50 protein-coding genes (1 of these 50 running past the window's edge) are annotated in these 57,671 nt (G+C 56.5%); 17 read left to right on the top strand and 33 right to left on the bottom strand.

Annotation, left to right across the window (positions count from 1 at the left end):
* From VH413_18520 to VH413_18505, 4 genes are all read left to right on the top strand, one after another.
* Positions 1-1,455, top strand: partial view of a DUF6600 domain-containing protein gene (locus tag VH413_18520; protein ID HEX3800695.1) — the 3' portion only. The gene continues 633 nt to the left of window position 1, outside the view; only the last 1,455 of its 2,088 coding nucleotides appear in the window; its start codon lies off the left edge, out of view; its stop codon occupies positions 1,453-1,455.
* Positions 1,456-1,681: 226 nt separating this feature from the next.
* A complete protein-coding gene (gene ruvC / locus VH413_18515) occupies positions 1,682-2,323 on the top strand; it encodes a crossover junction endodeoxyribonuclease RuvC (protein HEX3800694.1) in 642 nt (213 codons plus the stop codon).
* 12 nt (positions 2,324-2,335) lie between these two features.
* Positions 2,336-2,941: a Holliday junction branch migration protein RuvA gene (gene ruvA / locus VH413_18510; GenBank protein ID HEX3800693.1), complete on the top strand. Its 606-nt coding sequence runs from the start codon at positions 2,336-2,338 to the stop codon at positions 2,939-2,941.
* A 44-nt stretch (positions 2,942-2,985) separates the two neighbouring features.
* Entirely contained in the window at positions 2,986-3,633 is a 648-nt protein-coding gene (locus VH413_18505) for a lysophospholipid acyltransferase family protein (GenBank protein HEX3800692.1), read from the top strand.
* 440 nt (positions 3,634-4,073) lie between these two features.
* Here VH413_18505 and VH413_18500 read toward each other — a convergent pair whose 3' ends face one another.
* The 11 genes from VH413_18500 to VH413_18450 all read right to left on the bottom strand — a co-directional run bounded on the left by VH413_18500 (position 4,074) and on the right by VH413_18450 (position 16,768).
* The gene (locus tag VH413_18500; protein HEX3800691.1) at positions 4,074-5,609 is read right to left on the bottom strand and encodes a hypothetical protein; all 1,536 of its coding nucleotides are present in this window, start codon (positions 5,607-5,609) and stop codon (positions 4,074-4,076) included.
* A gap of 1 nt (position 5,610) precedes the next feature.
* The gene (locus tag VH413_18495) at positions 5,611-6,996 is read right to left on the bottom strand and encodes a hypothetical protein (GenBank protein HEX3800690.1); all 1,386 of its coding nucleotides are present in this window, start codon (positions 6,994-6,996) and stop codon (positions 5,611-5,613) included.
* A gap of 33 nt (positions 6,997-7,029) precedes the next feature.
* On the bottom strand, positions 7,030-8,259 hold the full coding sequence (locus tag VH413_18490) for an ABC transporter ATP-binding protein (GenBank protein HEX3800689.1): 1,230 nt from the start codon (positions 8,257-8,259) through the stop codon (positions 7,030-7,032).
* A 12-nt stretch (positions 8,260-8,271) separates the two neighbouring features.
* Positions 8,272-8,667, bottom strand: coding sequence for a type II toxin-antitoxin system death-on-curing family toxin (locus tag VH413_18485; protein ID HEX3800688.1), 396 nt, complete (start codon positions 8,665-8,667; stop codon positions 8,272-8,274).
* Entirely contained in the window at positions 8,664-8,858 is a 195-nt protein-coding gene (locus tag VH413_18480) for a hypothetical protein (protein HEX3800687.1), read from the bottom strand. The genes VH413_18485 and VH413_18480 overlap by 4 nt, the downstream gene beginning before the upstream one ends.
* 13 nt (positions 8,859-8,871) lie before the next feature.
* Complete coding sequence (locus tag VH413_18475) at positions 8,872-10,905, bottom strand: cation-translocating P-type ATPase (protein ID HEX3800686.1); 2,034 nt, start codon at positions 10,903-10,905, stop codon at positions 8,872-8,874.
* 15 nt (positions 10,906-10,920) lie between these two features.
* On the bottom strand, positions 10,921-12,078 hold the full coding sequence (locus VH413_18470) for a protease modulator HflK (protein HEX3800685.1): 1,158 nt from the start codon (positions 12,076-12,078) through the stop codon (positions 10,921-10,923).
* A gap of 4 nt (positions 12,079-12,082) precedes the next feature.
* Positions 12,083-13,000, bottom strand: coding sequence for a protease modulator HflC (locus VH413_18465; protein ID HEX3800684.1), 918 nt, complete (start codon positions 12,998-13,000; stop codon positions 12,083-12,085).
* A 13-nt stretch (positions 13,001-13,013) separates the two neighbouring features.
* Entirely contained in the window at positions 13,014-14,894 is a 1,881-nt protein-coding gene (locus VH413_18460) for a protease modulator HflK (protein ID HEX3800683.1), read from the bottom strand.
* A gap of 3 nt (positions 14,895-14,897) precedes the next feature.
* Complete coding sequence (locus tag VH413_18455) at positions 14,898-15,860, bottom strand: hypothetical protein (protein HEX3800682.1); 963 nt, start codon at positions 15,858-15,860, stop codon at positions 14,898-14,900.
* Positions 15,861-16,177: 317 nt separating this feature from the next.
* Positions 16,178-16,768, bottom strand: a complete 591-nt coding sequence (locus VH413_18450) for a hypothetical protein (protein ID HEX3800681.1) — start codon at positions 16,766-16,768, stop codon at positions 16,178-16,180.
* 439 nt (positions 16,769-17,207) lie between these two features.
* Between VH413_18450 and VH413_18445 the strand changes: the two genes are divergently transcribed.
* The 3 genes from VH413_18445 to VH413_18435 all read left to right on the top strand — a co-directional run bounded on the left by VH413_18445 (position 17,208) and on the right by VH413_18435 (position 19,670).
* The gene (locus tag VH413_18445; GenBank protein ID HEX3800680.1) at positions 17,208-17,804 is read left to right on the top strand and encodes a response regulator; all 597 of its coding nucleotides are present in this window, start codon (positions 17,208-17,210) and stop codon (positions 17,802-17,804) included.
* An 82-nt stretch (positions 17,805-17,886) separates the two neighbouring features.
* The gene (locus VH413_18440) at positions 17,887-18,768 is read left to right on the top strand and encodes an alpha/beta hydrolase (GenBank protein HEX3800679.1); all 882 of its coding nucleotides are present in this window, start codon (positions 17,887-17,889) and stop codon (positions 18,766-18,768) included.
* Between the two features lie 284 nt (positions 18,769-19,052).
* Positions 19,053-19,670, top strand: coding sequence for a phosphoribosylanthranilate isomerase (locus VH413_18435; GenBank protein ID HEX3800678.1), 618 nt, complete (start codon positions 19,053-19,055; stop codon positions 19,668-19,670).
* A gap of 4 nt (positions 19,671-19,674) precedes the next feature.
* Here the strand turns inward: VH413_18435 and VH413_18430 are convergent, their stop codons facing one another.
* From VH413_18430 to VH413_18410, 5 genes are all read right to left on the bottom strand, one after another.
* Entirely contained in the window at positions 19,675-20,553 is an 879-nt protein-coding gene (locus VH413_18430; protein ID HEX3800677.1) for a LysR family transcriptional regulator, read from the bottom strand.
* 47 nt (positions 20,554-20,600) lie between these two features.
* The gene (locus VH413_18425; GenBank protein HEX3800676.1) at positions 20,601-22,118 is read right to left on the bottom strand and encodes an ATP-binding protein; all 1,518 of its coding nucleotides are present in this window, start codon (positions 22,116-22,118) and stop codon (positions 20,601-20,603) included.
* Positions 22,119-22,165: 47 nt separating this feature from the next.
* Positions 22,166-22,567 carry a cytidine deaminase gene (locus VH413_18420; protein ID HEX3800675.1) on the bottom strand — a complete coding sequence of 134 codons (402 nt, stop codon included), beginning with the start codon at positions 22,565-22,567 and terminating at the stop codon, positions 22,166-22,168.
* Positions 22,551-23,378, bottom strand: coding sequence for a purine-nucleoside phosphorylase (locus VH413_18415; protein ID HEX3800674.1), 828 nt, complete (start codon positions 23,376-23,378; stop codon positions 22,551-22,553). Before VH413_18415 ends, VH413_18420 begins: the two co-directional genes overlap by 17 nt.
* A gap of 179 nt (positions 23,379-23,557) precedes the next feature.
* Entirely contained in the window at positions 23,558-24,349 is a 792-nt protein-coding gene (locus VH413_18410) for an AAA family ATPase (GenBank protein ID HEX3800673.1), read from the bottom strand.
* Between the two features lie 124 nt (positions 24,350-24,473).
* On the opposite strand from VH413_18410, the gene moeB reads away from it, so the two are divergent.
* The gene (moeB, locus tag VH413_18405) at positions 24,474-25,622 is read left to right on the top strand and encodes a molybdopterin-synthase adenylyltransferase MoeB (protein HEX3800672.1); all 1,149 of its coding nucleotides are present in this window, start codon (positions 24,474-24,476) and stop codon (positions 25,620-25,622) included.
* A gap of 11 nt (positions 25,623-25,633) precedes the next feature.
* Here the strand turns inward: moeB and VH413_18400 are convergent, their stop codons facing one another.
* From VH413_18400 to VH413_18375, 6 genes are all read right to left on the bottom strand, one after another.
* Positions 25,634-26,053 carry a type II toxin-antitoxin system VapC family toxin gene (locus tag VH413_18400; GenBank protein ID HEX3800671.1) on the bottom strand — a complete coding sequence of 140 codons (420 nt, stop codon included), beginning with the start codon at positions 26,051-26,053 and terminating at the stop codon, positions 25,634-25,636.
* Positions 26,050-26,307, bottom strand: a complete 258-nt coding sequence (locus tag VH413_18395) for a type II toxin-antitoxin system prevent-host-death family antitoxin (protein HEX3800670.1) — start codon at positions 26,305-26,307, stop codon at positions 26,050-26,052. The genes VH413_18400 and VH413_18395 overlap by 4 nt, the downstream gene beginning before the upstream one ends.
* 111 nt (positions 26,308-26,418) lie before the next feature.
* Positions 26,419-27,993: a 1,4-alpha-glucan branching protein domain-containing protein gene (locus tag VH413_18390; GenBank protein ID HEX3800669.1), complete on the bottom strand. Its 1,575-nt coding sequence runs from the start codon at positions 27,991-27,993 to the stop codon at positions 26,419-26,421.
* A gap of 64 nt (positions 27,994-28,057) precedes the next feature.
* Positions 28,058-28,288 (bottom strand): hypothetical protein, encoded by a 231-nt coding sequence (locus tag VH413_18385; GenBank protein HEX3800668.1) that lies wholly within the window; start codon positions 28,286-28,288, stop codon positions 28,058-28,060.
* 60 nt (positions 28,289-28,348) lie between these two features.
* Complete coding sequence (gene obgE / locus VH413_18380) at positions 28,349-29,593, bottom strand: GTPase ObgE (protein ID HEX3800667.1); 1,245 nt, start codon at positions 29,591-29,593, stop codon at positions 28,349-28,351.
* A 245-nt stretch (positions 29,594-29,838) separates the two neighbouring features.
* The gene (locus VH413_18375) at positions 29,839-30,321 is read right to left on the bottom strand and encodes a hypothetical protein (GenBank protein HEX3800666.1); all 483 of its coding nucleotides are present in this window, start codon (positions 30,319-30,321) and stop codon (positions 29,839-29,841) included.
* A 568-nt stretch (positions 30,322-30,889) separates the two neighbouring features.
* Between VH413_18375 and VH413_18370 the strand changes: the two genes are divergently transcribed.
* The gene (locus VH413_18370) at positions 30,890-31,273 is read left to right on the top strand and encodes an RNA-binding protein (protein ID HEX3800665.1); all 384 of its coding nucleotides are present in this window, start codon (positions 30,890-30,892) and stop codon (positions 31,271-31,273) included.
* Here the strand turns inward: VH413_18370 and VH413_18365 are convergent.
* Both VH413_18365 and VH413_18360 read right to left on the bottom strand, forming a co-directional pair.
* Positions 31,270-32,337: a GTP-binding protein gene (locus tag VH413_18365; protein HEX3800664.1), complete on the bottom strand. Its 1,068-nt coding sequence runs from the start codon at positions 32,335-32,337 to the stop codon at positions 31,270-31,272. The two genes, VH413_18370 and VH413_18365, sit on opposite strands and share 4 nt — an antisense overlap.
* Before the next feature lie 225 nt (positions 32,338-32,562).
* On the bottom strand, positions 32,563-32,955 hold the full coding sequence (locus tag VH413_18360; GenBank protein HEX3800663.1) for an ankyrin repeat domain-containing protein: 393 nt from the start codon (positions 32,953-32,955) through the stop codon (positions 32,563-32,565).
* Positions 32,956-33,031: 76 nt separating this feature from the next.
* Here VH413_18360 and VH413_18355 point away from each other — a divergent pair, with 76 nt between their 5' ends.
* Positions 33,032-33,517 carry an NYN domain-containing protein gene (locus tag VH413_18355; protein HEX3800662.1) on the top strand — a complete coding sequence of 162 codons (486 nt, stop codon included), beginning with the start codon at positions 33,032-33,034 and terminating at the stop codon, positions 33,515-33,517.
* Positions 33,518-33,642: 125 nt separating this feature from the next.
* Positions 33,643-34,977, top strand: a complete 1,335-nt coding sequence (locus tag VH413_18350) for a hypothetical protein (GenBank protein ID HEX3800661.1) — start codon at positions 33,643-33,645, stop codon at positions 34,975-34,977.
* A 30-nt stretch (positions 34,978-35,007) separates the two neighbouring features.
* Here VH413_18350 and VH413_18345 read toward each other — a convergent pair whose 3' ends face one another.
* Both VH413_18345 and VH413_18340 read right to left on the bottom strand, forming a co-directional pair.
* Positions 35,008-36,612, bottom strand: coding sequence for a pseudouridine synthase (locus VH413_18345; GenBank protein HEX3800660.1), 1,605 nt, complete (start codon positions 36,610-36,612; stop codon positions 35,008-35,010).
* 7 nt (positions 36,613-36,619) lie between these two features.
* Complete coding sequence (locus tag VH413_18340; GenBank protein HEX3800659.1) at positions 36,620-37,288, bottom strand: CAAX prenyl protease-related protein; 669 nt, start codon at positions 37,286-37,288, stop codon at positions 36,620-36,622.
* Positions 37,289-37,467: 179 nt separating this feature from the next.
* Here VH413_18340 and VH413_18335 point away from each other — a divergent pair, with 179 nt between their 5' ends.
* Positions 37,468-37,830 (top strand): response regulator, encoded by a 363-nt coding sequence (locus VH413_18335; protein HEX3800658.1) that lies wholly within the window; start codon positions 37,468-37,470, stop codon positions 37,828-37,830.
* Positions 37,831-37,841: 11 nt separating this feature from the next.
* Here VH413_18335 and VH413_18330 read toward each other — a convergent pair whose 3' ends face one another.
* Genes VH413_18330 through VH413_18320 form a run of 3 tightly spaced genes read right to left on the bottom strand, consistent with a single transcriptional unit; the run spans position 37,842 to position 44,374 of the window.
* Positions 37,842-40,658 (bottom strand): CHASE2 domain-containing protein, encoded by a 2,817-nt coding sequence (locus VH413_18330; protein HEX3800657.1) that lies wholly within the window; start codon positions 40,656-40,658, stop codon positions 37,842-37,844.
* Positions 40,642-40,836: a hypothetical protein gene (locus VH413_18325; GenBank protein ID HEX3800656.1), complete on the bottom strand. Its 195-nt coding sequence runs from the start codon at positions 40,834-40,836 to the stop codon at positions 40,642-40,644. Before VH413_18325 ends, VH413_18330 begins: the two co-directional genes overlap by 17 nt.
* A 46-nt stretch (positions 40,837-40,882) precedes the next feature.
* Positions 40,883-44,374, bottom strand: a complete 3,492-nt coding sequence (locus tag VH413_18320) for a TonB-dependent receptor (protein HEX3800655.1) — start codon at positions 44,372-44,374, stop codon at positions 40,883-40,885.
* Positions 44,375-44,710: 336 nt separating this feature from the next.
* Between VH413_18320 and VH413_18315 the strand changes: the two genes are divergently transcribed.
* Both VH413_18315 and VH413_18310 read left to right on the top strand, forming a co-directional pair.
* Positions 44,711-47,461, top strand: a complete 2,751-nt coding sequence (locus tag VH413_18315; GenBank protein HEX3800654.1) for an immunoglobulin domain-containing protein — start codon at positions 44,711-44,713, stop codon at positions 47,459-47,461.
* Positions 47,462-48,004: 543 nt separating this feature from the next.
* Positions 48,005-48,700 (top strand): discoidin domain-containing protein, encoded by a 696-nt coding sequence (locus VH413_18310; protein HEX3800653.1) that lies wholly within the window; start codon positions 48,005-48,007, stop codon positions 48,698-48,700.
* Positions 48,701-48,714: 14 nt separating this feature from the next.
* Here the strand turns inward: VH413_18310 and VH413_18305 are convergent, their stop codons facing one another.
* The gene (locus tag VH413_18305) at positions 48,715-50,352 is read right to left on the bottom strand and encodes an NAD+ synthase (protein HEX3800652.1); all 1,638 of its coding nucleotides are present in this window, start codon (positions 50,350-50,352) and stop codon (positions 48,715-48,717) included.
* Positions 50,353-50,777: 425 nt separating this feature from the next.
* Between VH413_18305 and VH413_18300 the strand changes: the two genes are divergently transcribed.
* From VH413_18300 to VH413_18290, 3 genes are all read left to right on the top strand, one after another.
* Positions 50,778-52,034, top strand: coding sequence for a hypothetical protein (locus VH413_18300; GenBank protein HEX3800651.1), 1,257 nt, complete (start codon positions 50,778-50,780; stop codon positions 52,032-52,034).
* Position 52,035: 1 nt separating this feature from the next.
* Positions 52,036-53,583, top strand: a complete 1,548-nt coding sequence (locus tag VH413_18295; GenBank protein ID HEX3800650.1) for an endonuclease/exonuclease/phosphatase family protein — start codon at positions 52,036-52,038, stop codon at positions 53,581-53,583.
* Positions 53,584-53,645: 62 nt separating this feature from the next.
* The gene (locus tag VH413_18290) at positions 53,646-54,998 is read left to right on the top strand and encodes a cytochrome c (protein ID HEX3800649.1); all 1,353 of its coding nucleotides are present in this window, start codon (positions 53,646-53,648) and stop codon (positions 54,996-54,998) included.
* A 15-nt stretch (positions 54,999-55,013) separates the two neighbouring features.
* Here VH413_18290 and VH413_18285 read toward each other — a convergent pair whose 3' ends face one another.
* The 3 genes from VH413_18285 to VH413_18275 form a co-directional block, all read right to left on the bottom strand.
* Entirely contained in the window at positions 55,014-55,688 is a 675-nt protein-coding gene (locus tag VH413_18285) for a LysE family transporter (protein HEX3800648.1), read from the bottom strand.
* 82 nt (positions 55,689-55,770) lie between these two features.
* Complete coding sequence (pssA, locus tag VH413_18280; GenBank protein ID HEX3800647.1) at positions 55,771-56,628, bottom strand: CDP-diacylglycerol--serine O-phosphatidyltransferase; 858 nt, start codon at positions 56,626-56,628, stop codon at positions 55,771-55,773.
* Between the two features lie 10 nt (positions 56,629-56,638).
* Positions 56,639-57,325 (bottom strand): phosphatidylserine decarboxylase, encoded by a 687-nt coding sequence (locus VH413_18275; protein HEX3800646.1) that lies wholly within the window; start codon positions 57,323-57,325, stop codon positions 56,639-56,641.
* Between the last annotated feature and the right edge of the window lie 346 nt (positions 57,326-57,671).

Here is a 57,671-nt window from a genome sequence, read left to right as displayed (position 1 = left end):
GGCTGGGCTTTTGTGAGTGGCGTGGGCCTTTGCTGGCAGCCCACGGTTTGCTTGTCGAATCCCGATTGGCGTCCGTATTGCGATCGTGGCCGGTGGGTTTACAGCGATTGCGGCTGGTATTGGCAGTCGGATTATTCGTGGGGCTGGGCGGCGTTTCATTATGGCCGCTGGTTCCAGGACGCGCATCGCGGCTGGGTGTGGGAACCGAACCGCGTTTGGAGTCCGGCGTGGGTGAGCTGGCGTCATGAGTTGAATTATTGCGGTTGGGCGCCCCTGCCTCCCACGGCGAAGTTCAAGCCGGGAGTGGGCTTCTCCTTTGGCGGACACGCGGTGGCGGCGAATTTCGATTTCGGTTTGCGCGGCCGGCAATACACCTTCATCCCCACCGCGCGCATGAGCGATTACACGCCGGCGCGTTACGCACTGTCGGGCCAGGAGGCGCAGGAGATCCACAGCCATTCGACGGTTGTGAACCATTTCACCGTGGAAAATCATCATGTGGTGAATCAAACCATTGACCCGCGCGAAGTTTCAGCGGCGTCCGGCACGGAAATTCGCCAGGCGCAAATCCACGAAGTGCCGCGCCAGGACGGACACGCGCCGCAGCCGGACCGCATCGCAAAACACGGCGAGTCGTTCGTGATTTACCGCTCGCAGTTGCCCGCGCCGTCGGCGCATCGCGTGAATGGAAATGGCGCAGCCACGAGAAGTTCGGCGGTTCAGCCGCATTCGGAAGCGCCGGTGCCGAATATGATTTTGAATGCGAAAACCGCCGCCTCGCCGGGAGTGATCATGGGCCAGCACCCGGCGCGGGAAAATTATCCGGCGGGTTCGCTCGTGGTGATCGGGCAGCGCAATTCCGCGCCGTTGCCGAACATGAGATTAACGCATGTGGACGCTCCCGCCGCGCCGGAACCGCCGCAGGTTGCCGTCACGCCCACAGCTCCGGGAAATTATTACGCGGGCACTGCCGCCGCCGAACCCGTCCGCTCGCCAGCGGGATTTAATTTTGGCCGCAACAATAATTATGAGCGCCCGCGTGGTGAAACTTCAGCCGCGCCGAACCCCTCGCAGAATTCTTCGGTCTATGTGATGCCGGGGCATTACACCGTGGGACAACAGTTGAATGCGAACGTGCAGCATAATTTGAATGAAGCGGGCGCGCGCTATGGGAACGGGCAAGCCGCGCAAACAACGCCATCAGTTGCGCCAACTGCCCAAGCCGCTCAACCAGCGTATGGCGGATACCAGCATGAAGCGCGCGGCGGTAGCGAACCGGCGCGAGTGGAGTCCCGCAGCGAAGCGCGTCCAGTCGTTGATGCCCGCGCGGAAATGGCTCACTCGATGCAAGCCGCCGCGGTGGAACATATATCGCAAGCGGCACCCGCGCCGGCTGCGTCATCGCACTCAGCAAGTTCGAGTTCCTCAAGTTCCTCAGGCTCGGGAAAAAGATAAGCCTGAAAATTGGCGGATACACTTTCCGTCCGGACCGCGGGTCTATGACCCGCAGCAATTCACAATGAAGATTGCCGCTGGAGATTTTGCGACGGTTTGAGAATACGAGGTCTTGGTTATAGACGACAGGTTGAGCCGGGAGCGGCTTGACCTTATGGCTATTGCTGCGGGTCATAGACCCGCGGTCCGCAAGGAGGCATCTTTTGCGCTAATATTCATTTCTCTTTTGCCGGAACGCTTCCTTTGCCATGATGACGCGGTGGGTATCAGCCTCCAGCAATTCAAGCAAATGAAAGATCGCGTGAGCGGACGCGCGAAATCTTCTGCCGCGGAGCCTGACCCGGAATTGCGGCGAACCGGAAGCCCACACCAGATTATCATGGGCGTGGATCCGTCCTTGCGGGGAACCGGCTACGGCGTGATTCGATTGGGCACACCCTATCCGCACGCACTCGCGCAAGGAACCATCACCTGTCCGTCCGCGTGGGAACATTCGCGTTGCCTTGTAAAGATCGCGCAAATTTTGCGGGACGTGATTCGCAAACATCAGCCAACGGTGTGCGTGGTGGAAGGCCTTTTCTTCGCGCAGAATTTGCAGACCGCGCTGATCATGGGCGAAGCGCGCGGAGCGGCGTTGACGACGCTCGCGGAAGGCGGGCTGGAAATTTATGAACTCGCGCCGCGCAAAGTGAAACAAGCCATCGTGGGTTACGGCGCGGCGCAAAAATTAGCAGTGGCGAAAATGGTGCAGCGAATGTTGCGCCTGCCGGAGTTGCCCGCCCCGGACGCCGCGGACGCGCTGGCCTTGGCCTTGGCCCACAGTCAGGAAACGGGCCGCTACGCGATCAATCCGCCGAAACGAATATAACTTTAGCAGGAGATGATAAATTTTTTGCACGGAAAATTGGTCGAAGCAGTCCCCACCCAAGTGACGGTGGACGTGAACGGCGTGGGTTACGAAGTATTGATTCCGCTGTCGTCATTCGACCGGCTGCCGCTGCCGGGCGCCGACGTGAAATTGCTGACGCACCTCGCGATTCGCGATGATGCGCATGTGCTCTACGGTTTCGTGACGGCCGCCGAACGCGAGATGTTTCGCTTGCTGATTCATACCGTGAGCGGCATCGGGCCGAAGATCGCGTTGAATGTCTTGAGCGGGATGAATGTGACGGCGTTGCGCGGCGCGGTGGCGAACGGCGACGTAAAATCGCTCTCACAAATTTCTGGCGTCGGCAAAAAAACTGCGGAACGCATCGTGGTGGAATTGAAAGACAAAATCGGCGCGGTGGGTGCGTGGGAAGCCATGAGCGCGCAACGCGCCTTGTCCGCCGAAGACCAGAAAGTGAACGATGCCGTGCTGGCCTTGATGGCCTTGGGTTTCAAGCAGGTCGAGGCGCACGATTCTGTCCGCGCCGCGCTGGCCGTGCTCGGGCCGCAGGCGGCAGTGGAAGCGCTGGTGCGCGCGAGTTTGAAGAAAGGCGCGTGATGCCGGCGCGGGCCAAAAGATCATCGCAAATCGTCGTGCCGGAAATGCCCAAGTGGCATCAACGCCTGGCCGCGTGGCTCATCTATATTTTTATTCGCGTGATCGCCGCGACGATGCGGGTGCGTTTCGTGGATCGCACCGGATTGAGGGACGGAACCTTTCGCGGCCCGGCGATTTATTGCATCTGGCACAACCGGCTCGCGCTCTGCATGCCCGCGTATGTGTGGTTCATCAAAAAATATTCCGCGGGCGCGGGGCTGGTGGCGATCATGAGCGCGAGCCGCGATGGCGGAATGCTGATGGCAGTGATTGAAAAATTCGGCGTGCGTCCGGTGCGCGGTTCGACGAGCCGCCGCGGGCCACAAGCGTTGCGCGAACTGACCACGTGGGCGAAACGCGATTACGACATCGCCATCACGCCCGACGGACCGCGCGGGCCGAAGTATGTCATGCAGGAAGGCATCGTGGCGCTGGCGCAACTGACCGGCAGGGCGATTGTGCCGGTGGCCATTAACGTGAATTGGAAAATCAGCGTGAAAAGCTGGGACCGTTTTCAAATTCCGCTGCCATTTTCCAAGTGCGAAATGATTTACGGAGAACCCATTCCCGTGCCGCGGGAAACGTCCGAAACCGGTCGGGAACAATTACGCGTGCAGGCAGAAAAAAAATTGCGCGAGATGTGCGTGGATTGAGCTTAGCGCCGGTATCGTGGACAGTTCACGCTGTAGTTAGGCAAGCTCACAAGGTCAAACCTAACGCACCAATATTCATCCCTGACCCCTTTTTGTGATTACGTCCTATTTTCCAAAGAGGTGCAGAATATCAATCAATATCCCAGCCATGGTTAAAAAAACCAATATTCGCATGGCGCCACGTATGATTTTAGCATAGCGAGCATCAGATCTAACCCACGCTTTCATTCTTGCCCTTCGTCCGTCTTTCTTGAGATATCGGTCCAAGAACAGGAAGACGATGAGGCCCATTATGGTAAAAACTATACCACCCCACATCCACCTAACATCCTCTGCATTTTGCATAATAATTTTATGTTGTTAAGGCGCTGGATTCCAATGCGTTTTTTGATCCAGAGAGACGTTCAAGCACATTAACATCCCGAATATCAATATCCGGATTACTGCGCGACTGCGTTTGTGGCGGGCGGCGTGTTCGTTGAAACGGGCAATGAGGGAATTGAGTTTGTCGAACTCCCAGGCGCGGTCGCGGCGGGCAGGCCGAGGCGGGTGCGGAGTTGTGCGGTCAGTTGCGGAGACATTTCGCCGTCGAGCAACCGGTCCAAAACGCGTTGTTTGATTTCCGCGACAGATTTCAAGCCGACTCGCTCCCTGCTCGCTTCGTTCACGCCGACTTTGCTTTCGTAGAAATTCCAAAGTTTTTTGGCCAGGCTATCCATGCCGATATAACGGTCGTCATCACCAACGGCAAGGCTCTCGTACGCCTGACGCTCGAACCCTTCAATAAGCCCCTCCGCCTTGTCACGGCCCGGGTCATTCAATTCCTCCTGGATGCGGCCCATCGCGTAGCTATCCAGGTCCATGTTCTTGGGCAGCGTGTTCGGTTTGCCGTCGAGCAGCGGCTTGTCGGGATAATTGGTGGCCATGTAATTGAACCACGTCTGGGCATCGGCCTGGCGGTTGTAGGTATAGAGCAGAAACACGGCGTCGCGCAAAAAATTGCGATGCGCCGTCGCGATGTGGTCGCGATTTTTTTCATCGTCAGTCATCGCCTCGAGATAAACATTATTGGCGTTGGGAATGTTCGAGAGATTGGGGCCGAAGTCAAACTGCCGGTCGGCATTGTCCACGATGAGCCGGCCGCGCTGGAAAGCGAGTTGCATGGATTGATAAATGACGCGGCGCAAGGTGATGAGGTCGTTGGGATCAATGCGCTGCTGGTCATTTTTCGCGGCGCGCAAGCCAAGCGCGGCCCAATAAATCGCGCTCGTCTCGGGCAGTCGCCATTCCAGCGGACCGTAACGATCATCCACTTCCTTCATGAAGACGGGGTCCATCTTGTATTTTTCACGCAGTAAGGTGGCGCGCTTTTTTTCGTCCTCGGTTTTAGGATGAATAAGCGCGTCCCAATCCGGCTTGTCCATGCCGAGGACGGTGGACATTTCCTTCAGCCACATCTGCTTGTAATACATGTTCGCGTCGTCCAGATTTTGTCCCATCTTATGCTGGAAAAACCAGGCGAGTTCGCGATACATGAGGACGTCATCGGGGTTATAGACCAAACCCTGGTCGCGCAGCAGTTCGATGCCGCGTTGCACCCAGCGCCAGCGGTCCTCGGGGTCCTTGAACTTGACGGAAATGTTGTAGGCCATGTTCCACGATTGCACGAGCCAGACCTGTGTGAAATGCGGCTCAAGTTTCGTGATCCAATCGGCCAACTGCACCATCTCGAAAAATTTATCGTTCTCCTGCAAGTCGCTCGCGCGCATCCACAGGATATTGGAAATCAATCCGCGAAAACCGCCCAGCGCCACGGTGGTTAATTGCAACACCGGCGGCGCGCCTTTCAATTCGGTGTAACGCGAAATGCCGAGTTCATCGCGCTCGCGCACAAGTTCGCGCTGGACGAAGGACACGCCCACCATCAATACGACGACCACGATGGTCAATACCGTTTTGAGAAGTTTGGGCGGCATGCTATTGCGTCCCTTGCGCCGTGGCCAACTCGCGGCGGTTGAAGATGAAGATGCCAATGACCGCAAGCAATCCGCCCAGGAGCAAAACGATTTGCGCGAGTGCCAACCCCATTTCCTGCCACGTGATCAGCCGCCCGGCGGTGAGCGAATCTATCGGCGAAAATCCCTGCACCAGATTGATGACATCGAGCATGCCGCGAAAGGCGGGAATCGCCACGTTGTCGAGGGCCGAATGACCCTTGGTGCCTTTCTCCTCGTTGTAACCCATGATCGTGCCATCCGAGACTACGTTGGATAATGTCCCGCTCGAAAGCGTGATGCCCAGCAACGCAAGCGAAAGAAATGCCGCAACTGGAAACGAAAGAAAACTCGCCGCCGAAAGCCCCAGCGCCGCGAGCAACGCCATCCAGCAAAGAATGATCGCCAGCCCACGAATGAAATTCATTCCGAAGCTGCCTTCGCGATACAAAACTTCCATGCCGTCCGCGAGCGGGAACAAGATCGCCATGTTGTTGGGATTGCGAAAGAGGATGACGAGGTTGCCCTGGTCATCGAACAAATTGGGATCAATGCGGAATTCGTGAAACGAGTCGGGCGAAAGGCTCAACATGTCCTGCCAGATGGCGGTTTTCTTGGGCGTGCCAACTTGCCAGGCGGTATCAAGGGTCGTCGGTATCGTGGTGTTCTGTGACGTGTTGAATTTCACCCGCAGAAAAAGCGGCTGATCTTTTAAGCGGTCCTTGGCGCTGCCGAGCTTGATGACCCAGGGGCGGATGCCATCGGGCGGAACAATTTGGATGCCCGCGCGCACTTGCTGTTCGATTTGCTTGCGCATCTCCGTCGGGTCCACGTCCGCGAGTTTGCCTTTTTCCTGGCGCGCCTTGAATTCACGATCGGTCGCTTGTTCGATATAAGCATCAAGATTTTCTTCCTTCACCGACGCGCGGGCGACGAGCACTTCGTTTTGTAATTTGTCACGTTCAACCGCCGGCAGGCGTTGGGCGCGGTATTCGAGCAAACCATAAATGCTCAAGCCGGCGATGCCGAGCAACAACGCATTCAGCGAAACCAACCCGAGCCATTTGCCCAGCCAGATTTGCCAGCGTGCGATGGGCTTCACCGCGATCATCTGGATCTGGCATTCCTCGACATCGCGCGCGAGCGTGCCGCAGGCGAGCCAAAGTGTGCACAAGCCAAGCAGGCCCGTAACTGCGCCGAGCGTGTAGGTAATCAGAATTTGCGCAAAACCTTCGGCGGTGCCGTCGTCTTTGATCAGGATCGGCAGGCCAATGACCGCCGCGAGCAGCAAGGCCGCGATGACCCAAAAGAGGCGATAGCGAAACGCCGCTTTCCAGGTCAATCCGACAATGGCTGAAATTTGTTGCATGATGAAATCCGCGCGCTGGGTTCGGGGGCGAAGCTATTGCTTCGGTTTGCCGAGCAGCGATGAAAGTTTTTCGTTGGCCTTGCTGAGGTCGGCCTTCGGTTCGGCTGCCGCAGGGGCGGCCGGAGTTGCAGTTGGATTTGGCGCGGGTATTTCCGGTTCGTGGCGCGTAAGGGCCGCAAGTTTTTTGCTGTCCACCGTCTCGGCGGGTTGAGTCGCGGAAGTTTCCACGACCACGGGCTTGGCCTGTGGTGCGGTGAGACGTTCGAGGACACGGTCGGTGCCGGGCTTGGCTTCGCCTTCGCCGCGGAGATATTCAGCGACGCGATGTCCAGAGGTCGCGCCTGAGGTCTGTTCCGCGGCGGCGCGCGCTTTTTGCACGACATCCAGAAAATAGCTTTCGAGGTTCTGCGTGGGGTTGTCTATGCGGATTTTATCACCGTCAATATCGCGGCGGATGATTTCCAGCGCGCGTTCCATTGTTTCGCGGGCGAGCACCGGCGTGGTGATGCGCACGACGTCAGGCGTGGCGAGAAGTTCCTTGAGCGTGCCCATCGCCTGGATCTTTCCGCCGTAATAAATCACCACGCGATCGCAAACATCCTCGACGTCGGAAAGCAAATGGCTGCTGAGAATCACCGTCTTGCCGCGGCGCGCGAGGGCGAGGATCAAGTCCTTCACTTCGCGGCAGCCGATAGGGTCGAGACCGGCGGTGGGTTCGTCGAGAATGACAAGGTCGGGGTCGTTGATGAGCGCTTGCGCCAAACCGATGCGGCGCTGCATGCCCTTGGAAAATTCACCGACCGCGCGCGTGCGAGTCTGGCTCAAGCCGACCATTTCAAGTAATTGCTCGGCCCGCTTGTCGCGCTCGCCGCCGGGCAGGCGAAAGAGATTGCCGAAAAAATCCAGCGTCTCATGCGAATTGAGATAGCGATAGAGATACGATTCCTCGGGCAGATAACCGATGCGCGATTTTGTCGCGACGTGGCGCGGCGAATGGCCGAAGACTTCGATATGGCCCTTGGTCGGATAGAGCAGGCCGAGGAGCATCTTGACGGTGGTGGATTTGCCGGAACCGTTCGGCCCGAGCAAACCGAACACCTCACCACGGCGCACTTCAAAATTCACATTGTCCACCGCGCGCGCCTTGGGCCGGCCCCAGAAATCCTTGAAGACCTTGGTGAGCCCGCGCACGGCGATGACCACTTCGGAAGAAGGCGCGGGGCGGGTGGCGCTGGTGGCGGAAAGAACGTCAGTGGTGCTCATTGGTAACAAAGTTTAATCGGTTTTCCCGGCCAGTTTTCTCAAGATTACGGCTAATCCCGCCTTATCCAATTGTTTGTTTGCCAAGCCTATCATCGCTTTAAAAATTGAGCCGTCATCTTCCGGAATTTTAATGCCATTTAATCTCAAAAAGACGATGGCAGAAGCAGCACCTGTCCGTTTATTGCCATCAAGAAATGCTTGTGCTTCTGCGATATGAAACGCATACGCCGCGGCTATTGCAAAAACGTCGGCTTTCTCGTATAGATACATATTCTTAACGGCGCCCAATGCGGACTCAATCCCATCCGGATTCCCAATACCCGCAATACCACCCTCTCTGGCAAGCGATTGATCATGCACATACAAAACACGTCTCAGAGTTAAAAAGCTCGGATCACCTTGAGTCATTGTGCCAATTTTCGAAACAGCTCGGCATTAGTTGTAAACACTTCATCCACGACGCGCTTAAATTCTGGCGTGATGTCTTCGTCCGAATCGAGCGCATCTGATTTTTGAATTTCATTCACATATGCAACGACCTGCTTTCGCTCCTCGGAGCTAAGCTTCCTGATTTCTTCAATGATTTCGGTCCCACTCATTTATCTGATTCTGTTAGGCCGGCTTCGCCGCCAACTGCGGTGTGGGCGCGGAGGGTTTTCCTGCGGGACGCGAGGGCGGTTCAATCGCCGCGGGTTGATAATGCTCGAGTTCTTCACCCTTACGGACGAGCCGTGCGCTGTTGAAGACGACCATCAACGAACCGACGTTGTGCATGATCGCCGCCACGATTGGGCCGACGATGCCAAACGCCGCAAGCGACAAACCGCAGATGATGAAGACGACGCCGAACAGAAAATTCTGGTTGATGACGCTGCGCGTGCTGCGCGAGAGCTTCACGAGAAACGGCAGACGGCGCAGATCGTTATTCATCAGCGCAATCGTCGCGCTGTGGATCGCCACTTCGCTGCCGGCGGCGCCCATCGCGATGCCGATGTCGCCCGCCGCGAGTGCCGGGGCGTCGTTCACGCCGTCGCCAATGACCGCGACGCGATAACCCTTGAGCTTCATCGCGCGGACGAATTCAACTTTGTTTTGCGGCAGGCAATCGCCCACGACTTCTTCGCAGCCGATTTCCCGGGCCACGCGCGCGGCCACCGGCTGGCGGTCGCCGGAAATCATGGCGATGCGGCGCACGCCGTTTTGCTTAAGCTCGGCGAGCGAGGCTTGCGCTTCCTCGCGAGTCTGGTCCTGCAAGCCCACCCAGCCGATGCACTTGCCATCGCGGGCGATAAACAGAAGACTGAAGCCCTCGGTTTCATTGAGGTCAACGGCCTTGAGAAAATTTTCGGTGACGCCATTGTCCTTGAGCCATTGCGCGCGGCCAACGAGAACCACTTTGCCATCCACATCGGCCTTGATGCCACGACCAGCGGTTTCAGAAAAGTTTTTCGGCTCGGAAAGCGGAACGCCGGCTTCCTCGGACAACGTCGCGAGTGCACGGGCGGTCGGATGGTTACTATATTTTTCGGCGGACGCGGCGACGCGCAGGAGTTCAGCGGGCGCGGTATCGCCAATCGGAGCGAGGCGGCTGACGGCCAGCTTGCCGGTGGTGAGCGTGCCGGTTTTATCGAACACGAACGCATTGATCTTCGCGGCGAGTTCGATGTCGCTGACGTTCTTGATCAGGATGCCGAGACGCGCGGCGGCGGAAAGCGCGGCGACCATCGCAGTCGGCGTCGCAAGAATGAACGCGCACGGGCACGAAACGACGAGTACGGCGATGACGCGGTTCAAGTCATGCGTGAACGCCCACACCAAAGCGCCGATGACCAACACGAGTGGCGTGTAAAAGCCCATGTATTGATCAATGATGCGCATGATGGGCAGCTTGGTTTTTTCCGCGGCCAAAATCAGTTCGCGCACTTTGCCGAGCGTGGTGTCCTGGCCGGCGCGGCTCACGCGGATTTCCAAAACGCCGGTCAGATTCTGCGTGCCGGCATACGCTTCGTCGCCGGGCTTTTTGTCCACAGGCAACGATTCACCGGTGATGTTCGCCTGGTTGAACGAACCCTGGCCGCTGAGGATGACGCCGTCGGCAGCAACATTGTCGCCAGGACGAACGCGGATGACGTCGCCGATCGCGAGGTCTTTCGCGGCGACTTCCTCTTCGCCGTTGGCAGTGATGCGGCGAGCCTTGGTTGGCGTGAGTTTGATGAGCGATTCAATGGATTGGCGCGCGCCTTCGGCGGTGCGGGTTTCGATGATTTCGCCGGTCAACATGAAGAACGCGACGACACCAGCAGTCTTGTAATCGCCGGAAGCAAACGCCGCGAGAACGGCGATTCCCACGAGTTCATTGATGGTCAGCGCGCCGCGCATCAAGTCCTTGACCGAAGTCCAGACGATGGGATAGCCGAGAATAATAGCGCCAATCATCGCGCTCGCGCTGGCGGCGGTATGCGCGCCTTCAAACGCCCAGTCCACGACGAATGCGTTCAGGACGAACACCACGCCGATGATCGTTTGCACCAGGCGAATCGGAGTGTGCTCATGGTCATGGCCGCAGGACGCGCAATTCAGCGGGTCTTCATGCTCATGATTATGGTCGTGCTTGTGTTCGGGCTCTAAAAGTGAAGTGACTTGCATACGACAATTTATTTTTTATGGCGTGCCCACGGGTTTTAACGGTTCACGGCTCAACTGTAACCGAAGTTCGCGGGTTTTGCCATCGGCCCGCTCCGGCAGATAGATCTTGTCCTCGACGTTCGTCAGCACGCGGCCGATTTTATCGAGCAAAAGGATGTTCGCGAACACGGCGGGATTGGCGTTGTAACGCGGGAGCAAATCGGTGAAGCGTTGGGCTTCGGCCTTCACAGATTCGACGAGTTGCACGCGGTCGGCTTCGGCGGTGTTGGTCACGCCGGCGGCGGTCGCGGCGGCGCGATACAAAGTCTGGTTCTGATAACTCTCGGCTTCGTGGATTGCTTTGTCGCGCTCAGCCAGCGCGGTGAGCACACTGTCGAAGGCGGGTTTGAGATAACGCGGCGGACGGCTCTCTACCTGGCAACTCTGGATGACCACGCCCAGATTTTCGCGTTGCACCAGGTCGGTCACGCGCGCGGTCACGACATCCTGGAAGCGGGTGATGTCGCGCGTAAGGACATCATCCACGCGAAAACGCGCGGCGGCGAAGAGAAGGGCATTATCAAGGGCATCCCGGACGGCGTTCGAGGCGCTCGTAAATTCAAATTCGTAACGGACCGGGTCTTCGATCTGGTAAGTCAGCACGGCGCGGGTGTGGATGATATTGCCATCGCCGGTGATGGCGTAACCATCCACGGCGGGGTTGAGCGAAGGACCGGCATAGTCTTCCTGGTCGAGCGCTTCCTTTTCGGGCGTGGTGTTATACCAGCCGACATCGGATTTCACCGTCTGCAACTGCGCGTAATGAATCTTTACGACTTCATCAATCGGATACGGCCAGCCCCAATGTATTCCGGGGCCGATCAAGGCCTGGTTACCCAAGCCGACTGGCTTGCCGAAACGCAGCAACACGGCGCGCTGGCCTTGCTGCACACGGAAAACGCCGGAGCCGAGAAACAAAAGGAACAGGATGCCCATCACCCATTTGACTATGCCGAAACTGCTGCCCAAAGCCTCCGCCAACGCGCGTGAACTGCTGTCCTCCTGCGGCGCCATTTCGGGCGCGGCGGGCGCGGGATGCGCATGCTCATGATGATGTTCATGGCCGTGATCGTGACCGTGGTCATGATCATGCTCGTGATCGTGATCGTGTGGATGGTCGTGTTGGTCGCTCATGCCACTATTTTTTCACCGGGTTAAGCAGATTTGTGGAATAGCCCTGGAACAAATTGAAGGGCTCGCTGTGCTGGTCGAAGATCAGCGTCGTGCGGTCTTTCAACGCGAGTTCCATGGCGTCGAGGCTCAACAGAAAATTCGCGAGTTGGGGATTTTCCTCGAAGACGGCAAAGGATTTTGCAGCTTCGGCCTGACCTTCGGCTTTGATATGTGTCGCGGCCGCGCTGGCGCTGTTCACGATTTCCGTGCTCTTACTGTCGGCGGCGGTCCGGATCTTCGAGGCCTCGGATTCGCCTTCAGCCTGGGTCGCGCTGCTCAGCACCGCGCGCTCGGAAGTCATGCGCTTGAAAACTGCCTGCGTGACCGAATCCGGGAAACCGAGTTTCTTGATGCCGAGGAATTCAATCTCGATGCCCCAGTTTTTCTGGTTCACCTGGTCCTGCACACGCTTGAGGATTTCCTGTTCGATAGTGCCGAACTTGAGTTGCTTCTCATCCGTCGAGACGAAATCCGCGAGCGGATGCCCGCCAACGACCGAATTCTTCGCGCTGCGCAACAGCGGCTTCAACTGCTTCTCCGCCTCGGCGATGGAACCGTTGGCGAACTTGGGGAAAAAGTTGGTGGCATTGTTGATCTTCCAGCCGACGTACACCATCGAGAGCAGGTTGTAATTATCCGCCGTGAGGGATTGGTCGAATTTGTCGTCCTCGAAATTCTGCACGCGCTGGTCGAACACATACGATTGCTGGATGGGCCACGGCAATTTGGCGTACCAGCCGGGCTGGTCAATCGTGCGCGTGGCCTTGCCGAACGTGGTGACCACGACCACGGTGGATTGGCGCACCTGGCCGAAAAACAGGAGCGCGATAAATACGATCAGCAAAAAGCCGGCGATGACTAGGGTAAGGGGATTTCGTTTCATATCTGGCGTTAAATTATTTGGGCGGCGCTTTAGGCGGCGGCACGGTGGCTTTGTCCACGAGGTCCGCACGGATTTTGTCCTCGAGATTGAGGATGATCACGTCCTGGGTATTGGTGGCGAGCAAAACGTAAGAGCGCGCGTTCGTGATGGAACGGCTGAACGCTTCGAGATAAGCGCGCTCGACATAAACCGACGGCGAGGCAAAATACGCGGGAATCTGATTGGTGAACAACGCGGCGTTGGCGAGCGTTTCAACTTTGAGACGTTGCGATTCGGAATTGGCTTCCGAAACAATTTGAAATGCCCGAGCGTCCGCCATGTTGGTGGCCGCAATGGCGTAGGCGCGAGCGGTCAAAATGTCAGCTTCCTTGGTGTGAATCGCGGCGACGACTTTTTCATAATCCGCCGCCACTTTTTGCGGCGGATGAATGTCCTGCACGCCGACGAACACGATGCTCGCGCCCATCTGATGCTGATCCACCGCGGCCTGAATGCGGTCGCGAAGTATTTGCGCGGCATTCCAGCGTCCGCGGGACATGACTTCCTCGAGGTCAACGCTCACGAAATAACGCACCACTTCGCGCGTGGCGACATCGGAGAGCAGGCTGATGGGGTCTTCGTTGTTATACACCCACGCCGTCAGATTCGTGATCTGGAATTGCACCGGAATGCTGACCGTCAAAAGGCTCACTGGCGGCGGGCGATTATCAGACGGAGAATTATTGGTTTCGGTCACGTGGGAAATTTCGCGATTGGCCACGAGGAAATTTTCTTCTTTGGAATGCGGAACGGTCCAAAGAACGGTGTTGCCAGCAACGGGCGATTCATCCGGCGTGAAACCAATGTTGATGGTCTGGATCTGCTCGGTGGCAAAACGATAAACGCGGTCAACCGGCCACGGCAGTTTGAGCGAAGCACCCGGAGTGAGGATGCGCACCGCTTTGCCATTGCGTTCGAGGACGCCTTGTGTGCCGGTATCAATGAACACCACGCAAGTCGAGAGCAGCAAAATGATCACCTGCGCCAGAATCAGTTTCCACAGCCATTGCTCGACAAGGCGGAAACCCCACGTCTCCGAGACATCGAAGCCGAATTGGTAATTGAGCGTTTGCTTGGCCGTGATGATCAAGCCTTCCGGCTGGCCGAGCAGACTGACGAGGCGGCTCTCATACATCGGCTGCGCGACCTTGCCCTTGACGCGCGGACGGTAAAGCTCGAGGACGAGATTGATGAGCGTTTCAAAGCCGGTGAGCAACAGCAACACCGCCAGCGCTCGCGCCACGTATAAATCCGCCGCCGGAAAATCCAGCAGCACAAAGGCAACGGCCGCCGCCACGACGAAACAGATATAGGCGCACAGCAACAGGTAACTCGCCGCCGGACGCAACAGGCGAACCTTCTCCAATCGCGCGACGCTCGTGGAGTATTTGCCCAGCATGAACAGGATCAAAGCGAACACCGCGAACAACGCCATTGGAACCGTCGGTTCATTGATGCCTCGCGGAAAAGCCTTGCTCAACCAGCGCCAAAGCAGAATGCCGCCGACGCCTTGGAGGGCGCACAAAATGACCGTGATGACCGGGACGATAAAGCGGTCAAACTGCTCGCGAGAGCGTTGCGCGGGAAAGACTTCGGTTTCAGACGCATTGAACAAGGCAGAGCTGGAAGCGGACTTGGTCAGTTCTTCAAACTCGAGCTTCTCCAAATATTCGCGCTGTTCCAAACGCATCTGGAACCAGCTCACCGCGGCGACCAGCGCGCCGAGGCCGAGGAAAACGGAGCCCACCAGCCCGGCGTAAGTGTTGCCAAACTTGGCGATGGCGAAACCGGCCGCACCCACCAGCACAAGTGCCAGCAGATTGATCAGGCCATTCTTTTGTGTCTTTTGTTCCATGACTTAGCTCAATTCGCGATCTTCAAATAACATCACCGCCACCGCCAGCAGCGCGCCGACGTAACAGACGACATAGCCAAACGCCTTGCCCACATAACCCCAATAATACAGGTGCTTGCCCGTTTCCAAAGCGTCGGCCAGCCAGAAAAGTTGCCAATTCGGCGTGATGGTGTAAAGCAGAGAAGCCCACCACGACCCAGCCAGCGCCTTTTCGCTGAAGAGGTATTGCGACATCAATCCCAGCAAAAACAGCGCGGAACAGACCGCCAGCGTCGGAATCGTGTCCAGCCGCGTGGAACAGGCCAATGCGAGCCCAGCGAGAATCCAAAGCGCGAACAGAATCAAAATCGCCGCCGGTACCAGCCGCCAGTCCACGCCTTTGGCAAATTCCTGCACTTCGCCTTTATTATTGAAAAAGCTGATGACCACGAACGCCACCGTGACCATGAACACCACGCAGAACGTCGCATCCGACATGAAGGTCCGGCGCAGAAAGAAATTGCTGAAACCGCCCATCAAATAAGCCACCACCAGCGCCACCGCGAAAATTCCCAGAGCCAGCGTATCCGTCGAGCCATAGGCATCGAACGCCATGCGGCTGGCGAGTAGCGCGACGATGAGATTGACGTAAGTGATCAGCGTCAGGGCCATCATCAGGCCGACATATTTCGCCAGCAAGAATTGAGTGCGGCCAACCGGCTTGGACAAAACCGCCAAAGCCGTGCCCGAGCGGATTTCCCGCGCCAGCGAGGACGATGCGCTCAAAACCGCGCTGAACAATCCCGCCAGCAGCATGACGGCGAGCACGCTGTTTTTCACGAGCTTGGGTTCATCACCGAAGGCGAAGTAGAAAGGCGTGGCCAGGAAAATCTCGAACACCGCCGAACAGGTCATCAGCAACAGGAATACTGGTTGCCGCACCAGTTCCATGAACGCGTTATTCGCGATGGTAATAAATTGTCGCATTGACTAGTCCAAAGGTCGGACAGCTTATCAATCAGACTCCTGATTGCAAAGGCTTATTCCAGACCTTTTGATTGTTAAAGGACGAAGCTAACGCAAAAAATTCCGCTGCGAAGTGTGCGTCTGAGAGCACACCTCGGGGAATTTTGGCTGGAAAACCAGGAATGGAGGAAAACGCCGCCCAAAAAAGTGAAAATATTTTTAAATATTTTCCCGGCGGGAACAGTCGAATCTTCCGTAGGCTAGTTAATCATAGGTGAAGGCCAGTCTCTCATGGGTGGGACTGGCCTTTTTTATGGACCGGGAGTAACTCCCCGCGTTCAGCGCATGGCTTCTTTGAACTGGCTGAGGTACATCCGGATACCACGCGTATCAATCTTCTCGACGGTGCGGTTGGGGGAGAATTCCCAATTCAGAAATTCGCTGTTCGCGTCCATGGCGGTAAGCCACCATTGGTCGTTCTCGTGTTTGAGCGGCAACTTGAGCACCGAGGCTTTTTGTCCCGGGTTCTCGACGGAAATCTCGACTATCAGGTCCGAGCCGGCGACCACACGCCCGAGCATTTTGAAATAACCATCCTTGAGCGATTGCCAGCTTGCCATGAGCTTGTCGCGGTCGGTGCCGGTCAATTTCGGGCGTTCGGCATCGTCCCAGCAGGCGAGCCATTGATTGAAATTACCATGCTGCATGGCGGTTGCGATGTTCAACGCTTCGCCTTCAGGATTGCCGGATTGCGAAGGGTCCACCGTCCAATGTGCCACTTCGACCGGGTGGTCGTAGCGCAACACGGAGAATTTAAAAACCGCCTGTTCGTAAGTCTTCGGAGCCGTGGCGCAGCCAGTCAAAAAAGCGGTTGCGGCCAAGCCCAGCACCAAACTAAAACCCCGTCCCATCGTCGCAAATTGTTTCATAGACAAAATAAATCCATCGGTTGATTGGTTAAACGTATGGATGCGACCAGCCCTCCCTCAACTAATGAAGCAAGGTGCCAAAGCATCCGATGAAAGCGAGAAAAAAATCGCCTTCAGCCAAAATAATTTCACTGCCAGACCAGTGGCTTTTGGCCGCCACGTCCCTACTAACGGCACATCACTGAAAAACCTTAATAACGCTCAGGTTACAATACGAAGAAGGCCGTCTGTCGGATGCTTTGAAGTCGTTCGTAAGTCTTTCTTGAAGCTAGGCAGGGTTTTCCCACCTACCCGGCAAATCATTGCCTCCCTATTTCGCAAGTCGCCGGAGTGCGTAGGCTCGCGGCTTCCAATTACCCAATTAAATCGGCCTTTTTCGCGATTTACGAGATTGGCACGGTTTCTGGTAAGCAAGCTTCAGTTAGTTTGTGAGTTACTTATGAAGAGCGTATTGATTATTGACGACAAAGAAGAAGTCCGGTCCGTGGTTAAGGCGACCTTGACGCAGTTCGGGTTCGCCACGCACGAAGCGAGCGACGGGCGCGAAGGCATCCAAAAGGCTCTCATGCACTTGCCCGACCTGATCCTTTGCGACGTCAACATGAATGGCATGGACGGCTTCCGCACCATCGAGGCCATCCGCGAATTGTCGCTCTTTGCCGCTACGCCCATCATATTAATGACCGGCTCGGTCGGCCATGAAGGTTTTCGCCGTGGGATGAATCTGGGCGCCGATGATTTTCTCCAAAAACCTTTTCAGCCCGACGATTTGATCGAAGCCGTCGTGTCACGCCTCGTGCGCAACGCCGAACTCCAGGCGCTCGCCCAAAAACGCGCTGAACGCCTGCGCGATGAAGCCGTTCTGCAAATTTCCGAAGAACTGACCGCTCCCATCAACGGTATCCTCGGCGCTGTCTCGACCCTGCGCCGTGAAGCACCCTCGCTTCAAACCGAATACGTCTTCGCCAGCGCCTGCCGCTTGAACGAATCCGTCGTCCGCCTCGGCCAAATGGCCACCGCGCACGCACACGAGTAAGTTTCGGTTTTCAACATCCGCATCCCCGATTTCGGTGGTTCAATGTGCTTGAAACCGCCTCCGCAAACCCCAAGATTCGCGCATGCGCCAGAGTCTATTGCTGCAACAAGCCGTTGCCCTTGCCATATTATTATTCCCAATCGTTGCCTTCACTGCCGATGATTCCGCCCACACCCTTCGCGGCATCGAATTTGCCCGCGTCGCCGACCGGTCGCTGAAACTCGACCTTCACCTGCCCGCCGGCACGCCGCGCGCGCCGCTCATCGTGTGGATTCACGGCGGCGCGTGGCGTGGCGGAGATCGCAATGGCGTTCCCATCGGCAAACTCGTGAATGAAGGCTACGCGATTGCCAGTGTGGATTACCGCTTGTCCACCGAAGCCCGGTTTCCCGCGCAAATCCACGACCTCAAAGCCGCCCTTCGCTTTCTTCGCGCCGAAGCCGCGCAATGGAAACTTTCCGCCGATAAAATCGTCGTCGCCGGAGATTCCGCCGGCGGCCATCTTGCCGCGCTGATGGGCGTCTCCAGTGGCGATACCAATCTCGAAGGCACCGTGGGAACGCATCTCGACCAAAGCTCGGCCGCCCAAGGCATCATGAGCTTTTACGGCGGCTCCGACCTCACGACGATTCTCGATCAATCCACGCCGCACGGCCTCGAAACCCGCGTTCCCGCCCTCGATCTGCTCCTCGGTGGTCAGCCCAAAAACGTCCCCGAAATCGCGCGCCAAGCGAGCCCGGTTTTTTACGTCAACGCCCATTCGCCGCCCCTACTCTTGCTGCACGGCGATCAAGACCCGCAAATGCCCGTCAACCAGGCGCTCGAATTTGAAGGCTTTTATGAAAAGGCGCACGCCCCGGTGCAACTCGTCATCGTCCACGGCGCCGGCCACGGCGGCGGCGCATTTTACGATTCCGAACGCATGGGAATCGTAAAAAATTTTCTAAAACAAAATTTCCCCTGAAGCCTCTGCTGTAGCGGCGGTCTATGACCGTCGAATCTTTTCCTAACGGACCGCGGAACTATGTCCCGCAGCAAGGTCCATACGGTCAAGCCGCTTTCGGCTCAGCCTAATGCGGCAATCTTCTTTGCGCATTGCTGCGGATCACAGATCCGCGATCCATTCAGAAAGATTTTTACATGCCCCGGACCCTCCGTGTTTAGTCCGTGTTCCATCCGTGGCTGAAAAATTTTTCCCCTCGACTTGCATCAAACCCATTCTGCGGCTAGATGATAGGGGGTTCGCGCATGAGCACACTCGTCAAAATCTGCGGCATCACCAATCCTGCCGATGGCCTCGAAGCCGTCGCCGCGGGGGCCGATGCCATTGGCCTGATGTTTTACGAGGCCAGCCCGCGCCACATCACCCTCGCTGCCGCCACAAAAATCGTCCGCGAATTGCCGCCGAGTATTTTTCGCGTCGGCGTCTTCGTCAACGCCTCCGAAGACCACGTTCACCGCGCGATCAAGGAATGCAACCTCCACATGGTTCAATTTCACGGTGACGAATCGCCTGAATTCTGCCGCCAGTTTCCCGTCATGACGATCAAGGCGTTTCGCATCCAGGACGCCGATTCTCTCCTCGCGTTGCGCAGTTACCCCACCGACGCCTGGCTGCTCGATGCCTTCACCAACGACAAACTCGGCGGCACCGGCGCTCGCTTCGATTGGGATCTTGCCGTTGAAGCGCAAAAGATGGGACGCCCAATTTTTCTCGCCGGCGGGTTGACGTCGGAAAACGTGGCTGAAGCCGTCCGCAAAGTGCGGCCCTACGCTGTGGATGTCTCCAGCGGCGTCGAATCCGCGCCCGGCAAAAAAGACCCCGCGAAGATGCGCGCTTTCGTGCAGGCCGCCAAAAGCGTCTAACGCTTTAGCCTTCCTTCAAAATCGCCAGGAATTGTTTCACCGCCGGCGAAAGCACTTTGTTCTTTTTATAAATCGCCGCGAGCGGACGATAAAATTCGCCATCTTCGAGTTGCACTTGCACCAACGTCTGCTTGGCGACTTCCTGGAGAATCGTGCCTTGCGGAACCACGGAAACACCGGCGTCAATTTCCACCGCGCGCTTCACGGTTTCGATATTATCGAATTCCATCACGTGCATCACTTCGACGTTGCTCTCCTTGAGGATGCGGTCGAGCGCCTTGCGCGTGGGGATGTCCGGCTCGAAGCCGATAAATTTTTGCCCGGCGAGCGCTTTCAGTTTCACACTCTTCATCTTCGCGAACGGATGCTGCGGATGGCAGATCAGGACGAGCGGATCTTTGCGCAGCGAAACAGTTTCAAGCTTGCTCTCGCGCGTGGGATACGCCACGAGGCCGAGGTCCACGACGTTGCTGAGCACATCATCATACACCTGGTTGGCGCGGCGATATTCCACGTGGACATTCACGGTGGGATAGCTCTTGAGAAATTTTTTGATATACGGCGGAAGATCGTGCAGGCCGATGCTGTAAATCGTCGCCACGCGGATCGTGCCGGAGATGATGTCTTTTATCTCCTGCAATTTGCTGTGCAGGGAATCATGCGTCTGGATGATCTGCTTGCTGAAATCGTAAAGCACCTGGCCTTCGCGCGTGAGGCGGAATTTCTTTTTGCTGCGTTCGATAAGCAGGGATTTGAACTGGCGTTCCAACGAACTGATCTGCTGGCTGACGGCGGACTGAGTTACATTATTGATTTGGGCGGCTTTGGTAAAACTTTCGGTTTCCGCAAGGTCGCAGAACACTTTGAGACTCTCTATTTGCATATTAGTTACTGTAATTAAAACGAGGACACATCATTCATGAGGATACATCATCCGTCAACCGGCGCAGGCTCGCCGGAGGTCAACGCTTGCTTGACCTTAACGAGTAACTCGCGGCTCGTAAATGGTTTTTGAAGATACGAGATGGAATCGGGTTGCTCATTCACGGGACGAACGTAACCACTCGAACAAATAATCCGCGTGAACGGAGCCACGCGTCGCACTTGCTCCACCAATTCGCGCCCGCTCATGTTCGGCATGACCAAATCCGTGATGAGCAAATCAATCTGCTGGTTCTGCGAAAAAATTTCGAGCGCCTTCAATCCGCTGTTCGCCGCCAGCACGCGGTAACCGTAATGCGAAAGGATTGCCTGTCCCATCGTGAGCACGAGATCCTCATCATCCACGATCAAAATAGTTTCGGTGCCATTGAGATCGCCCGTGCCGGCGGAACTGTCGGCGACAAATTTTTTATCGGAAGGCAAATACACGCGCACCGATGTGCCCACGCCCGGCTGGCTGGAAACCGCCACCCCGCCGCCGTGGTTCGTCACGATCCCGTACACCCACGCCAGCCCGAGCCCGCGATGCTTCGTGCCGCGCTTGGTCGTGAAAAACGGCTCGAAGATGCGCGGCAAAATCTCGGCCTCGATGCCCGCGCCGTTGTCCGTGATCTCGGCGCAGATGTACGTGCCGGCGGCGAGTTGCGCGTTGCGGTCCTGCGTGGGCTGGGTGAGTTCGAGATTTTTTGTCTGGATGATGATGCGGCCACCGGGCCCGAGCGATTCGATCGCATTCTCCATAATCTTCACGAGCGCCTGCTGCATCTTGGCCTCGTCAAATTTCGCCGTGTGCAATTTCCGCTCAAGTTGCAGCGCCCACGAAACTTCCTTTTCCTGTTTCGCGCTTTGGAACATTTCCACATTCCGCTGCAAAAGCTGGTTGAGATTTCCCGATTGCTGGACGCGCGTTTCTTTTTCGTTGCGACTGAATGCGCCAAGGTCATTGGCAATTTCGGCAGCCTTCGCAGCGGACTTCTCGACTTCCATGAGCGATTGCCGCCACGGATTGTTCGGCTCCATTTTGCTCAACACCAGCGACGTGTGGCCGAGGATGCTCGTGAGCGCATTGTTAAAATCCAGCGAAACGGTCCGCGCCAGTTGCAGCGCGCAATCGAGTTTTTGTTTGTGCGCCTGCCCGGCATCCATCGCGGCAGTTTTGTTTTCTGCGGCGGCCTTGTCGGGAAGCAACTGGATGAGAAAAAAGTTTTGTTCGCCCTCCGCCAGCGTGGCGATGCACGCGAGATATGCCACACTCACTCCGGCAACACCGCGCAATTTCATCCTCGCAGTGGGACTGGGAGCAGCCTGCCAGAAACTCAAAAAATGGGCGGGCGTGTTCGCATTATCCTCGGCCCAGATGGCCGCGAGCGAATTCGCCGTGCCCGTGATATTGGAACCAAACACCTCCGCCGCCATGGCATTAGCGCTATGAATCGTGCGAGCGCCGTCCACCAGCAGCACAGGCCAGCTCGCGTTTTGCAGTCCGAGTACTACGTCTGACTTCATTACAAATTGTTTCGCAAAGGCACAAACTAACCAATCAGAGCATTTTCTCAACCCGGAACATCAAGAAATGCGGCGGGAAGCAATTCGGCGACGGTAAATTCCTTTATTTTGCGCGGCGCGGCGCTATCCGCCGTCCAAACCACCGCTTTGGAAGCGTATTCCGCCAGCAACTGCCGGCACGCGCCACAAGGCATCGGCCCCTTCATGCGCGCCACGACCGCAATGGCCACGAAATTTTTGCGCCCCTCAGTCAACGCCTTGAAAAGCGCGATGCGTTCAGCGCAGCAAGTGAGCCCGTAACTCGCGCTCTCCACGTTAGCGCCGGTGATGATTTCGCCATCGGCCGTTAGCAACGCCGCGCCGACCTTGAATTTTGAATAAGGCGCAACCGCTCGTTCGCGCGCCTTCACGGCTTCCATCACCAATTCTAATTTACGCTCTTTCACCATATATTTCAGCAAAACTTTCTAAAAGTTGCGCCGCGGAATGCTTGACGCGCTCCGCCGTTTCGAGGACTTCCGCATGAGACAATGTTTCCCCACCCCGGCCCGCGGCCAGATTGGTGATACAAGACATCCCGGCCACGTTCAAGCCGCATTGCCGTGCGACGATGGTCTCCGGCACTGTGCTCATGCCCACGGCATCGGCGCCCAGCCGCGCGAATGCACGAATCTCAGCGGGCGTTTCGTAACTCGGCCCGGACACCGCCAGGTAAACGCCCTTGCGCAATTTTAACTTACACGCTTTTCCCGCCGCGTGCAGAACCCGGCTAAGTTGATCATCATAAGCGCGGGTGAGATCCACAAACCGCGGACCTTTAGGCAGCGCCGGCCCGCGCAACGGACTCATGCCCATAAAATTGATATGATCCGTCAGCACCATGAAATCGCCCGGACGAAAATTGCGATTCACACCGCCCGCAGCATTCGTGAGCAATACGTCCTTGATGCCAAATTCAGCCAGCACCCGCATCGCAAACGTGACCTGCTCCATCGGATGCCCCTCGTAATAATGAGCGCGCCCGCTGAGCACAGCGACCGGCGTGCCGCCGAGCTGCCCCAGCACCAGCTTGCCTGCATGCCCGCTGACGCCCACCGGCGGAAAACCCGATAATTTTTCATAACCGATTTCGCGATCCACCGTGAGTTTGGAAATCGCCTGTTGAAAACCGCTGCCAAGGACGATGGCAAGCGAGGGTTTGAGTTTCGTGAGCTTGCTGATTTGGCGGGCGGTCAACTCGGGATTGAATTTGGAATTCATAATCGTATCGGCAAAGCAAAGCAGAAATAAGCCTGCGGTTAAAGGCAATTTGAGGCCACCTCAAAATATCTAATACGTGTACGTGGCATGTGTTTTCCGTTATAATCTGTGTTCATTCCGTGTTTCATCAGTGGCTAACCAATCTATTTCCAGCCACGGATTGAACACGGCAGAATTCTTTATTTCCTTTCCTTTGATTTTAAATCTTCGTCTTCGGCGGTCAGAAGGATTTCCAACATTCGCTCATGCCGGTTGAGAAAATCTTTCGTTACCAGATAATGTTCTGTTTCCGTGTATTTTACCTCAGCAATACCCGCTTGCGAAAATTGGTAAATGCGCGCATTGGGATAAGAGAGCAATATCGGCGAATGGGTTGCAATAACCAACTGCGCCTTGTGATAAATCAACCTGTGCAATAACGTCAAAACGCTTAATTGCCGCTGGGGAGATAGCGCCGCTTCCGGTTCATCAAACAAATAGATTCCATCGCCCTGAAGCCGGTTCAGTAAAAGCGCAAGAAAAGCTTCGCCGTGCGATTGGTGGTGCAATGATTTTTGACCGTAGCCAGATACAACGCCCAGATCTTCAATTTGCGTCGCCAGGTTGTAAAAAGATTCGGCCCGTAAAAAATAATTATCTGTTGGACGTCCGACGCCACGCTCGACCGTGATAAATTCGTGCAATTTCGAATGCGTTTCTCGTGTGGTAAAGTTGAAATTTTTGCTGCCACCCTCAGCATTAAACCCAAGCTTCACCGCAATCGCTTCCAGCAACGTGGATTTGCCGGAACCATTTTCGCCGATAAAAAAGGTCACGGCCGGATGGAATTCCAATCGCTGAAGATGCCGAATCGCAGGGACGCAAAACGGATATTTGTCAAAATTGTCCACGCGTTCACGTTCAAGGCGAACCGCTTGAAGAAAAACCCGCTTGATTTTCGTGCCCGCTCCTTTGTCATTTGTTTTACTCATTTTTTGAAAGGACGCAGGCAGTTTTAAAATTTATCTTTGATGGCCAAAAGGAAAGTAGCTCGACAGTCTTTACTTCGACAGCTTGCAATATTTCCATCCTGCATTATCCTCGCTCGACTGAATTATGGAACTGGATAATGACCAAATCCGGCGGTACTCGCGCCACCTCATATTGCCGGAAGTCGGACTCGCCGGCCAAAAGAAAATTTGCTCGACCAGCGTGCTCTGCATCGGCGCTGGCGGCCTCGGCTCCCCCATCGGCATGTATCTCGCCGCGGCCGGCGTGGGCAAAATCGGCATCGTGGATTTTGACACGGTGGATTTTTCCAATCTCCAGCGCCAGATCATGCACGGAACCAAGGACGTCGGCCGTCCGAAGGCCGAGTCCGCGCGCGACACCATCAAGAACATCAATCCAACCTGCGAAGTCGTCATCCACAACACGCGTTTGAGCAGCGAGAACGCGCTCGAGATCATCGCGCAATACGACGTGGTGGTGGACGGCACGGATAATTTTCCAACGCGTTATCTCACCAACGACGCCTGCGTTCTTCTGAAGAAGCCGAACGTCTATGGCTCGATCTTCCGCTTTGAAGGACAGGCGAGCGTCTTCGCGCCGCACCTGGGCGGGCCGTGTTATCGCTGTCTTTATCCCGAGCCGCCGCCGCCGGGCATGGTGCCGAGTTGCGCCGAGGGCGGTGTGCTGGGCGTGCTGCCGGGAATCGTCGGCTGCATTCAGGCAACGGAAATTTTGAAACTGGCCATCGGCAAAGGCACGCCGTTGATCGGTCGCTTGCTATTGTTCAATGCGCTGGACATGAAGTTCCGCGAGTTGAAATTGCGCCGCGATCCCAAGTGCCCGATTTGCGGCGACCAGCCGACGATCAAAGAGTTGATTGATTACGAACAATTTTGCGGCATCCCCGCCGAGCCGGAAGTTCCCGTGGGCAATCCCGATGAAGTGACCGTGCAGGAAATGAAGCGCGCGATGGACGATCCCAAATCCGGCATCAAAATCCTCGACGTGCGCGACCCGGATGAATACGAGATTTCGCACATCAAAGGTGTGCCACAGATTCCGCTGGGAGAATTGCCGCAGCGCTTCACGGAACTGGACCCGAACCAACAGATTTACATCCACTGCAAAAGCGGCGTGCGCTCACTGCGCGCTTTGAATTTCCTGCGCCAGCAGGGATTCAAATATGTAAAGAGCGTGAAGGGCGGCATCAATGCCTGGGCAGATGAAATTGATCACAGCGTGCCAAGGTATTGAGCGCGTCTGGATCAAATTAATGTCGCCAACCTAACCTTTTCTAATTTGCAAGCGGATTGAAGCGCAGTGTCCAAAGTTGCGAGAGGCAATCCGCGGCGAATGGCCAGTTCCAAATAGGCCGCGTCATAAATAGTCAGTTGATGCGCTTGCGCGAGAATGCGGGTTCCATTCCATGCCTGATTGACGGTGGCCTCATCAATTTCAATAGGCAGAGTCTGGAAAAAAGAAAGATGGCTATTAACTTCAACTGAGGTGATCCGTTTTCTACGCTCGGCAATGATAAGAACATTTGCCATCTCCCAACGCCAAAGTGGCGGCACAAATGCCTTTGCGCCTTTATTCAGCCACTCCAGAGGCTTTTCCGATTCAGGTGATGTTTCATCTTCAAACACCCATGAAAGGGCGCACGAAGAATCCAAAATGAAATTCATCGCCGCCCTTCATTAACTAAATCTCTAATGCTAAGCCTGGGTTTGCCGGGAGGATTCAATATGGAACGCCGCGACTTCATTTCGGTTATCGCAGCCCGTACTTCTATAAGACTTTGGCCCTTTGCGGGAGAAAGCTTTGCGACCTCCTCCCCATGCAATGTAATAACAAACCCCTCGCCTTTTCGCGTGCGCTCAAGCAGTTCGGAAAACTTGGCTTTTGCCTCTGACGCCGCAATAATAGTGGTTTCGCTCATTTAATTTTCTCCCAATAATAATTTTAAATTGACCGGTCATTGACCAGTCTAATGAGGGTCGGCTGTTTTTGCAAGATATTTCCAACTCTCCGCTCCCGCTCCCGCTCCCGCTCAAGCCCAATAATGATAATTGATATCGGGGAATAAATTATCCAAAGACTCAATGCGCGCGAGCCACGCTTCGTCAATCCGCGTCGTGGTGATTTGTTCGTGCAAAGAAATGAACCGGAGGATGTGGTCCTTGACGCGTTTCCGGGCGTAGTCGGGACTCGTGCCGGTGCGCAGGATGAATGGCCAATCACTGGATTGCGCAAGCAAAAGTTCGCGGCCCGCCTGCTTGAGCGCGCGAAGTTTGACGCCCGTGGCATTGGGAAATTGCCGCGCCATCTGTGTCATGCGTTCCTGCGCGATGTGCAGATGCGGGTAGATCCATTCATTCGTCTCGTTGAGCCACACACCCCAATAACCTTCCGATCCCCAACTCGACGCGCTTGGCTGCGCGATTTGTTGCGTCGGCTGGCGGCCAAGATATTCGTGCGGCGTGACCAGCTTGAAAACTTTTTGGTCGTAAACTGCCTTGCGCACGAAGTAATCGAGAAACTCCGGCCCTTCGTACCACCAATGGCCGAACAACTCGGCGTCGTATGGCGAGACCAGCATCGGCGGGCGGTCCATGATGCTGGAGAGATGCTGAATCTGCCCCATGCGTGCGCTCAGAAAATGTCCCGCATGCTCCGCCGCCATGCGCAAGGCGGCATCGCGATCATAAACTTTTTTCTCCACGTTCGTGCCCGTGATGCGATGATACTTGATGCCCGTGAAACCGCGTTGCGCAAGGTCAGGCAGATACGGTTTGACGTAATCAAAATCGAGATCGAAGCCGACGTCGCGGTAGAAGTCGCGGTAATTCACATCGCCGGGATAACCTTCCTGCGTGCTCCAAACTTGCCGCGCCGAATCCAGGTCGCGCGCGAAGGCGGCGATGCAATTCGGCGTGAACACCGGCGCGAAAACGCCGTAGCGCGGGCGCGGTTTCGCGTGCAACAAACCGTGCGTGTCCATGATGAACCAGCGCAGGTTCGCTTCCTGCAAATAATTTTCCACGCCATCCACGTAGGCGCATTCGGGGAGCCAGATGCCGCGCGGATCGCAGCCGAAACACGAGCGATAATGATCACGCGCAACGAGGATTTGCGCGCGAATGCTCGGCGGATGCCCCGCGAGCAACGGCAACAACGCATGCGTCGCGGCGGACGTGATGATCTCGAGTTTGCCCTGCTCCTGAAATTTGCGGAACGCGCCGACGAGGTTGCGCCCGTAGGCCTGGTAAGTGTTGCGCGTGTTGGTGAAACGATGGTGATACATCCACGCGAGCGGGCGGTAGGCGTTGTCCCAATGCGTGCGGTGAATCTCCTTTTCCGCAAGGTCAATCAGGCCGCTGATGTGGCGGAGGTAACGCTCCTGCAAAAGCGGGTCCAGTAGCATCGAGCAAAGCGTGGGCGAAAGCGTGAGCGTGAGCCGGCTGTCCATGCCATCGCGCAACCAGCCGTCCATGGTTTGGATGAGCGGGATGTAAGTCTCGGTGATGGCCTCGAAGAGCCAGTTTTCCTCCAGGAATTTATCGTGCTCGGGATGGCGCACGAAAGGCAGATGCGCGTGAAGGATAAGGGAAAGGTAGCCTTGCATGGAAGGTTGTCGAAAATGTTTCTAAGCCATTGAATCCCGCGGTCCATCCGGCGTGCCGCTGGCATTATTCATCCAGATATTGATCTACCATGCGGGCCAGTGCTGAACTTTTTACCAGTATTGCCACGCCAATCACAAGCGGAATGGACAAATAAACGCAACGGCCCACGCTCATCGGCGTCTGGTCATGGTGCGACTTGAACCAGTAAAGCGCCAGGTCAAGAACACCCACCACCAGAAATCCAGCCGCGACGAGCCGGACGATGGTGATGGCGATGCGATTGTAAAAACTCATGCCTGCGAAGGTAGAACGGCGGCAAACAATTCGCAAGCGAGGGTTGCGCGCGCCAGTTTTCTACTTCTCCGCCGCCGCGACCGCCTCGCGAATCGTGTCCTTGAATTTTTCGATGCCCTCATCAAACGCCGCCGCGATCGGCAGCACCGGCGTCTTCCGGATCTTGCGCTTGAACACTTTCAGGTTCTCCTCCGCCACCGGCTCGTCAATTTTATTGCCCACCACCAATCGCGGCTTGTCGAGCAGCGCCGGATCGTAAAGCTCCAGTTCCTTCAGCAATTTTTTATAATCATCCCACGGCTCGCGCGCATCCGTGCCCGCCATATCAAGCAGAATCACCAAAACTTTGCAGCGCTGGATGTGCCGCAAAAACGCGTGGCCGAGCCCGACGTTATTGCTCGCCCCCTCGATCAATCCCGGCACGTCGCAAACCGTCAGCCGATGAAAATCCTTATACTCCACGATGCCGATTTGCGGATGCAGCGTCGTGAACGGATACGGCGCGATCTTGGGCCGCGCATGCGAAATCGCCGTGAGCAAAGTGGACTTGCCCGCGTTCGGATAACCCACCAAACCCACTTCCGCGATCAACCGCAACTCCAGCCGAAATTCGCCCTCGTCACCCGGCTCGCCCGGCTGCGCGAAACGCGGAGTCTGATGCCGCGCCGTCGCGAAATTGCGATTGCCCAATCCACCGCGTCCGCCTTTGCACAAAACAAATTGTTGCCCGTCCTCGGTCAAATCCGCCACCAATTCCTCGCCTTCATGCGTGGGCGCGGTGCCCTTGGTTTCGTCAGGTTCTTCCTCAAGATTGATTTCGAGCGCGCGTTCCGTGCCGGAATGGCGGATGACCGGCCGTTTCCGCACGCCGATGGTCGGCTTTTCCTCGGCTTCTTCTTCTTCCTCAGCCGGCTCCACTTCTTCGAGCGTCACCACCGCCGGTAATTTCCACACGAGCGTTCCACAAGGAACTTTGATGAGCAAATCCTTGCCCGCGTGGCCGTCCATGCCTTTGCCCATGCCCGCCTCGCCCACCTGCGCGATCAGCCGCGGCACGTAATATTGCGCGATGAGGTTATTCAAGTCGTGGTCGGCCTGCAAAATGACGTTGCCGCCGCGCCCGCCGTTGCCGCCGCTGGGACCGCCCTTGGTGATGTAGGCCTCGCGATGAAAGGCAACCGCGCCTTTGCCGCCGTGCCCCGCCCGCGCGTAAACTTTGATTTGATCTATGAACATGCTGCTTACTGAACCTTCAACGTCTCCCCCCAAATAGTCAATCTGGATTTGGGAAGTTTGCAGTTTCAAGTTTCAAGTTTTCAGTAAATAAGTTTGTCGGATCGCACAGGTCAATTTCGGTGATTTGCGAGGAGCAAGATGCGCTCGACTTATCAATCGTGCTGCTTTCACGATTCCAAACTAAAAACTTGAAACTGAAAATTTCCCCCGACTTACTCCCTAACTCCCCGTCTAATTCACATGGCTTCGCCATAAAAAAATCGCCATTGCATCACGCGTTCGCGATGCAATGGCGTTTGAAATAACCAAAGCTCTTACTTGGCTGCGCGCAAAGCTTTCGCCTTCGCCGCGCGGAACTTGTCCCAACGCGCCCGAACGGCTGCCGCCACTTTGGCGCGGCCTTCGGGGCTCAGACGATGTTTCTTGGCCACGAGATCCGTCCGCTGGGTGCGTCCGGCATTGTATTTCGACCAGCGCAGGCGCTGGGCCGCCGCGATGCGTGCGCGTCCCGCCGGAGTCAGGCTGCGGCGTTTATCGCTCATCCCGCCGTCAAGCGAGACAAAGGCCTGCGTGCCGAGCAATTCATTGAGTTCAAGCGTCAACGCCTCGATTTGTTCGCGGATGCCAACCGCCCGTTTGAGCTTTTGAATCGGTAATTCTGCCAGTGATTGCATGATCATAAGATTTATAGTTTCATTTGCGGCCTGCCCGGGATTACCCGCCGCGACTTCCATTTCGCGCTTCGTGTTACCTCCGCCAGGCCCGCCAACTTCTTTGTTATCGCACCCGCTTTTCATGTCGTAACAATCCGGCAGGCTTTCGAGTAATTACATAAGCATAACTCCGCTTCGCTTTGCTATTACATGTTCATGTAATTGCTCGTGCTAACCCCTCTGTCGAGTTACTCGCCCAAAGTGATTCCGAGTAATAGAAATAACTACAAATTTAAAGCTATGAAGCAAATCTACCTGATTACACGCCTATTGCTGTTTTCCCCGGGGAGCATACGCGCCCTCGCGTGTGCTGACGGGCGCCCTCGCCCGTCAGTCCTGCTTGAGATAGGAGAAAAAATAAAGATGTGGCCGGCGAGGGCGCCAGCCACTGCACGCGCGGGCGCGTGCACCCCCGGACAAGACTGACAGCCGTCCGCGATTGGATGGGTTGGCCGCAATTCAAAACGAGTGAATTTGCCTTTCCCGCAAAAAATTGCATTGCATTTTCACGAGTTTGAGCCATCTTGGGCGCAGCAGACATCCCGTCCATCTCAAGGCTTGGTGGATCCTCAGTTAAAAGATTTCGACGATTTATAACCCGTCGAGTCGGGAACATTCCGGGAATAAAGCCGTCACATTGAATAGAACAGCAATGACAAACAGATTATACGTAGAGAATTTGCCGCCCAGCGCCACTGAAACAAGCCTGCGCGAATTATTTTCCGCCTCCGGTTCCGTCCTCGAAGTCAAAATGATGGTTGATCCCAGCACCGGCATTTCGCGCGGGCGCGCCTTCGTGACCATGGCCACGCCGGACATCGCCGCAAGCGCCATGCGCTCCCTCCACAGCCACAGCCTGGGCGGACGCAACATCGCCGTCACCGAAGCCCGCCCGCCCGCCGAAAACCCCGTCGGCCTCATCGGCCACGGCTTCGATACCGGCATCAGCCAGAATCCCCCGCCGCGCTCCAACGGCAACCACAACGGCAAAAGCAAAAACAATCGCAACCAGCAGCAACGCCGCCGCCGTCGTTAATTCGCCACACACCCCTCAAACCCTCCGCGAATCTTCGCCTCATCCAGCTCGCGCCCGATAAAAACCAACTGGCTCTTCCGCGCCTCGTTCACATTCCAAAAACGATCCGGCTGCGCGTCGAACATCATCTGCACGCCCTGAAAAACGACCCGCTTCGGCTGCCCCTTGATATTCAACACGCCTTTGCTCCGATAAATATCCGCGCCGAGATTTTTTAACAAATCGCCCAGCCACGCTTCCAGCTTCTTCAAATCCAGCGCGCGCTCTTCCTCGATGAAAAACGATTTCACGCTCTCGTCGTGATGATGATGCTCGTGACCGTGGGCCTGTTCGTCCTCATGCGAATGCCCATGCTTATGGTCATGATCACAATGCTCGCCGCAAACATGATCGTGGTCATGCTCGTGCGTGTGTTCATGTTTCTCCTCCTTCGCCGGAAAATTCAGCGGCGCCGTCAACTCGCGCGCTTTCAAATTCAGAATCTTGCCCGGATCAATCTGCGAATTTTTCGTCCGATAAATCTGTGCCAGCGCATTCATGCCGCGAATCCGCTGCTCCACCCGCGCCAATTCCTCCGGCGATACCAAATCCATCTTGTTCAATAAAATCACGTCCGCAAACGCGATTTGCGCGCGCGGTTCCGGCCCGTCGTCCAGTTCCTTTTCCAAATGCCGCGCATCCACCACCGTCACGATGCCATCGAGCCGCAACTTGTCCTTCAACTCCGACGCCATGAACGTATGCGCCACCGGACTTGGGTCCGCCAGCCCCGTCGTCTCGATGATCACATAATCGAACCGCTTCTTGCGATTGATCAAATCATTGAGACAACGAATCAAATCCCCGCGCACGCGGCAGCACAGGCAGCCGTTGTTCAACTCCAAAATCTCCTCATCCGCGCCCACTACCAACTGATTATCAATACTCACCGCGCCAAATTCATTGATGATGATCGCGCATTTGTAGCCGTGATTTTGCGTGAGCAAATGGTTCAAAAGCGTCGTCTTGCCCGCGCCCAAATAACCCGTCAACACCGTGACCGGAATCGGTTCTTTCGTTTTCATGCCCGCTCAATCTGCCAGAACCAAAAAAATTTGCAGAACTTTTTTACGACGATCTCAACATCCTAAGCCCCGCAAGGGACGGCAGATCTTAGCCCAGCATTTTATTGCTGGGTTGCGAACCTCTCAAAACCAAGTCCCGTCAGGGACAAAAGAACTCCCCTTCCTAAAACCAAATCATACACGCTCGCCCAACACTTCTTATAAACCCCGGCTTTTCGTTTCCGCTTAGATTCCCAAAGACTCCAAGTGCTTCATCATATCATCATTTTCATAGTCCAAAAGATATTCTTTGATGTTCTGGCCCTCTCCATCCCGGCATGTCATGTCCGCACCGTTTGAAATAAACCAGCTCAGCAAATCTTTATAATTAAGCTGCGCCACTTCAAACACGACTGGTATGCCAAACTCGTTTCGGGTGTTGATGTCAAAACCTTTCGATTTTAGCCATGCCACTCCCCGCTCATCATTCTCCACCGCCTGATAATGGAGAACCGTTTCTCCAATTCCGTTTACCGCTGAGCGAAGGGAAGGGTTTGCCGCCAATAGGTCAGCGGCTTCGTTAAATTGCCTTTGCGCCACATGGTTCAGCAATTCATACCATTCAGGAGAGGCTGACATAACGGAAATCCTCACCGCACCAAGCTTCGACTGTCAACTGAAACACAAAATTGGCCTTCTGACGTTCCATTTGTGGATGTATGCTTTCGTCATGGCGCTCGTTCGCATCCTCGTTGACGGCTACAGCCTCCTGCACGGCTGGCCCGAACTCGCGCCCGGCAAGCCCCGCCATTCCGCCGCCGCGCGCGACGAACTTATTCATCACCTCACACTTTACCGCGACGCCATCCGCACCCCCATCACCGTCGTCTTCGACGGCGCGAATAACGACATCCGCCTCTCCACCGTTGAGTCCACGCCCGAAGTGGAAATTCTTTATTCACGCGCCGGCCAAACCGCCGATCAAATCATCGAACGCGTCGTCCACCGCATGAGTTCCTACGGCGAAGTCCTGGCCGTCACCGATGATTACGCCGAGCGCGACACCGTCATCGCCATGGGCGGCCTCGCTTCGAGTTGCCTGAGCTTCATCCAAAGCATCAACGCCGCCCTCGCCGAGCAACAGGACAATTTAAAAGTCTATAACCGCACCGAACGCCAGCGCTTCAAACGCCCAAAATAATTTTGCCGGCAGCATCTCGCAAAATCCCGAATTGCGATTCCCTTCCGGTTGCTGCATGATGAAAAGGCACACGACCAAACGCGCACGTGAACCTCAAACATTCAAGCCAAACAAAATTTCGTCTCTTGCAAAAAATCCTTCGCGCTGCCTTTCTCTTTTTGTTTTTGCTCACCCCGTTCATCGCAACGCCACAAACCAACCCACCCGCGCCCACCAGCCGTTTTCTATTCATCGTGGACACCAGCGCGCCGCTGCAAGCGCACGCGGCGGACATTCTCAAAGTCATCAACGATCTCCTCGTCTCCGCCGCCAACGGCCAGATTCACGCTGGCGATTCCATCGGCCTCTGGACGTTCGACCAGGACGTGCATTCCGATTTGCCGCTCCAGGTTTGGCCCGTGACCGGACAAGCCGGCATCGCACAACGCACCACCGATTTTCTCAAGCTGCAACTGGCCGACAAAACGCCGCGCCCAGCCGCTCCCCCAAGCCGAGGCAAGCCCGTCTTCGCGCCCGCGCCGCCCCCCGCGAAACCCAGCCGGCTCGACCTCGTCCTGCCCGACCTTTTCAATCTCATCCAGGTATCCGATACCATCACCGTCTTCCTCATCTCCACCGGCGATGCCCAGATGCGCGGCACGCCTTTTGATTCGGAAATCAATTCGCAATATCAGCAGGACGTAAAAGACATGCGCGGAAATCGCATGCCCATCGTGACCATCCTTCAGGCGCGCGGCGGAAAAATTCTTCATTACACGCTGAACGCATTGCCGTGGCCCATCGTCATGCCTCAACCGCTGCTGGCCTTGAGCGCGCCCATAGTTGCCAGAAAAACTCCCACCCCCGCGCCACCAGTCGTTGCGAAGCCAACGCCCGCACCCACACCTGCGCTAATAATCACGGCTGCGCCAAAACCAACGCCTCCTGCCGTTACTCCACCACCAGAAGTTCCTAAAACAAACTCCCCGGCAGTCGAGCCTGCCAACGTGACTCCTCCCGCGCCCGTTCATCACGAGCAGCCACCACAAACGATTGCCAAAGTGGAAGCCGAACCAGTCCCGCCACCACACAAAGAAACTCCTCCGCCCGTCGTCATAGAGAAGCCGGAAGTTTCCATGCCCACGCCGCCGCAAACAGAAAACACCGAAAAACCTGAACTCACGCCCAAGCCAGTCGCCGCCACCCCACCGCCCGTTACGAGCCCGGGCCCAGTCGAGCGTCCAACGCCCAAACCCGTTACTATTTCTCCTGCACCCATTCCGCCCGCCGCGGCCAGTGCGGCTCTCGAACCGCAATTAGCCATTGCCTCGCCGCAAACCGCCGCCCGCCCAAAAATTCTACTCATCGCTGGCGCGGTTCTCGCGGCCATCGCAATTGCATTAATCGTCATCATCATTCTGCGTTCGCGCGAAACCGGGCCAAGTCTCATCACGCGCTCAATGGGAAATCGGAAGAAGTAAACCGCGTTTCGACGTCTCTCAAATTTTCCTTCACGCCACTTGCATCCAAACCGTCTTCAAATACGCCGGTTCATTTCGATGCACGGGAAAATCCGGCGGCTGCGGAAAATATTGTTGCCGCAAAATTTTTCTCCCCTTTGCCCGCACACTAGCGGTGATCATTTCCAGGAATTTTTCCGGCTCCAGCCGCGCCGCATTCGTTGAAGCAAATAATACTCCGCCAGGTTTCAAAACCAGCAGCGCCGCATCCACCAATCGCCCGTAATCTTTTTCCGCCTGAAACGCGCCCGCTTCCTTCGATTGCGAAAACGTCGGCGGATCGAGCACCACGGCGTCATAAGTGCGCCCCTTCTTTGCCAGCCGCCGCATCCAATCGAAAGCGTCGCCAAAAATAAAATCGTGCGCCGCGGCATCAAGGCCGTTGAGCGCGAAATTGCGCTTGCCCCACTCGAGATATTTTTTCGAGAGATCCAGGCTCGTCGTTCGCCCACCCGCGCGCGCCGCCACCACGGAAAAGCCGCAAGTGTAAGCAAACGTGTTCAATACTTCCGCACCCGCCGCGCCTTTTGGAAAAATCGCAAAACCATCGGTCACATAATTCACAAGCCAGCGCCGCCGGTTGTCGCGCTGGTCGAGAAAGAGGCCGACGGAATAACCCTCATTGAAACTCATCTCGAATTGCATGCCGTTTTCCGTGACCACAAAAGTGGCGGGCGCGGCTTCGCCAAAAACCAACTGCGGCGATGCCTGCGGCACGGTCGTGCGCCGTACCTGCCGCGTCAGAATTTTATGATACCCACCGCGCGAACCGTAAATTGTTTGCAGTTTTTCCAGTTCGCTCATTTGCTCCGCGGTCAAAGTTCGTTCCGACTGCGAGAGCAAATAATCGCCCAGCCGTTCGACATACCAATCAGGCCAGCCATCTGCCGCGCCGTGAATAAGGCGATAGGCGTTGGTCTCGAACTCGCCGCCATTTTCAACGAAAGCTTCGCGCAAACCTAAGCGCGAAGGCGCGTCAAAATTTTCCGGCGCGGTGAATCTCAATTCCGCGCCCGTGACCGGATGCTTGAAAATTATTTCCGCCGCATGCAAATACACACGCGCCGCGGCGGTTCCGTCATAAAGCGTATCGCCCAAAATCGGAAACCCTTCAGCAGCGGCGTGCACGCGAATTTGATGCGTACGCCCGGTGACGGGTTCCGCTTGCAGCGTGACGTGACCATTCACATCTTTTTTGACGATGGTAAAATGCGTTTCAGCGCGGTCAGCACCCGCGTGCAAGGGACGGCTCAAATATTTTTCACCGGCGCGAACGAGTGACGAAACGACCGTGCGCTTCTCGAAATTCACCGCGCGATCAGTGAGCAAAATATATTTTTTACGAATGGTGTGCTGCGTGAATTGCTCCGTGAGCGAACGATTGGCCGCAGGCGTTTTGCCGAAGACCATGACCCCAGAGGTTTCCTTGTCGAGCCGATGGATGATCGCCAGCGTGGCCCAGCGGGATTCGCGATGCTTGAGCCATTCGTAGATGCCTTCGCCCGCGAACGGGCTCGGCGCGTGCGTGTTCATCCCCGCCGGTTTGTTCACCACCAGCAAATGTTCATCCTCAAAAATCAGGCTGCGCGGCGGCAAGAGTTCCTCACCAAAAATGCCAGGCGCCTTTCCACACAATCCAAACGCCCAGCAAAAAATTCGTGATCGCGTGCGCCGTCATGGCGTCGCCCAGGCGCTTTTTATGCAGCACCAGGCCTTGATACGCCATCCCGCACAAAATTCCTGCCAGCCATTCGTAATGGCTGAAACCAAAAATCACCGCCGTAGCGATAAACGCGGTGGCATTGAAAAGGCCGAGCGGCGCCTTCTCAAAATCCGGGCGGATGATGCAGCGATAGAGGAACGAGCGATAAAAAACTTCCTCCATCGGCGGCACGATGAGCGAGGAACCGAGAATGCGTCCGACGATCATGACCCAGGCGAGCGTCGAGCCCTGGCCGAATTGCGCGTGCGGATTCCAATCGCCCGCGCCCTTGCCGATCTTGACGTAGAACGGATCAATGCCCACCCACATCACGCACACGGCGATCCCCACCACCACCGCTTCCCAACTGAACGCCCAGCGCATCTCCGGCACGAGCGGCCGCATCATCCAGACGAGATAAATGCCCACCACGGTCTTCGCCATATAAAGCCAGTAACGCGAAGCTTCGCCGAGCTGACCTTGGAATGCCGTGACTAATAAAAAAATGATAAAGGGCACGACGCGCGCGAGCGCCGGGGAGGTCTGCAACTTTTTGCGCAATGGATCCATTTGCAAAGCTAAACATCCACGGACAGTTTCCGCCAAGCCTTAAACTGACCGAACCACCTCTCCCCGACCCTCTCCCCCGCAGCGGCGGAGAGGGAGAAAAATTGCGGACGGTTCCAATATATAAGTAAGTTTTGAAACAGAAACTTGAACCAGCCGCTTGGCGCAGTTATTAATAACTCATGGCTGGCACGATTTTATTCGTGGACGACGAATCCGATTTGCGCTTCATGGTCGCCAGTTATTTTGAATGTTTCGGCATGAATATCCTCGCGGCGGGCGATGCCGATGAGGCCATGCGCGTGGCCAGCGGCGTTTCCCTGTGCGCCATCATCCTCGACGTGAATCTTCCCGGCAAAGGCAGCGGCGTGCTGTTGGATTATCTGAAACAGAACCATCCAAAGGCCCCGATCATTCTCTACACCGGGCGACAGCCGGACGATGAATTGGTCACTGAAATGCTCGCGCGCGGCGCGCAACGATACTTGCTCAAGGATGGCTCGCTGGAAAAGCTCCTCGCCACGGCGCGCGAGTTTTGCGGTTAGAGTAACTCGGCTTACACACCAGCAGCCACGGCTTCCGGCTTGGGCGCTTCGTTCAAGACTTCGCGCAACGACACCAGCAATTTTTCCGATGCAAAGGGCTTGGAAATAAAAGCGACTTCCTCGCCGCCGATGCGTTCCTGGATTTTATCGCCCGCCAGCAAACCGCTGATCGCGATGAATTTCAATTTAGGGTCCTGCTTGCGCAATTCGCGGATCGCGTTGGGGCCGTCCATCACGGGCATCATCATGTCCATGATGACCACGCCGAGGCGCGCCTTGCACTGCGGATAGAGCGCGAGCGCGTCCGCGCCGTGGATCGCGGTGATGACGTTGTAACCATAATGCGTGAGCATGTGCTTGGTGACTTCCAGCACGCCGGGCTCATCGTCCACGAGCATCACCGTCTCGCCCTTGCCGCGCAAAGCGTCCGGCGAAATCGGCGCGGGCGCGGCCTGCAAAGCGGATTCCGCCGCGGGCAAATAAACATTGAACGTAGTGCCTTTGCCAACCTGCGTTTGCAAATCCAAAAATCCGCCGTGGCTCTTGATGATGCTGATGACGGTGGACAAACCCAGTCCCGTGCCCTTGCCGATTTCCTTGGTCGTGAAAAACGGCTCAAAAATTTTCTCGATGATTTCCGGCGGGATGCCCGTGCCGCTGTCGGACGACGAGAGCAATACATATTGGATCGCTTTTGCGCCCGCGAATTTCGCCGCCTGTTCTTCGGTCAGTGCCACGTTCTTCGCGCCGAGGGCAAGTTTGCCGCCGTCCGGCATGGCGTCGCGCGCGTTGACGCACAGGTTCAAAATGATCTGATGAATCTGCGTGGCGTCGCCCATGATGGGCCAGAGGTTGTCGCCCAACTCGGTCGAAAAATCAATGGACTTGGGAAATGTCTCTTTCACGATTTTCTGCATCTCGCGCACCAGATGGCTGATCTGCAAAACGCTGCGCTCGCCCTCGTGGCCGCGCGCGAATGTCAGCACTTGCTTCACCATGTCCGAACCGCGTTTCGCGCTGGAAGACATGGTGGTGAGCATCTTGGTCGTGAATTCATCCGTGCTTTTCATCTTCATCATCTCCACGCCCATGAGGATTGGCGCGAGCACGTTGTTGAGATCATGCGCAATGCCGCCGGCGAGCGTGCCGATGCTTTCCATCCGCTGCGTGCGCAAAAATTGCAGTTCCAATTTCTTCTGCTCGGTGACATCTGTATTGATGACCAGCACGCTCTTGGGTTTGCCCGCGTCGTCGCGCACGAGCGTCCAGCGGCTTTGCACCAGCAACGCGCGGCCCGTCTTCGACGATTGTTTTAATTCGCCCGACCACTCGCCCTTCGCCAGCGCGGTTTGCAAGGCTTCGAGCAACTTCGCCTCGTCCGTCTTGAAAACATCCGTCTTCAAACTCAGCGCTTGCACCTCCGCGAAATTCCAGCCGTAGAGCGCCTCGGCGCTTTTGTTCCAATATTGCGCGCGCCAGTCGAGGTCATGCACGATGATCGCGTCACCGGCTTTATCCAGCAACGCGGCCTGTTCGCGAATCCGCGCGTCGGCCTTCGCACGTTCCTCTTCGAGCTTGCGGCGCTGGGCATACCATTCGAGCGAACGGAAAATGATCGCGTAAAGCAATGCACACGGAATCTGCGCGCCAACGATGATCATCCACGCGAACCAAATGTGCTGGACGGCAAATAATGTTTGTGCGGCCAGCAGGACAACCAGCGTCCCGATGGCTGCCGCGCCGGTGGCGACGACCGGGCGAAAGCTCAGCAAGCCAAAGCCAAAAACGATTCCGACGATCAATAAAATTCCCGCCTCTACGGTCAGCGAAGGCCGGGTCAGCCAATCCCGCCGCAGAAGATTCAAAAATTCCGTCGCATGGATTTCCACCATCGGCATTTTGGTGAAATGCCAGCCGAAGGTTGAGAACGGGCTGCGCATCTCATCGCGAACTTCCGACCATTCGCCCGTCTTTGGCCGCGCGCCGACGAAAACGATCTTATCCTTGAAGAAGCCCGGCGGCATGGTGAACGCCTCGGAAAAACTTACTCCGGGAATGGCTTCGCCCGGGCGGCCATAATAATAAATCCAACGGTCGCCGCTATAACGCGACGCGGCCTTGGCGACCGGCAGGCCGAGCATTTGTGCCGTGACCATGCTGAGGCTTTCGGGAACATTGCCGCGTTCTTCCTTGACGATGCGGGCGAGATCGTCCGATGAAAGTTCTTTGAAATGTTTGCGGATGACGAAATCCTGGTCGGGCGTCAACTGCACCAATCCCAATCCGGCGGCGGCCTTGCGGAACGGCTCGTACGGGAACGTCAAAATCTTGTCCATCGCGCGGGTGGTGAGCAGGGTGGACGCGGTGTTCATAAAAGGCCGCACGTTGTCTTCGTCCGAACGATTGTAGTCCACGCCGAGCACCACATGGCCGTTGGCGCGAAGTGCTTCGGTAAATTTTGCGTCGGAAGCCAGCCGATCCTGCGGGCCCGGATCGCTGAAAATGATGTCCATGACCACGGCTTTAGCCTGGTCCTGTTTCATGCGATTCAACAGGTCCGCCTGGAACTTGCGGTCCAGCGATTGATTCTGCGGCTGGTCCAAATCCTTGAACGATTTTTCGTCAATAAAAACAATGACGACGCCGGAAGATTTGACGTCAGGACTCGCGAACAAACCGAGATCGAAGGAATAATTGTAACTCATCCATTCGAGGGAATGGGCGAAGGGTCCTGTCGAAACGAGCAAATGCAGGCCGAGCGCAAAAACCAGCATTGCGCTTAATCCGCCGCCGAGCCAATAGCCCCAGGATTTATTTTTCAGATTCATCCAGATGAGCGGTGGCATCGAGCGGCCGCGCGTCGGCAAGGATATTCTCCGCGAAGGGATTTGCAAGGGGCTTGAATAAAGTGGATTTGAACGCTGAGCGGCTCCAACTGCGCAACAGCGACGCGGGGACGGCGGCGGAGTGCATGAAATGGCCAACCTCTTTCGGCGCGGCGTTCACGCAAAATTTAAACCACCATGAAAAATCCCGCTTCATCCGCTCGGGTTTAGAAATTGAATTTGAATTCCGCCACGAACGTGCGCTCCCGCGGCAGTTCGGTGTAGAGGGTGAGCGGGTTGAGGTTGTAATCGCGATTGCCGATATTCAGCACGCCCACTTGCATCTCGGCAAGGCGGCGCGGGAGGCGGTATCCAGCGAAGGCATTGACCTGCACGAAGTCGTCGCCCGGAATGTCCGGCGTGTATCCCGAGTTCGATTGCGCGGACCAGACGGCTTCGACCTTGCTGAAAAATCCACAGCGATGATTGAAGAGCGCGTAGAGATTGACTTGCTGCAAAGTCGCTTTGGTTTGCGGATTCGCGATGGCGGTTCCCAGGAATTGGTTGTCGAGTTTCGCCAGATCAATGCGATAACTCGCGCCCACGGCAAATTCATCGCCAAGCAACTGATTCACGATCACTGAAAGTGAACGGTCGGCATAATCAAGGCGCTCGTTCAATTCAAATGGCATCGGATTGATCGGCCCGGTGCGGCGAATGGCGCCGTCGCCGGTTTCACCGGTGGATTTCAGCAACTCCGCGACGACGCTGAAGTAAGTGCGCGTGGCCGGTAATTCCTGGTCGAAGGCCAAGTCATAAGTTTCAAAGCGCGAACCGGGCACGAGCCCCGCGATGGATTCGGGGAGAATGCTGCGGAAGGCGTCGTTGAATCCGGCGATTTCCGTCGGCTCCAGGCGCACGCTGGTATCGTAAAACACGCCGCCGAGCGAACGCGTCCATGCGCCACGGAAAGTGGAGTGTTCGAGCGGCGTCCAGCGGAATCCGAGCTTGGGCGAGACTTGGTCTTTGCTCGTCTCCGTGCCCGCGATGGGGGGACGTTCGTCATTATCAGGATACTCAAGATGATCATAATTCAACGCGGCGGTGAGCAGCAGCGGGTCCACAACGCGATACGAATAATACCCGTAACCCGTCACACGTTTGAGTTGCGCGTCCAGCGATTGGTTGATGGACATTGCGGGAATTTGCAGCGTGTTCGTGAGCGCGGACATGTTTTGCAAATCACCGGTCTGATAGCGCGCGCCGAGCACGAGCGTTTGCGAATCGGTCTGGAATATTTGTTGAAGCTCCGCGGTGTAGGCGACGAGTTCGCTTTGGAAAGTGAACGGAAAAGGTTGCAGCGAGAAACCGGGGATCGGCACCGCGCCGGTGCTGATGAAAGGCGTGTTATTCGTCGGGCTGTTCAACGAAAAATCATCCTGCAAACGTCCGGCGAGTATCAGCGTGTGAACGCCCGGCGCCCACTCGCGATGATAACCGATGAACAAATTCGGTTCCTGCTCCTCGGACACCCGCAAGTTCGAGATCGCCTGGGATTGCGAATAATACTGGTTCAAATCACCCGAGTGCGTGTTCTGTGTGGAGACTTCGAGGAACACTGAATCCTGCGGCGTGATCTGTTGTTTGAATTTCGCGGTGAATTCATTGTCCTGAAGATCATTGTTTGCGCGAAAACCGTTTTCGGTTTGGTGAAAAACATCGAGCGAGAAACCGGTGTTGTCCACGTTGCCATAAACCGACGCTGTCTCCAGCCAGTCACCGCGGCTGGTGTATTGCGTGTCGTTATAGACGCCGACGTGGTCGCCATCAAAGAGGCGTGAGTATTCCTGTTGCGAAACATTTTGCGAGAGCGACACGCCGCCGACCGGCGCGAGCAAATCCGCGACGAGTAACTGGCTGAACCACGGCGTTTCGTAACGGAGATTGATGCGCTTGGGATCGCGGAGGGCGTCGTAACTGTTCGCGAGAAAAAGATGCGCGGAATAATTCGCGTAGTCGTTGTCCACGGCCTGCGCGGATTCGCGCACGCTCACGTCGAACATGCCGTCGTCCTGATAAATCTTCGCAAGGTTCGCGCCGCGCACCGCCTGGTCCTGGTCGAGCAGCAGCTTCGAGCGGAACACGCTGCGGTTATTGTTCAACTCCTTGGATTTTTCCAAATCGTGAATCGCCTGATTGTCCTGGTTGTAATCGAAATTCAGCAAGGCTGAATACAACCACGGTGTCGGGTCGGCGGGATCAAATTGTTTTGCGAGCGCCAATTCTTTTTCGGCGTGTTTGGGGTCGTGAGTTTCAATCCACGCTTTGCCGAGATAATTGCGCAGTTCCGCGCGGTTTGGCTCAAGCGTCGCGGCGACCTGAATGTCATTGCGTCCGGCTTCGACGTGACCTTCGTGAATCCGGCACAAGCCGCGGCCGAGCCACGCATTGGCGAGCGCGCCATCGGTGGAAATGGCATCGTCAAAACTCGCGGCGGCTTCGCGCGTGCGATTTTGCGAGGCGAGAATAAAACCCTTGAGCGTGAGCGCCTGGGCATTGCGCGGGGAAAGTTCGAGGCCGCGATCAAGCGCGGTTTTTGCGGCGTCCGCGTGGCCAAGGCTGAATTCCAATTCCGCGACGCGCACCCACGCAAAACCGAACTTCGGCGATTTCGCGACAGCGGAACGCGCGGCGGCAAGCGCCGGTTTCAACTGCGAACGCGACTGTTGATAATACGATTCCGCGAGCCATTCGCTGGCCGTTTGAGGTGCGCTGCTGCGGGAAAATTCCTGATGCTTCACTGCCGCGATGACTTCACGCAACGCGAGGCTGGAGGCCGAGGCTGGCACATCTTTCAACGCCGCTTCCGTCTCGTCCACTTGCCCGACCGACAATAACAACGCCGCGTGTTGCACGCGCAACGCATCGGAAGTCGGCGCACTCTTGGGATATTCTTTCAATGCGGCCAGCAGATCGCCGGAGCGATAAGCAGCGAGAGAATAACTCTGCGCGGATTTTTCGGCATCAGACAAACCGATCTCATCCGGGTCGAGCACGGCGGGATAATACAACGACCATTGGATAATATTGATGGCATTGATGACGGCGGTCTTGCGCGGCGCCTGGCCGGGATCCACCGTGCCCTGCTCGCCGCTATTCAAAACAAGCTGGCCGTGGGAATTGTTCAGCGCGACCTGGCCCTCGATGAGCGTAACGGTAGTCGGGCCGGAATTGGTTTCGGCGGAGAGATTGAATTCCGTGCCGCGAATCGCGCCGGAGATCAAAGGCGTTTGAAATTCCACGCTCGCGGGTTTTGAGCGATGGAAAAAGTAAGTGGAGCCGGTTTGCAGATCGAGGCGCGAACCATTGCCGGTATCCTGCGGGCGAATTTCGAGCACGGTTTTTTCATTCACGCGAATCACGCTGAGGTCGGAAAGGCGGACGGTGGCGCGGCTCTGAGAGGCGGTGCGGAGACTATCGCCGAAGCCGAGCGTGACATTCGTGCTGACTGCGGTCCATTGGGTTTCACCCGTGCGGGCGATCTCGACCGTGCCTTCGACCGTGAGAACCGTGCCGGCCAAAGCGGGTTCGCTCGGAGCGGCGGAAGCGCCAGTCAGGTGAAAAGCGGCGAAGGCGGCGATCAATGCGCCGGCGCAAACTTGCGAAATCTGTGCTGCCCGCGCGCGATTCCCAATACTGCGAATTGTTACACGTATCATAGTCAAGCAAAGCAAGCGTGAGCAAAACATCTGCCAAGCAAAGCCGCCCCGGTGAATTGCGGATATTCCGCACGCCATAAGGTTTGCGGAAATTCGCGGAACGCGCTCTGTAGGACAATCGGCAGCAAAGCAACTGACCTGAAGTGTCCCGAAGTGTGACAAGTGTCTTCTGCAAATGTCTTGGTTCAAGACAGTGGCTTTTGTTTTTGTCTCGTAATAGTACGGATGTGTCCTGTCGGCGTGTGTTGGTTCCGTAGTATTTTTTAAAAGAAATGATAAAACCAGCGGCTGGTCTGTTTTTTGCTGAAAGGGGTCGTGTCAGAAATGTACCTACGGATGAAATCAACGGAACAGAATACGCAAAGATTGGCCGGCACGCGGTTTGTAACCGGCGCCCTGCGCGGCCTGATGGCGCTGGCCATATTAATATTGGTGTCGGTGGCAGCCTCCGCCGCCCCGGTGCTGACTTCGGTAACGGCCAACGGCAATGCCATCGTGGCGCGCGGCAGTTTGAACGCGGCGGCGAATTCCGCCTTCCAGTTGGATTTCTACGAAAGCCCCACCGGCAATCCTGCCGACAACAAAACGTATATTGGTTCTTCCTCCGTTGAAACCGATGGATCGGGCAACGCCACTTTCTTCGTTTCTTTTCCGCCGACGGTTCCGCTGAATGATTACGTGCTCGCCACCGCGACCGATTCCGGCAACAACGTCTCCGATTTCTCGAACAGCCTGCAATTCGCGCCCACGAATTCCGTGAGTCTCGCGCTGACGATGGGCGCTTCGTCCAACACCGTGCGGGTCGGTGATCAAGTCGCCTTCACGGTTAAACTGGTGAACTCGTCCGCGAACGACGCCACGGGAATCGTGGTGAAGGATGTTTTTCCGGCGAGCTTCATTTATGCTTACTCGACGGCCACGCAATTTACTCCTCCCGCTCCCACGGGCAACACCATCACCTGGAACGTCGGCACACTGGGCGCGGGCGCATCTGCCACGTTGACGGTCTTTGCGTCGGGAAATGCGGTGGGCGGCGCGACGAACGTGGCGAGTTTCATCCAGGACCAGTATAATTTGAATTTCGGCGCGGCCACTAACCAATATAGCCTGAACGTCTCCGCTCCCTCGGCCATTCTGATCAATCTGCAACCGATCACGCAGTTGTTGAATCTCGGCGGCCTGCTGAATCTGGTGACGGGCATCCTCGGCTCGCCCAATGCGCATTATCAATGGCGGCTTAACGGCGAAAATATTCCGGGCGCGACGAATTCCACCTACAGCAAAGCGACTTTGAATCTGGGCGACGGCGGTCTCTACACCTGCGTGGTGTCCGATCTTACCGGCGCTCTGACTTCAGACGGGGCTATCATCAATATCGGCGGGTTGTTGCCGCTTCCGGCGAGCGATAGTTTTGCTTCGCGCGGTGACATGGGTTTGGTGGCGTTGCCGATCGTCGGCGGATTGCTGGGCGGCGTGGGCAGCAACGTGAGCGCGACGAGCGAGCCGGGCGAACCGGTTCATGCCGGTGTGCCGGGCGGCAAATCGGTTTGGCTCAAGTGGACGCCTTCGTTGTTGTTGACCAAGGGCACGGCCACGATTTCCACGGCGGGCAGCAGCTTTGATACGGTCATCGCCGTTTATACCGGCACGACGCTCAGTAACCTTACCCCGGTGGTGAGTGATGACGATGCGGGCGGTTACTACACAAGTTCGGTGACTTTCAATGTAACTCCCGGCACGTCTTACGCCATTGCGATTGACGGCGCTTATGGCGCTTCGGGACAAATTGTCATTTCGGCGAGTTACAATCCGCTCGCTGCGGCCATCCCGCAGATCTCCACGCAGCCCGCGAATCAAATCGTCACCACCGGCGGAACCGCGACGTTCGCCGTGACGGCGGGCTCGGGTTCAACCTATCAGTGGTATCAAAATGGCGCGGCGATTTCCGGCGCGACTTCGGCGAACTTGCTGGTGAAAAATGCTTCCGTGGCGAGCGTCGGCATTTACACCGTGAAAGTCACCAAGTCCAACCAGTCCATCACGTCCAAACCCGCGAGCCTTGAGATCAGTGTTTTGGATGGCGCGGTGAACACAAATGCGGTCGCAGCGGATAAATTTCAGACAGCTTATACAGCGGTGCAGAACGAGGCGCAGGGTTTGCCCTTCAGCAAAAACGGCACGATTGCTTCCTACGGTGTTTCCTCGTTCGGCCCGGCGAGCGCGCGTTCTGTCAGTGATGCCGGCGGCACATCGCGCGGTTATTCGAGCACGCAGGTCTTCAGCACTTACGGCGGCGCGACCCAGACCGGCGAACCCAATCATTGCGGCAACGCGGGCGGCAATTCGTCCTGGGCTTCCGTGCAGGCCGCCGACAACGGCGTGCTGGTCATTGATACCGACGGCAGCAGTTTCAATACGATTCTCGCGGTCTATACCGGCAATGGCGACGACTTCGCGAGCCTGATGCCGGTGGCTTGCGACATCGGTAGCGGCCAGGGCGGCACAAACAGCCGCGTGAGTTTCGCCGCGACGAGCAACACGGTTTATTACGTGGCGGTGGACAGTGTGAACGGCACGGCGGGAACGGTGGTGTTGAATGCGAACCTGACTGTGCCGCCGACGATCACGGCGCAGCCCGTCAGCCAGACGGTTTCGCCCGGCGCCACGCTCAGCCTCGCGGCGGCGGCGGCGGGTCACTTGACGCCCGGCTGCCAATGGTGGCACAACGGCGGCCTGCTGTCGGGCGCCACCAACGTCATGCTCACCATCACCAATTTCCAGTATGGTAAATGCGGCACGTATCAAATGGTCGCTACCAATGCGCTCGGCGCGGCCGTGACCACGCCGGTCTCCATTTTCCTGAATACGCCGATGCGATTGGATTCGTTTGTGTTCAATCCCACGAACGCGACGGCGCAACTCCGCCTCATCGGAACCGTAAATAAAAGTTACGTGCTCCAAACGTCGCCGGATTTGATCCATTGGTTTCCGCTGAGCACGAACCTGGCAACGACGGGAATTCTTTCGCTCAATGATTCGAACGCGACAAATTCGGCGGGATATTATCGGGCTGTGCCCGCGCAGTAATCGCGCAAGCTCGTTGAGAGATTTACAGTGCCGCCTTCTGGCTGCCTGCCGTGGCAAGTAAGGGCGTTGTTGGTTGCGCGCCTTCCATCCGGCTTGCGTCAGGCAGTCCGAAGGCGGCACTTGAATTCAGAAAATTTTTTAGCCACGGATGGAACACGGACCAAACACGGCTGGGAAATTTTTTTTGGGCCGGAATTTTTTTCGCATGGTGTTTATTCCGAATGGATCGCGGGTCTGCGACCCCAGCAATGTCCATCCGGTCAAGCCGCTTTCGACTCAGCCTTGAGCGGCAATCTAATCGTGAATTGCTGCGGGTCATAGACCCGCGGTCCGCAGGGATGTGAAGTTTCTCGCGTCAAGCATTCGCATCCGCTTATTTTTTCATTCGCATTCTCGTTCTTATTCCCTCATCCGTGGCTGAATAATCATTTCCTCCCGTCCGTCTATTGAAAACAGGCTGCCGTTAGTAAAATTTCCCCCGGTAATTTTGCTTTTGAAACGCCGGGCATTATGCCTTAAGCTCGGGCAGCCATTAAATTTATTATGAACTATTTTATTACGACCCGCGTGAAAACCTTCACTTTACGCATCGCTTTGCTCGCGGTGATTTGTTCCGCGCCCGCCATTGCTCGCGCTGACGACGCCAAGGAACAACTGATGCTCACACTGCCCGCGCCGACGCTCAAAGGCACGCCGGAAGATCTTCCCAAAAACTCGACCATCGAACCCATTCCCGACAAGCCGCCAGTGTTCATGATCCCCAAAGGCGCGAAAAATGTCGCCCTCGGCAAAACGGTGACGAGCAGCACCGCTCCGTATCCCGGCGAATCCCTGAGCCAGATCACCGACGGCAAGAAAGAGGCGATTGATGCCGACGCCGTCGAAATGAAAAAGGGTGTGCAATGGATCCAGGTGGATCTCGGCGCAGACTATAATATCTACGCCATCGCGTTGTGGCACGATCATCGTTATGTCCAGGTGATGCACGACGTGATTGTGCAGGTTTCGGATGATCCCGAATTCAAGACCGGCGTGACCACCCTTTTTAACAACGACAAGGATAACGTCGCGCAGCAGGGCGTCGGCACTGACCGCGAATATTTTGAGACGCACATGGGCAAGATCATTGACGGCAAAGGCACGAAGGGGCGCTACGTCCGCGGTTACACCAAGGGCAGCACCAACGGCGCGATGAATTGCTGGCAGGAACTGGAAGTGTACGGTTTGCCCGCGAAGTAATCAATTTGCGGCGGTCACACGATCTGAAATTTCTGCGCGATGGGGATGCGCCGGCCTACGCCGAACGCCTTGCTCGTCACCTTCAAACCGGGCGCGGCCTGGCGGCGTTTGTATTCGTTGAAATCTATCAGGCGGATGATGCGCTTGACGGTGGCTTCATCCGCGCCGCTGCTCACGATTTCCGAAAGCGATTTTCCCTGCACGACATAGGCATCGAGAATCGCGTCCAGCGCTTCGTAAGGCGGCAATGAATCCTGGTCGGTCTGGTTCGGGCGCAACTCCGCCGACGGCGCCTTGGTGATGGACGATTCAGGAATGATTTCGCGCTCGCGATTGATCCAGCGCGCCAGCCGATAGACCATCGTCTTCGGCACGTCGCTGATCACCGCCAGCCCGCCGCACATGTCACCGTAAAGCGTGCAATAACCGACTGCGAGTTCGCTTTTGTTGCCGGTCGTCAGCAGCAGCGAACCGAATTTATTCGAGAGCGCCATCAGGATCACGCCACGCAAACGCGCCTGGATATTTTCTTCGGTCGTATCTTCACGCAAGCCGGCAAAGGCGGGTTGCAACTGCTGTTTCGCGGCTTCAAACGCAGGCTGGATCGAAATTACTTCGTAAGGAATGCCTAATTTTTCCGCGAGGATGCGCGCATCGTCCAAGCTTCCCTGTGAAGAAAATTGCGAAGGCAGCGAAATGCCGCGCACATTTTCTTTGCCCAGCGCTTCGACCGCCAGGCACGCCACCAGCGCCGAATCAATTCCACCGCTCAAACCCAGCACCGCCGATTTGAAACCGCACTTGTGCAGGTAATCGCGCAAGCCGAGCACGAGCGCGTGATAAATATTTTCCTCGTCCGAGATTTCGGCGCGTTTCACCGCAACCGTGGCGTCCGTGTCCACCACGACAAAATCTTCGGTAAACATTTTTGCCTGTGCGATCAATTCTCCGGCCGCGTTGTAGGCCAGGCTGTCGCCATCGAAAATCAGTTCGTCATTTCCGCCGATCTGGTTGCAAAAAATCACCGGGCACTTCGCCTTGAGCGCCATGCGCCGCAGCATTTCGCGCCGCGTGCGTTCCTTGTGCACGCACCACGGCGAGGCCGAAATATTGAAAATCACCCGCGAGCCCGCTGACGCGAGTTCGACCGGAGGGTTATGCTGATAACGCCGGTCCGGCCAGAAATCTTCGTCGTTCCAGATATCCTCGCAAATCGTCAGCCCGATTTTTTGGCCGTTGAAAGTCACCGGCAAATTACCCGTCGCAGGCTCAAAATAACGATCTTCGTCGAAGACATCGTATGTCGGCAGCAACATTTTTGTGCGCGTGGCGACGATGCCTCCGTCCTGCAAGAGCGCGGTGCAGTTCGCGACTTCACGACCGGGACGGTTTTTATTTTCACCGACGAATCCGATGAGCATCGCGGTCTTGCCGGAAGCGGCGGCGAGGCGATTGAGGACGGTGAGGTTCCCGGCGATAAAACTTCGCTTGAGCAAAAGGTCGCGCGGCGGATAACCAGTGATCGTCAATTCGGGAAACATCACCAGGTCCACGCCCGCCGCGACGCCGCGCTGATACGCGGCGAGGATTTTCGCTTCGTTGCCCGCGAGGTCGCCCACCGTCGTGTTGATTTGTGCCAGTGCTACTTTCATGAGTTGCCGATGGGGTTTCGGGAAAGAAGCGCCACCGTATCGCGCTCAAGCTAAGCCATGCCCGCCCATTCCGACAACCCGAAATCTCGCAGGCCCGTCCGTTCGCATCTAATCCTGCCCGCGCCAATGGGGACTATTTATTCCCGGGGAGCGCACGCGCCCCCGCGTGCCGTGGCTGGCGCCCTCGCCGGCCACATCTTTGTTTGCCCATCGCGATAAAACCAAAACCGGACTGAAGGGCGGGGGCGCCCATCAGGACACGCGAGGGCGCGTGTGCTCCCCGGGAAAACGGCATTAGCCTCCTTATCTCTCAGTCGGTTTCCAATCAGTCGCCGTTCGAGAACAGCCTTCAGACATATGCACCCATCCTGTAGGATAAATTGACGCTGGAAATGCGGGCTCGTTTGGTTACCCTGATTTGCAAAATGGCACGCCCGACTTTCAAACTTCCGCTTGCGCTGTGGACATTTGTTTTATGCTTCACCTGGCTTTTGCCCATCGCCGCGTCCGCGCAAATCGAGGATCTCCAGCAGGCCACCGAAGAAAAAATCGCCTGCATCCACAATTTGAAAACCATTTACGAGGCGATTCAGAAATATCGCGCCGACCATAAGGAATTGCCAAACTGGTTGTCCGACCTCGTGCCGCAATATTTGGATGACGTCACAGTTTTGACCTGCCCGGTTTGCAAACGCACGGGACAAGCGGAGGCATCGGTGCTGGCTGATCCAAAAATTTCCACGTCGTACGAGTATGAATTTTGCCCGGTTCCGCTGGGCAAGGACGCGCCCAGCGATCCCACCAAAACGTGGCGCGATTGGAAGCGGCAGCAAATGGGGTTGGTCGGCTCGATCGTGCCGCTCGTTCGCTGCCGCCATCACGATACGATTCTTAATCTTGCTTACGACGGGCGCGTTTACGAAAGCCACGGGCCATGGGAATTACTCGTGACGAACCAGGTGGATCCTTCGGAGTTGGCTTCGAAGCAAATTTTTTCGACCTCGCCGTCACCCGTCAAACCACCGTCGAGCAAACCGTCTCCTCCCACCGAAGCAAGGTTGGTCAAGCGTCCGCCGCTGGTCATTCCGCCGCGCGAAGCGGATGCGAAGACCAACCTCGTTGACCTTACTACTAATTATAATGCGATGTTGACCGAGGCCTGGCTTGGCCGCGTGGACAATGATTTGGCGACAGTGCCCATCGGTGTGCATACTTTTGGCGGAGTGGATTACGACGCGCGCGGGATTATTCAACTCGCCGGCAAGGGCGAAAGCGCCAAGAATTTTCCAGTCGCCGTGAAGGGAATTGCCGTGAACCAAAAATGCGCGCGTTTGCATTTTCTTCAAGCTACGGCATTCGGAACGGGAGTGCCGGACGGCACGCAGATCGGCACTTACGTGGTGCATTTCGCGTCGAACGATATGCAGTTGGAGATACCGATCGTTTATGGCCGCGACGTGCGCGACTGGCATACGCTTCCGAACGAAAAAGACACGAAGGAATTGAATGTCGTGTGGACGGGCATGAACAAGGCCAGCGCCCTGGCGCATCGGTCGTTGCGGTTGTTCAGCACGACGTGGGACAACGCCGCACCGAATGTGGAAATCAAAACGATTGATTTTGTTTCGCCGCAGGCGGGGGCCGCGCCGTTCCTCGTGGCGATCACGGTGGACCCATTATAGCATGCGCCGAGCATTTTCCATTTTGACGGTTGCGTTGCTGGGCATGGCCAGCGCCTTCGCCGAACCCGTGCGCGTCACTACGTGGAACCTGCGTCCCAATATTTCCGGTGGCACGAATGAATGGTCGCCCAAAGTCCGCGCGGGTCAAATCGCCGAAGCCGCCGATGCGCTCAAGAAATTAAAACCGGACGTCATCGTCCTGCAACAAATGGCCGATTGGAAGGCGTGCGATGAATTGGCGCAAGCGTTACTGCCGGAGAAGTATCAAGTGGTGATTTGCTCGGCGTTTCGCGATCCGCGCACGAAAGCTCCGCGAAAACAGGTGGCGATTTTGTCGCACGCGAAAGCGTATATCTCGTGGACGGAACCGTGGCAAACCAACGGCGCGCCGGGCGGCTACGCTTTCGCGGCAATACGTGTTGGCGGAAAAAACACGGGAATTTTTTCGATTCAACTGAGTGGCGACAACGACGCCGATCTGCGCGGCGGCGCAGAAAAATCGGCGCGTGAGGAATCCGCGCGTGAATTGATCAAGCAGATCGCCGCGCTGCAAAACTGGACGACGAATCGCCTGGATGCGCTGGTGGTCGCGGGAGATTTCAACACAGCGATGGACGATGCGGATTCGTCGCGCGAAAAAACTTTGCCGATGCTCGCCGGTTTCGGTTTTGAAAACGCGCTGGCCGCTGTGCCGCGCGAACAACGCGTCACGCTGCCGGGAACGCGCGAGCGGGCGGATGCCACTGTGGATTATCTTTTCACGCGCAATGCGGGAAGGGTAAGCGCGCCGCTGTTTTCGCAAGTTGCGCTTTCCGAACACGCGGCGGTGACTTGCGATTTGGATTCTGGTTCGCCGGCGGCTCCAATCGTCACACAAGCACCGGTGGCTGCGCCGGTTTCCAAAGTGGTTCCGACCGCGTCGAGCTTCACCACGAATTCTTCCGCGATTGTGAAACCGGCATCAACGCCAGTGGTGATGGCGACTATTCCCGCGAACCGTCCACAATGGTTGTGGCCGGCGGTGGCGTTTATTGCGGGCGGCGGTTTGCTTTTCCTGCTGATGCGCTGGCGTGGACGCCGGTCGCGCCGATTGCTGGCCGCGCCGCAGCAACCGCCGTTCGTGCATATCGCCATTGATGGCGGCACGCAAACACAACTGCAAATTTCACCGCCCGCTTCGCGCGGCATGGCGCTGCCCGAAGACGTGCGCGCGGGAGTCTCCGCGCAGTTCGCGCATTGGCTCAAGCAAAAGTTCGTGCAGCGGTTGGTGTCGGACCGCGCGCAGTTGCTCGAGACGCAGCAAGCCGCCGCGTTGAAAGTGCTGGCCGTGGACGAGCGGCTGGCGAAAATCGAACGTCAAATTGCGGAGCGCAACCGGGAATATGAAGAGCGCATTGACGACCTGTTGAAGGAATTGACGAATGCGCGCGAGGAAAACCGGGAGTTGATCCGCGCGAAGATCGCGTTGATCAAAACGGAGATGGAGAAGGAACGCGCGAAGGCGGAGCGATTCGCCCGGGAACATTCGGAGCGGGACGCGAATTTTTAATATTTACCCGCGCACCGGGCAGGCGCATGATGCCGACAATTCGGAGAAACTGGAGATAAAGGATGAAAAGTTCAAAATTGTTTGCCACGATTTTTCTGGCGGCGGCCATGACACCGTTCGCGGCTTATTCCGCGCCGACTTTCAACGCGGACATCGCGCCGATCATTTATCAAAATTGTTCGTCGTGCCATCGCCCGGGCGAGGCCGCGCCATTTTCATTGTTGTCCTACCATGACGCGGTGCGCAAGGCGCGCATGATTGCCAAGCTCACCGGTTCGCGCACGATGCCGCCGTGGAAGGCGCAGGCGGCTTCTTACGAATATCGTGATGATCGCCGATTGACGGATGCGCAAATCGCGCTCATCCAGGAATGGGTCGCCGCGGGCACGCCGGAAGGTTCCGGCACGGCGCCCGAGCCGCCGAAATTCACGTCGGGCTGGCAACTGGGCGAACCGGATTTGATTGTGGAGATGCCCAAAGGTTTTCACATTCCCGCGGACGGCCCGGATATTTATCGTAACATTCCCGTGCCGCTGGGCTTGACGGAAGACAAGTGGGTTACGGCGATTGCCATGCGGCCCTCGGCGCGCGCGGTGGTGCATCATGTTCTTTATTTTGCCGACCCCAACGGGCACGCGCATGAGCGTCCGCAGCAAGGAGACGAACCGGGATTCAGCGGCATGCGCAGCGGCGCGAGCGTTTCGTTGGGCGGCTGGGCGGTCGGGGCGCAACCTCATCAGTTGCCGTACGGCTTGGCGCTTCGTTTGCCCAAAGGTTCTGATCTCGTGGTGCAATATCATTTTCATCCGGACGGCAAACCGGAGGTGGAGAAATCGCAGGTCGGTTTTTATTTTGCGAAGCAGCCGCCGACGCGGACACTCGCATCCATCCAAATGCCGCCGCATTATTCGCTGTTTTCCGGGCTCGATATTCCGCCGGGCGAAAAGGATTTTGTGATTCGCGATACTTACACGCTGCCGGTGGCGATTGACGGTGTGGGCATCGGCGCGCACGCGCATTATCTCGCCACGGTGATGAAAATGACGGCGACGCTGCCCGGTGGCGACGTGAAGACGCTGTTGAATATCACGGACTGGGATTTCGCGTGGCAGGACCGTTATTATTTCAAGGACCTGGTTGCGCTGCCGCAAGGGACGAAGCTGGACGTGGAAATCCATTGGGATAACTCGGCGGAAAATCCGCACAACCCGTCCATCCCGCCGGTGCGGGTGACGTGGGGCGAAGAATCGAAGGATGAAATGGGAACGATCACGTTGATCGCGGTGCCGCATGACGAGGCGGACTCAGCCAAGCTGCATCAAGACGTAAATCAACGCGCGCGAATGATGGCGCATGAAAAAATGCAGTCCGATCCGCAGCTTGCGAAAAAAGTGATGAAGATGCTGGCGGAATGATTTTTTCCGCCGATTTTATATTTGATGGCGCGCGCGGGTGAGTTGCCAGACGAGCTGGCAGCCGTGGATGAGGCCGAGGATGAGCAGGCCGAGGCCGGAGCCGCGTTCCATGCGCAGGAGGGTTTGTTCGCTGAATTTTTTGTGGCCCCGCGAAACCGCGTGGCTGATGCAGCAGAACCAGAGGTTGGTTCCGAGCGCCACGCCGGCGATGCAGGCGGTTTTGGTGTCCAACTGGGGCGGAACCCAATCTCGCGAGACAAAATTCGCGCTGAGGATGATCCAGAAAATCAGCACGCCGGGATTTCCCAGCACGCGCAGGAAACCGGTCATGTAGGCGGAGTGAGGGTGAAATCTTTTTTCCAGCCGTTGCTCCACCGCGCCGGCGTGCGGGACGGATTGAGCGAGGAGAAATTTGGTGCCGAGGACGATCAGGAAAGCGAAGCTGAAAACTTCCATCACGGCTTTCACAAATCCGTGCATGAAGAAACTGGCGAAGCCGGTGAAGGCGATCGAACAGTAGATGATCTCCATCGTCGAAGCACCCAGGCCGACCAGCACGCCAAAACGGAATCCACGGCGGGCGCCTTCGTTGATGATGGTCAGGTTGACAGGGCCGATGGGAATGGAAAGCAGCAGCCCGCTCAAAAAGCCGGTGATGAAGGCGATGGCGATGGAGGGATAGTCCTGCATTGATTAAACGTCGAACGAAACTATCAGAGTGTCAGATCTCCAATATAGAAGTTGGGTTGCTCATACGGAAAACGCAGGTGATTCATACGGCTGTCGAGTCGTCCGGAGATTCTTCCTCTTCCTCGATTTCGGCGCGGATCTTTTGGGAAATGTGCGGGCGCACAAAACCATAGATCAAATACGCCGTGAAAAAGATGGGCAGGACGATGACGAGGATTTTGTCCTGGAGAATCACGATCGCGCCGATGAGGAGAATGCCGATGAGGGTTTTGGTAAAAGTTCGGGTGGCCTTGAAATCGAGGCCTTTGAAGGACGGGTATTTCACCTCGCTCACCATCATCCACGAGAGAAAAAGCATCAGCACGGGAAGAAAATATTGCCAGCGGCCATTGGCGAAATCCTTGTCGTAGATTTTCATCATGAGCAGGGTCAGGGATGCCACGAGGCCAGCCGCCGAGGGAATCGGGAAGCCGAGGAAGTCTTTGCTGCCGCTATTGCCGGCCATCACGGCGAGGCAATTAAAGCGAGCCAGCCGGAACGCGCCACAGATCAAATAAATGGACGCGATGAACCAGCCGATTTCCTCGTGGTCACGAAAAACATATCGCAATACGATGCGATGGATGAGAAACGCGGGGGCCGCGCCGAAGGAAATCAGGTCGGCGAGGGAATCAAACTCGCGGCCAAAGGGGCTTTCGCGCCCGCCCATGCGCGCGACGCGGCCATCGAACAAATCAAAGATGCAGGCGAGCAGGATGAGGCCGAGGGCGTTGTAGATTTGCTGAAATTTTCCGAGAGCGATGTCGTTTTGGTCCACGTTCACGATTTTCGTGAGCGCGAGGTAGCCGCAAAAAAGATTGGCGGCGGTGAGCAGGTTGGGCAGGAAATAAATCTTGAGCTTGGGTGGCGGGGGCTCGGGGTTGAGTTGGGCGGTCGCCATAAAGATTGGGTTATTCGAAGGTGGCCAGGATGGTTTCGCCGCCGACGGCGCGGTCGCCCAGCTTGACTTTGATCTTCGCGTTGAGCGGCAGGTAAAGGTCGGTGCGCGAGCCGAATTGAATCAGGCTGATGCGTTCGCCGCGCGCGACGGTATCGCCTTCGACGGCGAAGGGAATGATGCGCCGCGCGATGAGGCCGGCGAGGAGGCGCACGCCAATTTTTACACCGGGACGTTCGGTGGAATGAAAACCCAGCAGGGCATTTTCGTTATGCGTGGCCGACTCGGCCTTGAGGGCGTTGAGGAATTGGCCGGTGGTGTAGCGATAGAAACCGAGCCGCCCGGCAACGGGGGCGTTTTGCACATGAACATCGAAGACCGAAAGAAAAATGGAAATGCGCTGGCACGGTCCGCCGATGAACAAAGGCTCGTTGATTTGGTCAATGATATCAATCTTGCCGTGGGCGGGCGCGACGATGAGGCCGGGGCCTTCGGGCACGCGCGGGTTGGGATCGCGAAAGAAGTAGAGCGTGAAAAGGACGAACAGAAGCCATAAAACGATCAAGGCCACAGCCAGGGCGGCGATAATGGAACTGACAAACTTGGCGATGAGGCCGATCACAAAAATGGCGATGAGCGCAACCAGAGTCCAGAGTATCAATTTAAGGGCCGCACTGCTCGCTCTACCCGAATGTTTCATGCGGGTAACTTAGGCGCAGTTGCGAAAAGTGGAAAGCCAAAGTTCGCCGGTGGGTTGGATATGGGACGCCTCCACGCACGGCCTCCAACTGGCAAGCGCGGTCCCGCAGGGACAAAAGTAATATTTCTGAAATCATTCGTGGCTTGCGCCGTGTTCATTTTCGTCAAATTCTTTCGTCCCTGCGGGACTCGAATTAGAAGCGAACTAAAACCCAGCCATAAATGGCTGGGCTAAGGTCGGGCGTCCCTGCGGGACTTGGGACGGCTGCGCGGCAGCGCACTCGTGTCCAGCTATAATTGAAAGGGTGGTCATAATCTTCATATTTTATGCGGGCAAGCTGAAGGTG

The sequence above is a fragment of the Verrucomicrobiia bacterium genome (genome assembly GCA_036268055.1).
GTDB lineage: Bacteria > Verrucomicrobiota > Verrucomicrobiia > Limisphaerales > Pedosphaeraceae > DATAUW01.
Note: the sequence above shows the minus strand (reverse complement) of the source record. Positions and strands in the feature narration are given on the sequence as shown.

Excerpts from the sequence above, each read along its gene's own strand:
- ruvA (HEX3800693.1), top strand. The coding sequence starts at position 2,336 with ATGATAAATTTTTTGCACGGAAAATTGGTCGAAGCAGTCCCCACCCAA.
- VH413_18505 (HEX3800692.1), top strand. The coding sequence starts at position 2,986 with ATGCCCAAGTGGCATCAACGCCTGGCCGCGTGGCTCATCTATATTTTT.
- VH413_18500 (HEX3800691.1), bottom strand. The coding sequence starts at position 5,609 with ATGCCGCCCAAACTTCTCAAAACGGTATTGACCATCGTGGTCGTCGTA.
- VH413_18495 (HEX3800690.1), bottom strand. The coding sequence starts at position 6,996 with ATGCAACAAATTTCAGCCATTGTCGGATTGACCTGGAAAGCGGCGTTT.
- VH413_18490 (HEX3800689.1), bottom strand. The coding sequence starts at position 8,259 with ATGAGCACCACTGACGTTCTTTCCGCCACCAGCGCCACCCGCCCCGCG.
- VH413_18485 (HEX3800688.1), bottom strand. The coding sequence starts at position 8,667 with ATGACTCAAGGTGATCCGAGCTTTTTAACTCTGAGACGTGTTTTGTAT.
- VH413_18480 (HEX3800687.1), bottom strand. The coding sequence starts at position 8,858 with ATGAGTGGGACCGAAATCATTGAAGAAATCAGGAAGCTTAGCTCCGAG.
- VH413_18475 (HEX3800686.1), bottom strand. The coding sequence starts at position 10,905 with ATGCAAGTCACTTCACTTTTAGAGCCCGAACACAAGCACGACCATAAT.
- VH413_18470 (HEX3800685.1), bottom strand. The coding sequence starts at position 12,078 with ATGAGCGACCAACACGACCATCCACACGATCACGATCACGAGCATGAT.
- VH413_18465 (HEX3800684.1), bottom strand. The coding sequence starts at position 13,000 with ATGAAACGAAATCCCCTTACCCTAGTCATCGCCGGCTTTTTGCTGATC.
- VH413_18460 (HEX3800683.1), bottom strand. The coding sequence starts at position 14,894 with ATGGAACAAAAGACACAAAAGAATGGCCTGATCAATCTGCTGGCACTT.
- VH413_18455 (HEX3800682.1), bottom strand. The coding sequence starts at position 15,860 with ATGCGACAATTTATTACCATCGCGAATAACGCGTTCATGGAACTGGTG.
- VH413_18450 (HEX3800681.1), bottom strand. The coding sequence starts at position 16,768 with ATGAAACAATTTGCGACGATGGGACGGGGTTTTAGTTTGGTGCTGGGC.
- VH413_18445 (HEX3800680.1), top strand. The coding sequence starts at position 17,208 with ATGAAGAGCGTATTGATTATTGACGACAAAGAAGAAGTCCGGTCCGTG.
- VH413_18440 (HEX3800679.1), top strand. The coding sequence starts at position 17,887 with ATGCGCCAGAGTCTATTGCTGCAACAAGCCGTTGCCCTTGCCATATTA.
- VH413_18435 (HEX3800678.1), top strand. The coding sequence starts at position 19,053 with ATGAGCACACTCGTCAAAATCTGCGGCATCACCAATCCTGCCGATGGC.
- VH413_18430 (HEX3800677.1), bottom strand. The coding sequence starts at position 20,553 with ATGCAAATAGAGAGTCTCAAAGTGTTCTGCGACCTTGCGGAAACCGAA.
- VH413_18425 (HEX3800676.1), bottom strand. The coding sequence starts at position 22,118 with ATGAAGTCAGACGTAGTACTCGGACTGCAAAACGCGAGCTGGCCTGTG.
- VH413_18420 (HEX3800675.1), bottom strand. The coding sequence starts at position 22,567 with ATGGTGAAAGAGCGTAAATTAGAATTGGTGATGGAAGCCGTGAAGGCG.
- VH413_18415 (HEX3800674.1), bottom strand. The coding sequence starts at position 23,378 with ATGAATTCCAAATTCAATCCCGAGTTGACCGCCCGCCAAATCAGCAAG.
- VH413_18410 (HEX3800673.1), bottom strand. The coding sequence starts at position 24,349 with ATGAGTAAAACAAATGACAAAGGAGCGGGCACGAAAATCAAGCGGGTT.
- moeB (HEX3800672.1), top strand. The coding sequence starts at position 24,474 with ATGGAACTGGATAATGACCAAATCCGGCGGTACTCGCGCCACCTCATA.
- VH413_18400 (HEX3800671.1), bottom strand. The coding sequence starts at position 26,053 with ATGAATTTCATTTTGGATTCTTCGTGCGCCCTTTCATGGGTGTTTGAA.
- VH413_18395 (HEX3800670.1), bottom strand. The coding sequence starts at position 26,307 with ATGAGCGAAACCACTATTATTGCGGCGTCAGAGGCAAAAGCCAAGTTT.
- VH413_18390 (HEX3800669.1), bottom strand. The coding sequence starts at position 27,993 with ATGCAAGGCTACCTTTCCCTTATCCTTCACGCGCATCTGCCTTTCGTG.
- VH413_18385 (HEX3800668.1), bottom strand. The coding sequence starts at position 28,288 with ATGAGTTTTTACAATCGCATCGCCATCACCATCGTCCGGCTCGTCGCG.
- VH413_18375 (HEX3800666.1), bottom strand. The coding sequence starts at position 30,321 with ATGAAAAGCGGGTGCGATAACAAAGAAGTTGGCGGGCCTGGCGGAGGT.
- VH413_18370 (HEX3800665.1), top strand. The coding sequence starts at position 30,890 with ATGACAAACAGATTATACGTAGAGAATTTGCCGCCCAGCGCCACTGAA.
- VH413_18365 (HEX3800664.1), bottom strand. The coding sequence starts at position 32,337 with ATGAAAACGAAAGAACCGATTCCGGTCACGGTGTTGACGGGTTATTTG.
- VH413_18360 (HEX3800663.1), bottom strand. The coding sequence starts at position 32,955 with ATGTCAGCCTCTCCTGAATGGTATGAATTGCTGAACCATGTGGCGCAA.
- VH413_18355 (HEX3800662.1), top strand. The coding sequence starts at position 33,032 with ATGTATGCTTTCGTCATGGCGCTCGTTCGCATCCTCGTTGACGGCTAC.
- VH413_18340 (HEX3800659.1), bottom strand. The coding sequence starts at position 37,288 with ATGGATCCATTGCGCAAAAAGTTGCAGACCTCCCCGGCGCTCGCGCGC.
- VH413_18335 (HEX3800658.1), top strand. The coding sequence starts at position 37,468 with ATGGCTGGCACGATTTTATTCGTGGACGACGAATCCGATTTGCGCTTC.
- VH413_18330 (HEX3800657.1), bottom strand. The coding sequence starts at position 40,658 with ATGAATCTGAAAAATAAATCCTGGGGCTATTGGCTCGGCGGCGGATTA.
- VH413_18320 (HEX3800655.1), bottom strand. The coding sequence starts at position 44,374 with ATGATACGTGTAACAATTCGCAGTATTGGGAATCGCGCGCGGGCAGCA.
- VH413_18315 (HEX3800654.1), top strand. The coding sequence starts at position 44,711 with ATGAAATCAACGGAACAGAATACGCAAAGATTGGCCGGCACGCGGTTT.
- VH413_18310 (HEX3800653.1), top strand. The coding sequence starts at position 48,005 with ATGAACTATTTTATTACGACCCGCGTGAAAACCTTCACTTTACGCATC.
- VH413_18305 (HEX3800652.1), bottom strand. The coding sequence starts at position 50,352 with ATGAAAGTAGCACTGGCACAAATCAACACGACGGTGGGCGACCTCGCG.
- VH413_18300 (HEX3800651.1), top strand. The coding sequence starts at position 50,778 with ATGGCACGCCCGACTTTCAAACTTCCGCTTGCGCTGTGGACATTTGTT.
- VH413_18295 (HEX3800650.1), top strand. The coding sequence starts at position 52,036 with ATGCGCCGAGCATTTTCCATTTTGACGGTTGCGTTGCTGGGCATGGCC.
- VH413_18290 (HEX3800649.1), top strand. The coding sequence starts at position 53,646 with ATGAAAAGTTCAAAATTGTTTGCCACGATTTTTCTGGCGGCGGCCATG.
- VH413_18285 (HEX3800648.1), bottom strand. The coding sequence starts at position 55,688 with ATGCAGGACTATCCCTCCATCGCCATCGCCTTCATCACCGGCTTTTTG.
- pssA (HEX3800647.1), bottom strand. The coding sequence starts at position 56,628 with ATGGCGACCGCCCAACTCAACCCCGAGCCCCCGCCACCCAAGCTCAAG.
- VH413_18275 (HEX3800646.1), bottom strand. The coding sequence starts at position 57,325 with ATGAAACATTCGGGTAGAGCGAGCAGTGCGGCCCTTAAATTGATACTC.